We start from the raw sequence: 53,832 nt of genomic DNA, 5'->3' as shown, positions 1-53,832 counted from the left end.
CGCCCCCGTCGTGGAAGGGCGGATTGCTGACCACGAAATCCTTGTCGCCCCGCGCCTCCAGCGTGCGCGCGTCGGACCACCACACCTTGGCGCGGGCGTCCTCGATGTTGCGGCGGGCGGCCTGGATGGCGCGGCGGTCCAGATCCACCAGCTTCAGCTTCGTGACCTCGGGCGAGCGCAGCACCACCGTCGCCAGGGCGCCGTAGCCGCAGCCCAGGTCGACGCCTTCCCCCTTCATCGGCGGCAGGTGGTCGGCCAGCAGGGCGGTGCCCGGGTCGATCCGGTCCCAGGCGAACACGCCCGGCTGCGACCAGGCCTCCAGCCCCGGCACGATCTGCGGGCCGCCCGCCTGGATCGCCGCCTGGATCGCCGCGTCCAGTCCATCGGCCGTCCGGGGGCGGATGACGACGCAGCGCCGGTGGTGCGCCTTGGCCGTCTCGGCGACCTCGACCCCGAAGGCCTTCAGCTCCTTGCCCAGCCGCGAACCGCCCTTGTCCTTGGGGGCCATGACGTCCAGTCGCCCGCCGGCCTTGAGCGCTCGCAGCGCCAGCGCCAGGACGTAGCGTCGTTCCAGCACGCCCGGCGGCGCGTAGATCATCACGGCGTCCGCCGATCCGGGCGCCTGCGCCTCCAGGGCGGCCGACTCCGGGATCAGCGGCGAGGTCTGGGTCGCGTCGCCGGGCGGGTCGAACACCGCCGGCGGCCGGCCGTACAGCAGCACGGTCATCTCAGAATCCGGCCTGCAGCAGCGCCAGGCCCGCCACGCCGACCACGATCCGCCACCAGGCGAACGGGGCGAAGCCGCGTCGCGACACGAAGTCCAGCAGGAAGCGCACCACCGCCAGGGCCGAGACGAACGCCACCAGGAAGCCTACGACGATCAGGCCGATGTCGCTGAAATCCAGCACCGCCCGGTTCTTGAACAGGTCGTAGGCCACCGCCGCGCCCATGGTCGGCAGGGCCAGGAAGAAGCTGAACTCGGCCGCCGACCGCTTGTCGGTCTTCAGCAGCAGTCCGCCGGCGATGGTCGCGCCCGAGCGCGACACGCCGGGAATCATCGCCAGGCACTGGAACAGGCCGATCAGGAAATAGACCCGCATCGGATAGGCGCTGGCGTCCAGCCACCGGGGCCGCTTGTCCATCCGGTCCAGCGCCAAAAGGATCACCCCGCCGACGATCAGGGCGACGCAGATGACCTGGGGCGTCTCGAACAGCACCGTCTTGATGAAGTCATAGGCCAGAAAGCCGATCACCACCGCCGGGGCGAAGGCGACCAAAAGGCCGATCAGGAAGCGGCGGGCCTCGGGGTCGAACGGCCAGCGCGTCGCAAGCGTCCACAGCCGGCGGAAATAGACGCTGACGATGGCCAGCAGGGCGCCCAGCTGGATGACGATCTCGAAGGTCTTGCCGGCGCTCTCGAAGCCCATGAAATGGCCCAGCAGAAGCATGTGGCCGGTGGAGGACACCGGAATGAACTCGGTCAGTCCCTCGACCAGACCCAGAATGATCGCCGCAAGCCAGTCCGACATGAAGATCCCGCTGAAGACCGGGATCAGTTCGCGCCCGGTTCGGGCCCCACATAGCGCATGCGCGCCCGGATAGGCGAGCCGTCGATGACCTGGTCCAGCGCATGGGCGATCAGGCCGATCAGCCGACCCAGCATCAGAAGATCGCCCGCGCCCGTCGGTCCCAGCTCCAGGCGACGCGAGATCAGCGCCAGCGCCAGGCCGAAGTCCGCCTTGCGGCCGCTGGCCCTCTCGCCCTCGGTCCTTATCGCCGCCAGCTCGTCGCCCAGGTCCGCCGCCTTCAGCAGCGCCGCGGCGCGCGGATCGTCGGGCGTGACGTTCCAGCCGCCGAAGCCGGGAGGCGAGCCCCTGAGCGCGATCCACCGCCGCGCCGCCTCTTCGGGATCGCGCCGCGCTTCCCCGACATAGGCCACGACATCGTCGAGCGCGCCCAGGACCGAGCCTTCCAGCGTCGTCAGGCCCGCCAGGACGGCCCCGGCCAACGGGGCGCCGCCGGCCGCCGCGGTCCGGGTCGCCAGCACGGCGTCGCTCAGCCCCGCCTCGGCGCCCAGGATCAGGGCGCGGCGGAGCAGATGGCTGTCGCGCTCGGGCGCCTTCAGGCCCCGCGCCAGGCGCTGGTGGAAATAGAGGCGCGGCCCCGGGCCGGAGACGCTGTCGACCACTTCGTTCAGCAGCGCGCCGGCCTCGCGCTTGAGGCTGGGGACATCGTGGGCGCGCATGGACCGATCCTCGGTCAGGCGCCGCCCCAGCACCGCCAGGATGCGCCGGCGCGTGGCCCCGCCGACGATCGGATCGATGCGCGGCTTGAGCCCGGCGAAACAGTCGTCCGGCCGCGCGTCCCACAGCCGGCGCGCCACATCCTCCACCGTCGCCTGTTCGGCCAGCTGGATGGCGTCCAGGCCGCGATAGAACAGGCGCCCGCCCGCGAACAGCGAGACCGAGGAGGTCAGGTCCGCCTCGCCCCGCGCCGCGGCGCCCTGCGCCGGTCGGGCCGTCGCGGCGTCTTGCGTGTCCGCGCCGCACAACCGCGCCACGTCGGCGGCCGCGTAGAGGCTTCGCCTGGGATGCGCGGGGTCCGGCCGGGCGGCGATGCGGCCCCGGCTGACGTAGGCGTACAGCGTCTGCGCCTTGACGCCCAACCGTGTCAGGGCCTCGTGGCGGTCGATCCAGCGCCGATCCTCGTCCATGGCGTTCGCCCCCGTGATCGAATGACGGGAAACGACATAGCGGCGTTTTATGTCTTTAACCCTAACGCGCGCGCGGCGTCGGTTGGCTTTCGACGGCGATTGCGCGACAAGGTCGAGACCATGACGACGCCCGCCCCCCTCGACGACGCCCATCTCGCCACGCGGCGGATCACCCGGCTGTCCGTCGCCGTCGCGGTGGTGCTGATCGCGCTCAAGGCCTTCGCCCTGGGCGCCTCCGGTTCGGTCTCCATCCTGGCCAGCCTGGCCGATTCCGCCCTGGACCTGGCGGCGTCCCTGGCGACATTCTTCGCCGTGCGATGGGCCGCCGCCCCGCCGGATTCCGAACATCGCTACGGCCACGGCAAGGGCGAGGCCTTGGCCGCCCTGGTCCAGGCCGGGCTGGTGTTCGCCTCGGCCGTCTTCATCGGCTGGGAGGCGTTGCAGCGGGTGATGGACCCCCGTCCCGTCACCGCCGGCGCCTGGGCGACCGGCGTGGTCGTCGTCTCGATCCTGATCACCGCGGGCCTGGTGGCGATGCAGACGCGCGCGCTCAGGAAGACCGGCTCCCTGGCCGTCGCGGGCGACCGGGCGCACTACGCCGCCGATCTGGCCGCCAATGCGGTGGTGCTGGTGGGGGTGGTCTCGGGCGCCTTCCTGGGCGCGCCGGGGCTGGACGCCGCGGCCGGCCTGGTGGTCGCGGTCTGGCTGTTCTGGGGGGCGGTCGGAATGCTGCGCGCGGCGGCCGACCACCTGCTGGACCGGGCCACGCCCGCGGAGGACCTGGCCGCCATCACGCGCGCCGTGCTGGAGGACCCGCGCATCTCGGGGGTGCACCAGCTGCGCACCCGCATGGCGGGTCAGGTGATGATGATCCAGATGCACGTCGACCTGGATCCCGCCCTGACGCTGGAGGCCGCCCACGCCATCGTGGTCGAGGCCGAGACGCGGGTGCTCAGCCATTATCCGACAGCCGACATCCTGATCCACGCCGATCCGCGCGGCGTGGGCCAGGCCCACGGCGGCGTCCATGCCGAGGCGCCGGCCGAACACCGGGACGTGGCGCCGCCCGAGCCCGACGTCCCCGTCGAAGCGGTCCAGGCGCCCGCCGCGCCGAAGGGGCCGTGGTCCTGACGCGGTAAACGCGCGTTTAACGGGTGTCGGCGCATCTAGCGACGATGGCCCAGCCCTGCGTTCTCTATCATTTCGCCTTCCATCCCGCTTCGCGCGCCGCGCGCCTGGCGCTGGGAGAGGCGCGCATCGACTGGACCGACACCCCCGTCCGGCCCTGGGAGCCGGACTGTCCCCTGGGCGCGCTGAATCCGTCGGGCATGCCGCCGGTGATCCAGACCGCGGACCGGGGGCGCGACCTGACGCTGTGCGAACTGCCGGCGATCCTGGGCTGGATCGAGGACCAGCAGAAATCCCCCCTGCTGCTGTCCGCCGACGTCGCCGAACGGGCCGAGGCGCGCCGCCTGACGACCTGGTTCGAGAGCCGCTTCACCGACGAGGTCGACGCCGTCCTGCTGCACGAGCGGATGGAAAAGCCCCTGCTCAAGCTGGGCCCGCCGGAGGCCCGCGCCCTGCGCGCCGGGCGCGACGCCCTGAAAGGCCACCTGGCCCTGCTGGACGACATGGCCGGGGCGCGCGACTGGCTGGCCGGACGCCGGCTCAGCCAGGCCGATCTGATCGCGGCGGCCCACCTGTCCGTGCTGGACTATTTCGGCGAGGTGTCCTGGGGCGGCTGGCCCGCGCTGAGGACCTGGTACAGCAAGATCAAGTCGCGCCCCTGCTTCCGTCCCCTCCTGGCCGACCGCTTCATCGGCGTCGCCCCCGCTGCGACCTACGCCGACCTCGACTTCTGACCCCCGCTTAGGCCGCCCCCTTCAGGCAGCCCAGGCGTTCGGCCTGTCCGTCTCCACGCGGAAGCGGGCGACCAGGTCGGCCAGGCGGTCCGCCTCCTGGCTGAGGGCCTGGTTGGCGGCGGTGGTCTGTTCGACCATGGCCGCGTTCTGCTGGGTCGTCTGATCCATGTGGTTCACCGCCGTATTGATCTCGGCCAGGCCCACGGCCTGTTCGCGGGCGGAGGCGGCGATCTCGGCCGCAAGGCCGTTGATCTGGGCCACCTGGCCGATCAGGGCGGTCAGCGCGCCGCCCGTGCGCGCCACCAGGCGCGCGCCTTCGCCCACGCTGGCGCTGGAGGCGCCGATCAGGGTCTTGATCTCCCTGGCCGCCTCGGCCGAGCGCTGGGCCAGGGCCCGCACCTCGGACGCCACCACGGCGAAGCCGCGGCCGGCCTCGCCCGCGCGGGCCGCCTCTACCCCGGCGTTCAAGGCCAGCAGATTGGTCTGGAAGGCGATCTCGTCGATCACGCCGATGATCTCGCCGATGCGGCCCGAGGTGGTCTCGATCTCGCTCATGGCGGCCGTGGTCTCGGCGATGATCTGCTCTCGCGCCTCGGCGCCGGAGCGGGCCTCGGCGGTGATGGCGGCGGCCGACTGGGCGCCCTCGGCGGTCTTCTTCACCGTGACGGTGATCTGGTCCAGGGCGGCGGCGGTCTGTTCCAGGCTGGCGGCCTGGCGTTCGGTGCGGCGCGACAGGTCGTCGGTGGCGGTCGTGACCTCGGCGGTGCCCGCGCGCATGGCCTGGACCAGGTCCACGATGTCGCCCATCGTCTGGCCCAGGGCGTCCATCGCGGCGTTGTAGTCGTCCTTCAGCTGGCGGCTGCGCGCGACGAAGTCGACGCGGATGCGATGGGTCAGGTCGCCGCGCGCCAGACAGGCCAGGCCTTCGCCCAGCGCCGCCACCACGACGGCGTCCTCTTCGGCGATCCGGTGACGCTCCTGTTCGGCGGCGATGCGGTTGGCCTTGGCCGTCTCGCGCAGGGCCTCGGCCTCGGCCTCCATCTCCACGCGCTTGACGGCGGCGTCGCGGAACGAGGCCACGGCGCGGGCGATCTGCCCGATGTCGTCGCTGCGTCCGGCCCAGGGCACGCTGATCTCGAGCCGTCCCTGCTGCAGCGCCTCCATCCGTCGCCGCAACTCGCCCAACGGCGCAAACATCCGCCGCGAGAGATAGAGGCACGCGCCCAGCACGACCAGCGACACCACGGCCCCGACGCCGAACAGCGCCATCATCGTCTGGTTCACCGTGGCCATGAAGTCGGCCTCGGGGATGCCGACGTAAAGCACGCCGACGACGGCGCCCGAGGCGTCCTTGATCGGGTCGTAGGCGACGAAATAGGGCTTGCCCAGGATGTCCGCCCGGCCGCGATAGGCGCGGCCGTCGCGCAAGACGGCGTCGTACACGGGCCCGGGCTTGAGCTTGGTGCCCACGGCGCGCGAGCCGTCGTCCTTCTTGACGTTGGTGGTGATGCGGGTGTCGCCCTGGAAGACGGTGGCGGTGCCGCCCACCAGGGTCTTGATCCGGTCCACCGGCTCGACCAGGCCGTTCAGCGGCGTGGAGCCGACATAGAGCCGCCCGTCGCGGGCCGAGAACTCCGAGCCGTAGTCGCCCAGCACGTCCCAGGCCACGCGCATGTTGGCGTCCTGCCGCTCGGCGGCCATCAGCCGCGCGTCCCTGGCCATCATCCAGCCGGCGACGATCATCAGCGCCAGGGCCACGGTCCCGACCGACGCGACGACCATCAGCGCCGTCTTGTTGGCCAGGGAAAGAGATCGAAACATCATGCGCTGGCCCGGTCGGCGATTCGTCGCCCATCGTGCCCGCGAACGGTTAAGAAGCGCCGAAACCCGCTAGATCAGGGTTTTCAGCCGATACAGGGTCTCCAGCGCCTCACGCGGGGTCAGGGCGTCCGGATCCAGATCCCGCAGCGCCGCCTCGGCCGCCGACGGTCCGCGCGGCGGCTCGGGTTCGGCGACGGCGAACAGGGGCAGATCGTCCAGGCGGGCGGCGGCGGCCTTTTCACCCTCCAGCCGCTCCAGCACCGAGCGGGCGCGCGCCACCACCGGGGCGGGGACCCCGGCCAGCTTGGCCACCTGCACGCCATAGGACCGGTCGGCCGCCCCCGGCGCCGCCTCGTGCAGGAAGACCAGTTCGCCGTTCCACTCCCGCGCGACCATCGACAGGTTGCAGACGTGGTCCAGCCGCGTCTCCAGCTGGGCCAGCTCGTGATAGTGGGTGGCGAACAGGGTGCGGGCGCGGTTGGCTTCGTGCAGGGCCTCGGCGGTGGCCCAGGCGATGGCCAGGCCGTCATAGGTCGCCGTGCCGCGCCCGATCTCGTCCAGCACGACGAAGCTGCGGTCCGTCGCCTGGGTCAGGATGGCGGCGGTCTCGACCATCTCCATCATGAAGGTGGAGCGGCCGCGCGCCAGATCGTCGCCGGCGCCGACGCGGCTGAACAGCCGGTCCACGACACCCAGCCGCATCGACCGGGCCGGCACGAAGGCGCCGGCCTGGGCCAGGATCACCAGAAGCGCGTTCTGGCGCAGGAAGGTCGACTTGCCGGCCATGTTCGGCCCGGTGACGATGGCCAGCCGGGCGCAATCGGCGCCGGACCCATCCAGCCGGGCGTTGTTGGGGGTATAGGGATCGCCCGCCGCCTTGACCGCCGCCTCGACCACCGGATGGCGCCCGGCCTCGACGGCGAAGACCAGGGTGTCGTCCACGACCGGCCGGGTCGCGCCGACCTCCTGGGCCCATTCGGCCAGGGCGGCGTGGGCGTCCAGTTCGGCCAGGGCCTCGGCGACGGCCTGCAGCGGCTGGGCCAGGCGCGCGGCCTCGCGCCGCCAGCCCTCGAACGTCTCGCCCTCGATGGCCAGGGCGCGGTGGCCCGCCTGGCTGATCCGGGCGTCCAGTTCCGACAGTTCGACGGTGGTGAACCGCACCTGGCTGGCCAGGGTCTGACGGTGGATGAAGGGACTGTCCGGCCCGGCCCGCAGCAGGCCTTCCGCCGCCTTGGCGCTGGTTTCCAGGAAATAGCCCAGCACGGCGTTGTGCTTGACCTTGAAGGCCACGCCCGCCTCGGCGGCGGCGCGCGCCTCCAGCTCGGCGATCACCTTGCGGCTGTCGTCGCGCAGGGTCCGCGCCGCATCCAGCTCCGGCCGATAGTCCGGCCGCACGAAGCCGCCGTCGCGCGCCAGGTGAGGCGGCTCCTCGACCAGCCCCTCGGCCAGGTCGATCATCAGGCGCGATATGTCCGGGCTCAGCGTCAGCCGGTCCAACGCCAGGGCGATGCGGCGCGGCTGTCCGGTCAGGGGGTCCACCTGTCCGATGAACAGGCCGGCGACGCCCTCGGCGATGGTCAGGCCGGCGCGCACGGCGGCCAGATCGCGCGGCCCCCCGCGCCCCAACGCCAGCCGCCCGACCGCGCGGGCGATGTCCGACGACGCCTTCAGCCCTTCCCGCAGATCGCGGCGCAGGGTGCGTCGTTCCAGCAGCCACTCGACCGCGTCCAGCTGTTCGTTGATCGCCAGCGGATCGCGCAGCGGCCGGGCGATCCGCTCGGCCAGCGCCCGCGCCCCGCCCGAGGTGACGGTGCGGTCGATGCAGGCCAGCAGCGATCCCTCGCGCTCGCCCCTCTGGGTGCGGTCGATCTCAAGGCTGGCGCGGGTGGCCGGGTCGATGGCCAGGAAGCCGCTTTCGCCGGACCGGCGCGGCGGCGACAGGGCCGGAACCTTGCCCGCCTGGGTCGTCTCCAGATAGGCGGCGATCAGGCCCAGGGCGGAAACCTCGGCCTCCTCGAAGGCGCCGAAACCGTCCAGGGCCGCGACGCCGTAAAGCCGCTCGACCCGCGTGCGCGCCGCCTGCGGCTCGGCGATGGCGGCCGCCAGGGCCTGGACCACGCCGCCGGAACCGTTCAGCGCGTCGCGCGTCGCCTCGTCCGAGAACATCCGGTCGGTGACCAGCACCTCGGACGGGCGGAAGGCGGCCAGGGCCGCGGCCAGGTCGTCGGGCGCGCAGGCGACGCAGTCCACCGCCCCGGACGACAGCTCCACCACCGCCACGGCCGCCCGACCGCGCCTCACGGCCGCCGCCGCCAGACGGTTGGCGCCGCGCGCGTCCAGCAGCGAATCCTCGGTCAGGGTGCCCGGCGTCACCACCCGCACCACGCCGCGCTGGACCACGGCCTTGGATCCGCGCTTCTTGGCCTCGGCGGGGTCTTCCAGCTGCTCGCAGATGGCGACCTTGTGCCCCAGGCGGATCAGCCGGGCCAGATAGCCGTCCATCGCATGGACCGGCACCCCGGCCATCGGAATGTCCTCGCCCTGGTGCTTGCCCCGCTTGGTCAGGGTGATGCCCAGGGCCGCCGCCGCGACCTCGGCGTCCGTGAAGAACAGCTCGTAGAAGTCGCCCATGCGAAAGAACAGGATGGCGTCCGGTTGGCTCGCCTTGGCCGTCAGATACTGCGCCATGAATGGCGTCGCGCCCTCCAGCGAGGCGGCGATGTCGGACGGGGGACCGGAGGGCGGGAAGGCGGGCGCGTTCATGTGGCGTCAGGGTGACGGATCGCAACGGTCGTCTCAAGCCCGATCCGCCGCTCTTGCACAGGCATCTTGGCCCTGCGATAGGCCGCGTCAGGCGGTTTAGGGAACGCGGTCGAACACCGCGGCTGTGCCCGCAACTGTAGGCGGCGAGCGTGTCGTCCGTCCGGGGTCCGCCCCGGCGCCACTGGGAAACTGGGAAGGCGAGGACGCGACGTGGAGACCCGCAAGCCAGGAGACCTGGCCGCCGACGTCGCTCGTCCGCTGTCCGGGACCAGACAGGGGCGCGGGGACTTCCGTCGCAGCGACCCGATCTTGCGCCGCCCGACCCTCCGGCCGGGCGGATCGGCTCGCACACAGGCGCCCCGCACGCAATCGCGGCGCCGATACGGGGGAACCGCCATGACGCGTTCCATGCTTCTTTCCACGGCCGCCGTCGCGGCCGCCGCCTTCGCCGCCGCGCCCGCCTGGGCGCAACCGGCAGACCAGCTGGAGGAGGTGATCGTCACCGCCACCCGCCTGCCCGCCGTCGCCGCCGACACGCCCGGCGCACGCGTCATCGACGCCGAGACCATCGAACAGCGCGGCGCGGTCTTCGCCGCCGACATCCTGGCCGACGTGCCGGGCCTGTCGGTCACGCGCACCGGCGCCTTCGGCGGCGTCGCCCAGGTGCGGATGCGCGGCGCCAATCCGGGCAAGACCCTGGTTCTGGTCGACGGCGCGCCCGTCAACGACCCGGCCGACATCAACGGCGCCTATGACTTCGGCGCCTTCGAGCTGGCCGACATCGACCGGATCGAGGTGCTCAGCGGCCCGCAGTCGTCGCTGTGGGGATCCGACGCCATCGGCGGCGTGATCGCCTTCACCACCCGCGAGGTGGACGGACTGCGCGCCGAACTGGAGGCCGGCAGCCTGGCCACCGCGCGCGGCCGCCTGTCGGTCGGGACCGCCAACGACGCCTACGCCGTCAGCGCCTATGTCTCGCAGTTCGAGACGGACGGCGTCAGCGCGGCCGACGAAGCCGACGGGAACAGCGAGCGCGACGGCCTGCGCAGCACCACCGCCGGCGGCAAGGCGCGCTACGCCTTCTCCGACACGGTGTCGGTCGACGGCTCGATCCGCTGGGCCAAGGCCCATGTCGACATCGACGGCTATCCGGCCCCCACCTACGCCCTGGGCGACACCGACGACGTGCAGGACAGCGAGCAATGGTCCGGCGTCGCCCGGCTGAGCGCCCGGGCCCTGGGCCTGTCGCACCAGTTCAGCGTCTCGGCGTCCGACATCGACCGCACCTCCTACAGCGGCGGCTTCGGCTCGACCTTCAGCGGCGACCGCCAGGTCTATCGCTGGCAGGCGGACGGCGAAACCTCGGGCGTGGCCTACGCCTTCGGCGCCGAGCGCGAGGAAGCCTCAGGCGCCCTGTCGTCGGGCGAGGCGCGCGACCTGGCGACCACCTCGGTCTTCGGCGTGGCCCAGTACGACGCCGGCCCGCTGAACCTGACCGGCGGCCTGCGCTACGACGACACCGACGACTTCGGCGCCGAGACCACCGGGCGCCTCTCGGCGGCCTACGACCTGGCCGGCGGCTTCACCCTGTCGGCGGCCTACGGCACCGGCTTCAAGGCCCCGACCGTCAGCCAGGCGGTGTGCGACTACTGCTACGCCCCCCTGCCCTGGCCCGAACTGACCGCCGAGACGGCCGACAGCGTCGAGGTCGCGCTGGGCTGGGCCTCGGCCGACGGCCGCCTGGACGGCCGCGTCACCGCCTATCGGCTGAACGTCGACGACGAGATCGCCTGGCGCGACGGCCGCTACATCAACATCGCCAAGACCGAGACGGACGGCGTCGAGGCCGAGGGCCGCGCGGCCCTGGGCGGCGGCTTCGACCTGACCCTGGCCTACGCCTGGACCGACGCCCGCGACGGGACGACCGACGCCCGCCTGCTGCGCGTGCCGGAACACGCCGGTTCGGCGACGCTGGGCTGGAGCGGGGACCGGCTGTCCGGCGCCCTGACCGTGCGCGCCGAGGGCGATATGGACGACTCGGGCGGCGTGCGCGACGGCTTCGTCACGGCGAACCTGAACGCGGCCTACGCCCTGACCGACAACGTCGTGCTGACGGCGCGGGTCGAGAACCTGGCGGACGAGCGCTATCAGCAGGTGCTGGGTTACGGAGAGCCGGGCCGAACCGGCTATCTGGGGATCAGGCTGCGCTACTGATCCGCAGCCGGGCGTCGGCGGTGAAGGCCGCCGGCGCATCCAGCGCCAGCCGCGCCCAGTCCAGGTTCGGGCACGGCGCGTGGGCCGCCGCCAGGATGGCGCGCAGTTCGGCGGCCGAGGCCACGCTGGCGACCACCATCGCCACGCCCTTCAGCGACAGGGCGTAGCCCAGGGCCGCCTGCATGGGATCGCAGCGCATCTCGGCCAGGCGCCGACGCGTGCGCGACAGGCCCTGGGCGTGGCCGGCCATCTCTGGCGGCAGATCTTCGCCCCCGGCGAACAGCAGGCCGTTCGCGAACACCGACGACAGATGGACGTCGACGCCCATGCCGGCCAGTTCGTCCAGCACCCCGTCCTGCGCCGCGCGCTGGTCCAGCAGGCTGCATCCGATCTGGACCACGTCGGGCTCCAGCCGTCGCGCCAGCAGCGCCGGCCCGTCCTCGATCGTCGCGCAAAAGCCGATGCGGCGGAACAGGCCGCGCTGCTTCAGCGCCTGCATCCGGTCCCACAGGGCGCGGCCCTCGGCCCCGGCCAGTTCGGCGGCGTTCGACACCAGCAGGGCCTCGCCGCGCGGCAGGCCCATGCGTTCCAGCGACCGGCGGGCGCGCGCCTCGACCCGGTCAAGGCCGTCGGCCAGCGGCACGGTCCGCACCGTCACCTGGAAGGGCGAGGGAAAGGGCCAGGCCTGGCCCAGCAGCCGCTCGGCGTCGCCTTCCGGCTTGGTCGCGACCAGTTTGACGCCCGCGTCGGCCCCGGTCTGCAACAGGAAGCGCATCGCCTCCTCGCGCGCGCCGGAGGGGGCGGCCATGAAGGCGCCGGGCGCGCGCTCGGGCTCGGTCACCACGGCCAGGGCCAGGCGATGGACGGGCGAGGGCGCCGAAGGGGTGGCGGGGGATGGCGTCACCCCGGGACAATGACTCGCAATGTTTAAGGGACGCTGAGCGAGACCTTGCCCAATCCTTACTTATCCACCGCCGGTCGGCGAAATCGGTGGACGATCAGGCGTCGGCGTCCGGCTGTCGGTCCGGGTGCGCGGCGGCGAAGGCCGGGTGGGCCAGGGCGCGCGCCTCCACCGCTTCCAGCGCGGGCCAGGCGGCGGTCTCGATGTTGAAGCGCCGGGCGGAATAGAGCTGCGGAATCAGGTAGCAGTCCGCCAGGGTCGGCCCGTCGCCGAAGCTGAAGCCCGCCCCGTCGCGCGCCACCAGCGCCTCCAGGGCGTCAAAGCCCGGCGCGATCCAGCGCGCGGCCCAGGCGTCGACCGTCGCCTGATCGGCCCCCAGGTCGCGCCGCAGCGAGGTCAGCACACGCAGATTGTTCAGCGGATGGATGTCGCAGCCGATCAGGGCGCTCATGGCCCGCACCGTCGCGCGATCGCCGGCGCCGCGCGGCAGCAGGGGCGGCTCGGGCCAGGTTTCCTCCAGCCATTCCAGAATGGCGGGGCTCTGGATCAGCACCCGCCCGTCGACCTCCAGCGCCGGGACCATGCCCTGGGGGTTCAGCGCCATATAATCCGGCGCCTTCTGTCGGCCCTGCCGCAGATCGTGCGCCGCCTGCCGATAGGCCACGCCCTTCAGATTCAGGGCGATGCGGACCCGGTAGCTGGCGCCGGAGCGCCAATAGCCGTGCAGGATCATCAGACGATCTCGAACTTCAGCGTCTCCAGCCCGTCAATGGTCGCCACGACCGTATCGCCGCGCACGACCGGCCCGACGCCGGACGGCGTGCCGGTGAAGATCAGGTCGCCGGCCTGGAGCGCCCACAGCTTGCCGGCCTCCTCGACGATGCGGTCGGGGTTCAGGATCATGTCGTCCAGACGGCTGGACTGGCGCACCTGCCCGTTGACGCTCAGTTCGATGCGCCCCGCCGGATCGGGCAGCGCTCCCAGGGTCACGGCGCCGCAGGGCGCGGACTGGTCGAAGCCCTTGGCCGCGTCCCACGGGCGGCCCGCCTTCTTGGCCTCGGCCTGGAGATCGCGCCGGGTAAGGTCGCAGCCGACCGCCCAGCCGACGATCCGTCCGCCCTCGCCGATGGCGGCGACCAGTTCCGCTTCGTAATGAAGGTTGTCGGTCGCCGAGGGATAGGCCGGGTTGGCCCCGTCCGTCACCAGGGCGTCGCCCGGCTTGGAAAAGAAGAACGGCGTCTGCTTGTCCGGGTCGGACCCCATCTCGCGCGCATGGGCCGCATAGTTCTGGCCGACGCACAGGATGCGCCGCACCGGCAGGCGGCGGTCGTCGCCGACGATCGGCAGGGACGGGATCGGGCGGGGCGGAAACAGCCATTGGGTCATGCCGTCTTCTAGATCGCCGCGTCGCGACTGGCGAGCCCGTCGCCATGCTGCGGCGCGGGAACCTTGACCACGCGGTGGCGTTGGCTATCGGGGTTCCCTATTCTAATGCAAAGCTTGCGAATGGAGCGCGCATCATGGCCACGACCAAGGCTCGAGAAGACATCAAGAACGACCTGAAGACCCTCAAGGAGGATCTGAAGGCGGGCGCGCGCGAGGAAACGCAGCGCCTGCGCGAAAAGGCCTCCGAGGCCGAAACCCGCCTGCGCGCCAAGAGCGACGAGGTGCGCGAGCAGGCCCGCGGCTATTACGAACAGGCCCGCGTGCGCGGACGCGAGTATTACGACGACGCCGCCGAACGTCTGGACGAGGCCCAGCGCTACGTCGTCGAGCGGGTGCAGGAGCGTCCGCTCCAGTCGACGGCCATCGCGCTCGGCGTCGGCATGGTGCTGGGCATGTTGCTGGCCGGCCGCCGCCGCTGATGTTCCGGGGGCTCATCAAGCGCGTGGTGGCGACCGCCGTGGCCGCCGCCAGCGCCTTTCTCGCCGTGGTCTTTCTGGGCCTGGCCATCTTCTATGCGCTCAGCCTGGCCATGACGCCCCTGGGCGCCGCGGCGGCGACCTTCGGCCTGTTCGCCCTGGTCGCCCTGGTGACCGCCCTGGTCTTCCTGCGCGGCGACAGCCGTGACGACGAGGACGAGGACGACGAACCCGAGGGTCTGCTGGGCAAGGTCATTCACATCGTGCGCGACCGCCCGGTGATCGGCGCCGTGGGCGGCCTGGGCGCCCTGTTCCTGCTGCTGCGCAATCCGGCCCTGGCCGCGATCGTGGCCAGCATGGTGACCGAGCGAAAACTGGACGAGCGCGGTTATCGTCGGCGGCGGCGATAGAATTTAGCCGTCTCGCGACCGGGAACGGCCCGTAAGCGGGAGCGTTGTTCCATCGAGGGAAGGGACAAGATCCCGACCTTTTGGAAACAACAACTTCAGGAGGACCGGGCCATGATTCGTTGGGCCATTATTTTCCTGGTCGTGGCCTTGGTCGCGGCCGTTCTCGGCTTCGGCGGCATCGCGAACTTCTCGTTCGAGATCGCCAAGTTCATCGCCGTGGTCGCCATCATCCTGTTCGTCATCGCGCTGGTGGCGGGCGGACTGCGCGGGCGCGGCACGCGGATATAGACCGCGTCGCCTGACGACGACAAAGGGCCGGAGCGTCAGCTCCGGCCCTTTTCTCATGCCTCGTCTCATGCCTTGGCGAGACCGGGGCTCAGACCGCCGCCTTCTCGCGTTCGCCCGGATGTTGCGGATCAGGCGCGGTGGCGGCCCGGCGGGTGTCCTGACGACGCGGCAGCCGCCAGACCTGGTGAGAGCAGAATCGCTCTCCGTCCCAGGCCAGGGCGGTGACAGTGATGGTCTTGGCGTCCCAGTCGATCTGGTTGAACCCCGGCGGCGAGCCGCGTTCGCGGTGCGACAGCGTTCCGCACCCGACCGCATAGGAGCATTTGTCGGCCAGGGGGATCGGCATGGCGAAGGGCACATGCACATGCCCGGTCATGATCAGGTCGACGCCCGCCTCGGCGAAGATCAGCGCCGCCTCGTCGCCACGCTTGACGTCGCCGGTCATCGGCGTGCCGACCATCTCGATCAGCGGGTGGTGGCAGGCCAGGACCCTCAGCGCCCCGATCGGGGCCTGACGCAGGGCCTCGGCCGCGCGCCGCGTCTGGTCCAGGTCGATCACGCCCTTGGACCAGTTGGGTCGAGCCTGAAAGCCGCGAGCGGTGACGACGCCGCGCACCATCACCGTGTCGTCGCAGAACTGGCCGTCGTGCGCCGGAAAGCCGGTCGCGGTCTCGAAGGCCCGCCACGGGTGAAACACCCGCGCCACCGCGTCCCAATAGGGCACGTCGTGATTGCCCACGATGACGAAGCGCGGCTCGGGCATGGCGCGCATCCAGTCGCGCGCGGCGGCGAACTCGGCCGGATACCCTTTCTGGGTGATGTCGCCGGTGATCAGCACCAGATCGTTGGGCGTGGCGTGGGCGTAGTCCAGGGCGGCGGCCACGGCGCGCTTGTGCTCGCACCCGAAATGAATGTCGGAAAACTGGAGAATGCGCCCCATCAGACGCTGTCCTCGGCGGCCGGCGGCTTGGGCGTCAGGGCGCGAAAGGCCTTGGGCGCGAAGCGGACCGTGGCTTCGGACTTCAGGCGGATGGTTTCGCCGTCGATGACGGCGGGGATGCGAGAGCGCGCCCAGGCGTCGATGCGCCGCGCCGGCTGGGTCGAGACCGAGGGGTCCTGGCGCCAGTCGGTGAACAGGGCCGTGGCCGCCAGTCGAAACGCCTGCATGGCGTCCAGCGGATCCATCGCCGCCGCCTCCAGGCCGACCGGCTCCTCCAGGGCGCGCGAGATCATCGGGCTGATCAGGACCAGAGCCTCGGCCCGGCGCTTGCGCCCGCCGTCCAGGCTGAAGCGCAGCCGACCGCTGAACGCCCGCTTCAGGGCCAGGCGCGCATGGCCGACGGCCTGACGCAGCTTGCCCGTGCGGATGGCCTCGCGCGCCGGCGCCCAGAGGGCGGGGGCGCCCAGGATGGCGGCGCAGTAGAAATATTCTCCGCCGACCTCTCCGCCCGAGACGTACTGCGGCTCGCCCTCCTCCAGCGCGCGTCGCAGGGCGTCCTTCCAGTCCGCCGTCCCGTACAGGGCCTTGGGCAGCATGTTCATGGTGCCGCCCGGCAGCGGCGCGATCATCGGTCCGTCAGGCTTAGCGCGCGAGGCCACGGACCGGGCGGTCCCGTCCCCCGCCAGCACGAAGATGACGTCCGGTTCCTCGGCGAAGGCCTCGGCGATCGCCGCGTCGAAGTCGCCTTCAAGCACGACGACGCGCGCCTCCAGATCATAGTCGGCCAGGATGGCCTCGGCCTCGCCGGCCGCCCTGGGCCCCACGCTGCCCGACAGAGGATTGACCAGCATCACCGCGCGCCGAAGCGGCGTGTGCGGCGTCAGGCTCGCCTTCGGCCCGGCGGCCGTCGTTCCTTCGGGCGCAATCGTATCGCTCATGAGCGCCGCAACGCCTCGCATCCGCGCCCGTTCCGCACGCCGCCAAAGAAAGCTTCGCCATATATCGGCCCCGACGTCGTGATGGCTGGGAACCGTCAAGCCCGGACCACGTTTTCGTCGTCAGGGCGAAAGCAACAGAGTTCCAGGAGAGACATCATGAAAATGGCGATTATCGCGATCGCGGGGGCCGGTCTGCTGGCCTCGGCCTGCGCCAGCGATCCCTACGGCTACAACAACGGTTCCAACCAGACGGTTCGCCAGGGCGCCATCGGCGCGGGCCTGGGCGCCGTGGCCGGCGCCATCGTCGGCAACAACGTCGGCGGCGGCAACGCCGCGACCGGCGCGCTGATCGGCGGCGCGCTCGGCGGCGCGGCGGGCGCGATCCGCGGCTCGGCCCAGGACCGCAACAACCAGCAGCGCTACCGCGACAACCAGGGCCGGTACTACTACTGCTACGACAATCGTCAGGACGAATGCTACTGGGATAACGGCCAGCGCCGTTACTGATCCCGGTCAGCGCGCCTGACGGGTGCGAAAAGACCAAGGATGGGGCGGCTCGTCGGACGACGGGCCGCCCTTTTCATGACCGAGGAGGCGGATCGATGAGAGTGATTGCGGCGGGACTGATCGGCGTGGCGCTGGCCGCGGCGGGGTGCGCGAGCCGGCCCAGCCGGGATGATCTGGTTGAGCGGACGGACTGCGCGCCGGTGCGGTTCGACATCTATTTCGCCAACGACCAGACGAGCCTGACCCCGGTGGCGCGCGAGGCGATCCGGCTGGGCGCGCAACAGGTCGCGGGCTGCGCTATCGAGCGGGTGCGGGTGCTGGGCCTGGCCGATGCGCAGGGCGGGGCCACGGCCAATCTGAACCTGTCCGAACGGCGCGCGCAAAGCGTCACCGCGGCGCTGGAGGCGGACGGCCTGCCGGTCCCGACCTTCGAGGTCCAGGCCGCGGGCGCCAGCGGCGCGACGACCCCGCAGGGCGCCAACGCCCCGATGCGCAGGCGCACGGAAGTGCTGATCGAGGCGCGCCCGCGCTGATCCGGTTCAGGTCGAGACGGCGACGATGGCGACGACGCCGCCCGCCACGGTCGCCTCGTCGTCCACGCGCTTGCCCAGCAGGGCCTGGGCCAGGGGCGAGACATAGCTGACGCAGCCCTGGGCGGGATCGGCCTGATCCTCGCCGACGATGCGCCAGGTCTGGACGCGCCCGTCCTCCCGCTCGATCGTCACCGTCCCGCCGAAACGCACCACGCCGTCGTCCGCGCCGGGCGCCACCAGTTGGGCCGAGGCCCGCCGCGCCGACCAGTAGCGCAGGTCGCGCGTCGCCCGCGCCATCGCCGTGCGGTCGCTCTCGATCGAGCCCTGGACCTGGGCGGCCGTGTAGGCGGCGCGCGCGGCGGCCAGTTCCTGTTCGATCAGGGCCAGGCCCTGTTCCGTCACCAGGTTGGGATGGGGCGAGATCGGCCGGTCGGCCAGGTCGGCCGCGGTTGCTTCCAGATCTTCCTCGCGGGTGAAGGCGACGCTCATGGTACGGAACATAGCGCCTGACGACCCTATGGCCAGCGGGGCCGTGAACGGGCAAAGCGAGGCGATGCGAGCGGACGCCCCCCAGATCGTCGTCATCGGCGCCGGCCCGGCCGGGCTGATGGCGGCCGAACGCCTGGCCGCCGGCGGCCTGACGGTCGCCGTGCACGAGCGCATGCCGTCGGTCGCCCGCAAATTCCTGATGGCCGGCCGGGGCGGGCTGAACCTGACCCATTCCGAGCCGGCGGAGGCCTTCCTGGGCCGGTACCGCGAGGGCCGCGCCCGGGTCGCGCCCTGGCTGGACGCCTTCTCTCCCGCCGACCTCGTGGCCTGGGCCGAGGGCCTGGGCCAGCCCACCTTCGTGGGCACCAGCGGCCGCATCTTTCCGCGCGCGCTGAAGGCTTCGCCCCTGCTGCGGGCCTGGCTGGCGCGCCTGTCCGAACTGGGGGTGACGATCCACACCCGCTCGACCTGGACGGGCTGGCGGGACGGCGCCCCGGCGTTCGACACGCCCGAGGGCGAACGTCGCGTGCGGCCCGACGCGACCATCCTGGCGCTGGGCGGCGCCAGCTGGCCCCGCCTGGGCTCGGATGCGGCCTGGACGCCGTGGCTGGAAGCGGCGGGGGTGACCCTGTCGCCCTTCCGTCCGGCCAATGTCGGCGCCGACATCGCCTGGTCGCCGGTGCTGCGCGACCGGTTCGCCGGCGCGCCGCTGAAGGGCATCGCCGTGCGCCACGAGCGGACGACGGTGCGGGGCGAGGCGGTGATCGCCGGCTACGGGCTGGAAGGCGGGGCGATCTACGCCCTATCGGCGGCGATCCGCGATGCGACGGCGCGCAAGGGCCGCACCGTCCTGACCCTGGACCTGAAACCCGACGTGACGGCCGAAACGCTGACCGCGCGGCTCGCGGCCCAGCCGGCCAAGGCCAGCCTGTCCAACCGCCTTCGAAAGGCGGCGGGGCTGGATCCGGCGGCGGCGGCCCTGCTGCGCGAAGCCGGCCCCCTTCCCGAGACGCCTGACGCCCTGGCCGCCCGCATCAAGGGGCTGGCCCTGACGGCGACCGGCGTGCAGGGGCTGGAGCGGGCCATATCCTCGGCGGGCGGCGTGGCGTGGGAGGCGGTCGACGACCGCCTGATGCTGAGGGCCCGGCCCGGCGTCTTCGTCGCCGGCGAGATGCTGGACTGGGAGGCGCCGACCGGCGGCTATCTGCTGCAGGCCAGCTTCGCCTCGGGCGTGGCCGCCGCCGCGGGCGTGCGCGACTGGCTGGCGGGCGCGGTCGACACGGCGGCCGCGACGGTTCAGGGTTAGGATCCCGCCCGCCTGCCGGAGACCCTATTCATGCGCCGTCTTCTGTCCGCCGCGTCCATCCTCGCCCTGTCGCTGTCCTGCAATGCGGCGCTCGCCCAGAGCCCCGCCCGGGACCCGGGCGTCGCCGCCATCGACGCCGAGCGGATGAACCAGGCGGTGCGGATCCTGGCGTCGGACGAGTTCGAGGGGCGCGGCCCGGTCTCGGCGGGCGAGGAGAAGACCGTCGAATGGCTGGCCGACCAGTTCCGCGCGGCGGGGGCCGAGGGCGGCGGGCCAGACGGTTCCTTCTTCCAGACGGCCCAGCTGTCGCGCACCCGCCAGGACGGGCCGGCGACGATTACCGCCTCGGCCGGAGGCCGCACCCTGAACTTCGAACGCGGCCCGGACGTGCTGGTCTCCAGCGACCGGCCGACCGACCACATCACCGTCGCCGACGCGCCGATCGTCTTCGTCGGCTATGGCGCGACGGCGCCCGAACGCCAGTGGAACGACTTCAAGGACGTGGACGTGCGCGGCAAGGTGATCGTCGTCCTGGTCAACGACCCGGACTTCCAGGCGCCTGACGGCGATCCGGTGGCGGGCAAGTTCGACGGCCAGGCCATGACCTTCTATGGCCGCTGGACCTACAAGTTCCAGGAGGCGGGCCGGCGCGGGGCCGCCGGCGTCCTGGTGGTGCACGAGACGGCCGGGGCGGGCTATCCCTGGTCGGTGCTGCAGAACTCCTCGGCGGCGCCCAAGTTCGACATCGTGCGGGCGAACCCCGACGCCGAGCGGGCGCCCTTCCAGGGCTGGATTCAGCGCGCCAAGGCCGAGGAATTGTTCAGGGCTGCCGGCCTGGACTTCGCCGCCCTGAAGAACGCGGCCCGCCGCGCCGACTTCCGCCCGGTCGAACTGCCCGGCGCGACGATGAGCGTCGATTTCGGCCAGATCGCCGACCGGGTCCAGACGCGCAACGTCCTGGCCCGCATCCCGGGCGCCCAGCATCCGGACGAGACGGTGATGTACGGCGCCCACTGGGACGGCTACGGCGTCGGCACGCCGGATGCGTCCGGCGACAAGATCTACAACGCCGCCGTGGACAATGCGACGGGGGTGGCGGCCCTGCTGGAGCTGGCCCACGCCTTCGCCGCCGGCCCGCGGCCCAAGCGGTCGATCGTCTTCGCCGCCTGGTCGGGCGAGGAAGCGGGCCTGCTGGGCTCGACCTACTACGCCGCCAATCCGGTCTGGCCGCTGGAGAAGACGGTCGCCAACATCAACGTCGACAGCCTGTTGCCGGGGACCGAGGTCGACCCGAACGTGGTGGTGATCGGCAAGGGCAAGAACCAACTGGACGCGGTGCTGGAACGCCATGCGAGCGCCACGGGGCGCACCCTGATCGCCGATCCGGCGCCCCAGGCCGGCGCCTTCTATCGCTCGGATCACTTCCCCCTGGCGATCCAGGGCGTGCCGGCCCTGTTCCCCGCCGCCGGCTTCACCGGGGCCAGCGCCGCCAGCCGGGACTATGTCGAGAACCGCTATCACCAGCCGTCCGACGAATGGGGCGAGACCTGGCGCATGGACGCCGCCGCGGCCGACGTGGCCCTGATCTACGCCGTGGGCCGCGACCTGGCCGATTCCGACGCCTGGCCCGAATGGAACGCCGACGCCGAGTTCGCCGGCGCCCGCGCCGCCTCGGCCGCCGAACGCCGCTAGACCGCCAGGTCGCGCACGACCGCCGCGGCCAGGTCCTGCGCCTGGCCGCGCAGGTCCGGCACGGCCGTGATCTCCCAATAGGCGCCGCGCGTCAGCGGGCCGATGGCGTAGAGGCCCGGCGTCGGTCCTCGCCGGCCGATCAGGCCGCCGATGTCGTCCACCCGCGCGCCCAGGCCCAGCGGATCGGGGGCGGCCAGCCCCTGGGCCAGAAGGTCCGCGACCAGTGGCTCGGCGCTGCGGCCGATCTCGCCCAGGGGGCCCGTGCAGTTGATCACCAGGTCGAAACGGCCGCGAATGGCCCGCCGCCGCCCGCGCGGCCGCCAGGCCGCGTGCACCCCGTCCGCCTGCAGCGCCGCAGAGGCCAGCTTGCCGGCCTGAACGGCCAGTTCGCCCGAGGCGATCATGCCGTCGACCTGACGCGCAGCGCCGGGCGACAGCCGATGGCGGTGCACGTCCCACAGGGGGCGCAGGTGGCGCAGGAAGCGGCCGCGCTGGGCCGGGGTCCAGCCGCGCCACAGCGGCCGGGCCTGATGTCTCAGCCGGTCGAACACCGCGCGCCAGTCGTGATCGCGGGTCGCGGCCCGGACCTGGGCCAGGATCGTCGCCGGGTCGCCTTCGAAATCCCCTGTGAACGGCGCCGGCGCGGCCGAGGCGTGGGCGCGGGGCAGCAGGCCGTGGCGCGACAGGGCCGTGAACCGACGCGACGGCCGCCGCAGCGCCAGGGCGCAGTCCACCATCGTCAGGCCGGCCCCGATCAGCAGGACGTCGCGCGCCGCCTCGACCCTGGCCGGGTCCAGGCTCCACGGGTTCTCGACATAGGCGCCCGAGGCCCTCAGCGCCGGATCGACGCCGCTCAGGGCGGCCGGCTCCAGATTGCCCAGGGCCAGGATCACGGCGTCGGCGTCCAGCGGCGACGCGCCCTCGATCTCCAGCCGCCAGCGGTCGCCGGCGCGCCGGATCGCCCTCGCCTCGCCGGGAACCAGGGCCAGGCGGTCCGGGGCCTCCCGCACCGCGTCCTCCAGCAGGGCGCGCAGATAGCGGCCATAGGTTCTGCGCGTGATGAAACCGTCCTGCGCCTCCCAGCGGGGCTGGTCCGCCAGCCAGTCGGCCAGGTGGCGGGGCCGATCGGGAAAGGCGCTCATATTGTCCAGCCGCACGTTCAGCAGATGCGTGGGATTGCCGGTGTCATAGGCCGCGCCGACGCCGAAGACCGGTCGGCGCTCGATCAGGCTGACCCGGGCGCGGGGGGCCAGGCGCAGCAGGTGGATGGCGCTCAGCAGGCCGCTGAAGCCGGCCCCGACGATGGCGATGTGCGCTTGTGTCACCGGCGTCTCCGTGAGGGAGACGCGATCATTCGCCGTAAAACTCTATCGCACAAGTAGGTTTTTAGTGACGGCCGCTGTGAGCGGCGCTGGCGCCTCGCCGCCCGCGGGCCGCGCGCAGATCCTGTAGGGCGGCCGGGACCAGGCTCCACGGTTCGACGCAATAGCGCACGAACAGGCGCCGGGGATCGCGCATCAGGCGATAGGCCCACTCCAGCCCCACGCGCCCGGTCCAGCGCGGCGCGGCGGCCTGGACCCCCGCCTCGTAGTCGAAGGCCGCCCCGACCGACAGGATGGCGCAGTCGGGCAGCCGCTCCAGGTTATGGACGATCCACGCCTCCTGGCGGGGCATCCCCATGCCGACGAACAGCACGTGCGGGCGGAAGGCGGCCACCTCGGCCAGGACCGCCGTAGTCTCCGCCGAACCCGGCGTCGCGTCGAAATAGCCGTGATGGGTGCGGATGTTGGCCTGGGGATGGCGCGCGCCCAGGCGCCGGGCCGCCGTCTCGCCCACGCCCGGCGCCCCGCCCACGGCCATGACCCGCCAGCCCTCGCGGTCGGCCAGGCTCCAGAAGCGGTCGCGCCAGTCCAGGTAGGTGCAGCGGTGAAACGGCCGCGCGCTGAGGCCCAGGATCCGCGCGAACCACAGCAGGGGCCGCGAGTCCACCTGTACCAGGTCGGTCGCGGCGTAGAAGGCGCGCATCTCGGCCGTTTTGCGCACCAGGTGCAGGCTGTGCAGATTGTGGTTGGCGATCACGGTGCGCCGGCCCTCGCGCACGTGGCGGGCCAGGTGCAGCAGGACCTCCTCGGGCCGCACTAGGTCGACCGACTGGCCCAGCAGGCGCACGCGCTCGTCGTCGCGCCGGGCCTGACGAAAGGCCGGGCGGGCGTGGGCGCGGCGGTCGTCCGCCGGGGTCTGGATCAGGGAATCCGCCATGGCCCCACCTTGCGCCCCCTGCCTTCAAGGCGACGTTAGCGAACAGGCCTAACACGCCTTAGCCACGCCGGATCGGCCCCTTGTCACGGAAAGCGAAAAAAGCGCCAAAACGTCTGTTGACCCCGCCGATGCTCTGCCTTAGAGGTCCGCGCCTTCCCGATGGAAACGCCGCGAGGCGGGACCGACGGGGCCCAGATGGCGGAATTGGTAGACGCGCTGGCTTCAGGTGCCAGTGGCTTAACGGCCGTGGAGGTTCGAGTCCTCTTCTGGGCACCATCTTTCGAACGGCGCCGCATCCCCGATGCGGCGCCGTTCTTGGTTTTGGCCTATCGCATCGCGCGCGGCGTGGCGCTGCTTGAGGCCGGCGTGTAAGAACCTGCCCATGACCGTCTATCTGCATCAGGGCGACCTGCCCGACGACCTTGACCTGGGGCCCGAGGTCGCCGTCGATTCCGAGACCATGGGCCTGCGCTTCGGCCGCGACCCGCTGTGCGTGGTCCAGTTGTCGGCCGGCGACGGGAACGCCCATGTCGTGCGCCTGAACCGCCCCGCCTACGACTGCCCGAACCTGAAGCGGCTGCTGGCCGACCCGAAGGTGCTCAAGATCTTTCACTTCGGCCGGTTCGACATCGGCATGTTCCAGCTGCATCTGGGCGTCGAGACCCGGCCGGTCTATTGCACCAAGATCGCCTCCAAGCTGGCGCGCACCTACACCGACCGTCACGGGCTGAAGGACGTGGTGCGCGAGACCGTCGGCGTCGACCTGTCCAAGGCCCAGCAGTCGTCCGACTGGGGCACGGCCGAGCTGACCCAGGCCCAGCTGGACTACGCCGCCTCGGACGTCCTTTATCTGCACGCGGCCAGGGCCCGACTGGACCAGATGCTGGCGCGCGAAGGGCGCACCCAGCTGGCGGCCCAGTGTTTCGACTTCCTGCCGACGCGTTCGGCGCTCGACCTTGCCGGCTGGGACGAGGTCGACATCTTCGCCCACAGCTAGGCCGCCCCGTGACGGACCCGCGAGACACCCCCGCCACCCGCGCCGACGAGGCCCGCGTCGCCCAGGAGGGCCGGCGCTGGCGCGCCCACTCGCGCCGGGTGCGGCTGTATCGCCGGGTGCTGCCGATCATCATGCTGGTTCTGGCGGGCGGCGCCCTGACCTGGACGGTGTTCCGCACCGTCATGTCGGGGGTGGAGCGGCGCGCCACCCAGGGCCAGGAGGTCCGGCTGGACAATCCGATGTTCCACGGCCAGGACGCGCAGGGACGCTCTTTCGTCATCGGCGCGCAAGGGGCGGTGCGGGACGGAGCCACCGGCCATTTCCGCCTGATCGGCCCGGCGCTGAAGCTGAACCTGGGCGGGCGCAAGGTCACCGAGATGACGGCGGACGGCGGAACCTACGACGAGGCGGCCCGCACCGTGACGATCGGCCCGAACGTGCGCATCTCCGACGGCGGCTCGGGCTTCGTCCTGACCACGCCGGAAGCGGTGGTCGACACCCGCACCGGCATCATCACCGGTTCAAAGGGCGTTCAGGGAGCCGGCCCTATTGGAACCATCAACGCTTCGTCCTATGCGATCTACGACCAGGGCCAGCGGGTGGTTTTCAACGGCCAGGGCGATAACAAGATAAGGGGGACGATAAATCCCTCCGGATCAGGCGGATGACGGCGATGAAGATGAAGATGCTGGCGGCGGCGACCGCCCTGACCGTCCTGGTCCTGCCGAGCGTGGGCGACGCCCAGAGCGGAAGCGCGGCCGGCCGGACCTCGAACCAGCCGATCGCCTTCGGCGCCGATTCGGGCGAGCAGACCGCCGAGACCATCTCCCTGCGCGGCCGGGCCGAGGTGACCCAGGGCGACAACCGCCTGCGCGCCGACGCCATCACCCTGTACCGCGACGCCTCGGGCGACCCGGATCGGGTGGAGGCGACCGGAACCGTCTATTTCGTGACCCCGACCCAGTCGATGCGCGGCGACCGCGCCGTCTATTCCATCGACGGCGGCGAGGTGGTGGTGACCGGCAATGTGGTCCTGACCCAGGGTCGGAACGTCCTGACGGGCGGCCGGCTGACCTACAACGTCAACACCGACGCCGCGACCATGGCCGGCGCCCCGCGCGGGTCGGCCGGCAACCGCATCCAGGGCGTCTTCTACCCCAACGGCAACTGAGGCCTTTCGGCCGGACTGAGCAGATTTGGCGCGCAAGGAACTCTCCGCCCTGAACCGTGACGAACCGGCCGCCGCGCCGGAGGTCGAGGCCGCGCCCGCAGACAAGGGCCTGCGGGTGCGCAACATCGCCCGCGCCTTCGGCCAGCGGCAGGTGGTGCGCGACGTCTCCCTGACGGTCCAGCGCGGCGAGGTCGCGGGCCTGCTGGGTCCCAACGGCGCGGGCAAGACGACCTGCTTCTACATGATCACGGGCCTGATCCCGCCCGACGCCGGCTCGATCTGGCTGGACGGCGAGGACATCACCGCCCAGCCCATGTACCAGCGCGCCCGCATGGGCTTGGGCTATCTGGCGCAGGAGGCCTCGATCTTCCGCGGCATGACAGTCGAGCAGAACATCCGCGCGGTGGTCGAGCTGAACTATCCCAAGGCCAGCATCGAGGCCGAGACCTCGCGCCTCTTGGGCGAACTGCACATCGAACACCTGCGCCACGCCCCGGCCACGGGCCTGTCGGGCGGGGAACGGCGCCGGGTCGAGATCGCGCGCGCCCTGGCGGGCCGGCCGTCCTTCATGCTGCTGGACGAACCCTTCGCCGGCATCGACCCCCTGGCCATCGCCGACATCCGCTCGGTCATCCGCTACCTGGCCGGCCAGGGCATCGGCGTGCTGATCACCGACCACAATGTGCGCGAGACCCTGGAGATCACCGACCGGGTGTCGATCATCTCGGCCGGATCCGTCCTGTTCGAAGGCACGGCCGACCAGGCCATCCACGACCCCGAGGTCCGGCGCGTCTATCTGGGCGAAATGTACGGCTGATCGCGCGTGCGCCCTTCCCCTGCCGGCCTGACGCTGATTTTATCGGGACGACGCCGCGTCGCCACGATTTGGTCGTGTCTGCGGGGCCTGTGATCGAAGCCGGGCGCCTTCCATGATCGGGCCCACCGAAAGAGACCGAATGCGTAAACTGCTCCTCGTCGGCTGCGCCGCCCTCGCCCTCGGCGGCTCCGCCGCCGCCGTCGCCAGCCAGACCCCGCGCAACGAAACCTTCCGCATGCTGGAGCTGTTCGGCGACGTAGTGGGCATCGTCGAGCGGCTTTACGTCGTTCCGGTCGACAACAAGAAGCTGATCGAGGCGGCGCTCAGCGGCATGATGACCGCGCTGGATCCGCATTCGAACTATCTGCCGCCCGACAGCTATGGCGATCTGCAGGAGCGGACCACCGGCCAGTATTCCGGCGTCGGCCTGACCATCACCTCGGAAGGCGGCCTGGTGAAGGTGATCTCGCCGATGGACGAGAGCCCGGCGGCCCGCGCCGGCGTACAGGCGGGCGACGTGATCAGCGCCATCGACGGCCAGAACGCGGCGGGCCTGACAGTCAGCCAGGTGTCGGAAAAGCTGCGCGGCGAGGTCGGCACCAGCGTCAAGGTCACCTTCCTGCGCGACGGCGAGGACCCGCTGGAGGTCGTGCTGACCCGCGAGGTCATCAAGGTCCAGTCGGTCACCGGCCGGGTCGAGGGCGACTTCGGCTATCTGCGCGTCTCGACCTTCAACGAGAACACGGGCCGGGAACTGACCGAGGCCATCAACAAGATCAAGGCCGAGAAGCCGGGTGTGAAGGGCTATGTCCTGGACCTGCGCAACAACGGCGGCGGTCTGCTGACGGCGGCGATCGACGTGTCGGACGCCTTCCTGGAACGCGGCGAGATCGTCAGCCAGCGGGGCAGGAAGCCCGAGCAGATCGAACGCTATTCCGCCAAGCCCGGCGACCTGACCGGCGGCCTGCCGCTGGTGGTGCTGATCAACTACGGCTCGGCCTCGGCGTCCGAGATCGTCGCCGGCGCCCTGAAGGACCACGAACGGGCGACCGTCGTGGGCCTGACCAGCTTCGGCAAGGGGTCGGTGCAGACGGTGATCCCGCTGCGCCAGGGGCAGGACGGCGCCCTGTCGATCACCACGGCGCGCTACTACACCCCGTCCGGCGCCTCGATCCAGAAGATCGGCATCGAGCCGGATTACGAGGTGGCCCGGTCGGCGGCCGAGGCGCGCATCGTCTCGCGCTCCAGCTTCATCTATTCCGAGGCGGCCTACGCCACCGCGCTGGACGCCTCCATCGGCGCCGAACGCAAGGGCGCCCACACCCCGCGCGAGGCGCCGGGCGAGGACTATCCCAAGGACAAGGACTATCAGCTGGAGCGCGCCCTGGACCTGCTGCGCGCCGGCGGCGACCTGTCGAAGCTCGGCGCGCCGCCGGAAGGGATCGTGGTCACGGAGCCCGGCTCGGAGCCCAGGCCGGACCAGGCCCCGGCGGACGAACCGGAGACGGACGAGGAGCCGTAGAGCGAAGACCAGTCGGCGCTACAGGCAGGCCAGCAGGTCGTCTTGGATGGCCGAGGTCAGATCGCCCAGAAGGCCGCCATTCGGGTCGAAGGTCGTGACCTGAGCCTGATGGATCGCGTCCCGCCCTCCCCAGGTCGTGAGGGTGTAGTTCGTGCCATGAGCCCCAATGACAAGGCCCTGTTCCTGGGAATCGGAGGCATAGGGAGGCGGCGGCCGAAACGCGGCGATCCTTTCCACTGCTCTTCGCAGTTGAGGACAGTCGGATTCGTCGAGCCATGCATCGAAGGACTGATCCGTCTGTCCCGGGAGCCCGTCATGTCGGCGAACGACATGCGCCACCCAATAGGCGGCGGGAGCGCCCCTAGCGGCGGGATAGGGCGAGCGTCGCCAGAACCGGGCCTCCAGCCTGTCGGCAAAGCCGAACCCGCCCCGGCCGCCTTTCAGAGCGAAGAGTTCCCTCTCGCTCCATCCTTGGGGCAACGGCGGGAGGGAAGGCGAGGTCTGGAGGAGGATGGCGGCCAGAAGGGAAATCATACGTTTCCTCGGTGCAGTTTCCCGACACCCTGCCCTCCGCACGCTCGATCAGAAAGGGCTCGTTTAAGACAAGCCGCCACTTCGCTGGAGCTTGATTGGGCGCCTTGCGGACGATGCGAAAGGGGATTCGACATTTCCCTTGTTTTCCGTCATAAGCCGCCGCTTCCGACGCAAGTGAACCTCGCGTCTCCACCTGAACGACCCCGGCCCGCCGGACGAGTCAGGCGAGAACCCCCTGTCGACGTGATCGTCCACAGGGGCCGTTGTCGTATGGAGCCGTTTCACCCGTCGCAACGAGGTAGTGAATGTTCGAGGCTCTGAACGAGCGGCTGACAGGCGTCTTCGACCGGATCACCGGGCGCGGCGCCCTGTCCGAAAAGGATGTCGCCGAGGCGATGCGCGAGGTGCGCGTGGCCCTGCTCGAGGCCGACGTCGCCCTGCCGGTCGTCAAGGAATTCATCGCCTTCGCCACCGAGCGCGCCACCGGCGAAGAGGTCATCCGCTCGGTCAAGCCGGCCGACCAGGTGGTCAAGATCGTCTATGACGGCCTGATCGAGATGCTGGGCGGCGAAGAGCCGGTCCCGCTGAACACCAACGCCAATCCGCCCGCTGTGGTGCTGATGGCCGGCCTGCAGGGCTCGGGCAAGACCACGACCTCGGCCAAGCTGGCGCTGCGCCTGACGAAGTTCGATCGCAAGAAGGTCATGATGGCCTCGCTGGACACGCGCCGTCCGGCCGCGATGGAACAGCTGGCGACCCTGGGCAAGCAGATCGAGGTCGCTACCCTGCCCATCGTTCAGGGCGAGAGCGCGGTCCAGATCACCCGCCGGGCGCTGCAATCGGCCAAGCTCCAGGGCTTCGACGTCCTGATCCTGGACACCGCCGGCCGCATCACCCTGGACGAGGGGCTGATGAACGAGGTGGCCGAGGTCGCCGAGATCGCCAGGCCGGTCGAGACCCTGCTGGTCGCCGACAGCCTGACCGGCCAGGACGCGGTGCGCACGGCGTCGGCCTTCCACGCGCGCCTGCCGCTGACCGGTCTGGTCCTGACCCGCGCCGACGGCGACGGGCGCGGCGGCGCCATGCTGTCGATGCGCGCCGTCACCGGCCTGCCGATCAAATATCTGGGCGCCGGCGAAAAGGTCGATGCGCTGGACGTGTTCGACGCCCGCCGCGTCGCCGGCCGCATCCTGGGTCAGGGGGACATCGTCGCCCTGGTCGAAAAGGCCGCCCAGGACCTGGACCAGGCCAAGGCCGAGAAGATGGCCAGGAAGCTGGCCAAGGGCCAGTTCGACCTGGACGACCTGGCCGGCCAGCTGCAGCAGATGAAGCGGATGGGCGGGCTTCAGGGCATCATGGGCATGCTGCCCGGCGTGGCCAAGATGAAGGGCCAGATGGCCGAGAGCGGCATCGACGACCGCATGATCCTGCGCCAGGAAGCCATCATCTCCTCGATGACCAAGGCCGAGCGCAAGAAGCCGGACCTGCTGAACGCATCGCGCAAGAAGCGCATCGCCGCCGGCGCGGGCGTCGAGGTCCAGGACGTCAACCGGGTCCTGAAGCAGCACCGCCAGATGGCCGACGTGGTCAAGTCGATGGCGCGCGGCGGACCCAAGAAGATGCAGCAGATGGCCGCCATGCTGGGCGGCCTCGGCGGCGGCGGCGGGCCGGACATGGCGCGCCTGAAGGCCCTGGGCGGCGGCAAGACGCCGGAACCCAGCGCCGACGAACTGAAGGCCATTCAGGACCGGCTCGCCGGACTGGGTGGCGGTCAACTTCCGAACCTGCCGGGAGGGCTTCCAGGCCTTCCGGGCTTCCCCAAGAAAAACTGATCTGATCTAGAAAGAGACTGACAATGCTGAAGATTCGTCTGGCCCGCGGCGGCGCCAAGAAGCGCCCCTACTACCACATCGTCATCGCCGACTCGCACTCGCCGCGCGACGGCAAGTTCATCGAGAAGGTCGGCAGCTACAACCCGATGCTGCCCAAGGACGGCGAGACCCCGCGCGTCGCCCTGAAGGTCGAGCGCATCGCCGAATGGCTGGGCAAGGGCGCCCAGCCGACCGACCGCGTCGCCCGCTTCCTGTCGCAGGACGAGACCCTGGGCGCCAAGGTGAAGTGGTCGCAGGGCAACAACCCGAACAAGGCCCAACCGGGCAAGAAGGCCCAGGAACGCGCCGCCGAGCGCGCCCAGCGCGAGGCCGACCGCCTGGAAGCCGAAGCCGCCGCCAAGGCCGAGGCCGCCGAAGCCGCCGCCAAGGCCAAGGAAGAGGCCGAAGCCGCCAAGAACGCTCCGGCCTCTGAAGAGGCCCCGGCCGAAGAGGCGCCCGCCGCCGAAGCCGCTGCTGAAGAAACCCCGGCCGCCGAAGAAGCGACCGAGGAAAAGGCCGAAGGCTGAGTCCTTCGGTTCTGACATGAGAACGGCGGCTCCTTCCGGAGCCGCCGTTTTTCGTTTGATCCTCTCCCGCTTGCGGGAGAGGCGGCCCGTCGATCGGCGCAGCCGATCCAGGGTCGGAGAGGGGGAGTCTTCTCTCAAGTAGAAACTTCCCCCATCGTCACGCGTGTCGCTGCGCGCCACGACGCGACACTTCCCCCGCGCCGGGGGAAGATCGAGGAGGACGGCATGACCACAGATAGCAGACTCATCCTCGTCGGCCAGGTCGGCGGCGGCTTCGGCGTCAGGGGCGAGGTGCGGGTGACCGCCTTCACCGCCGATCCGCTGGCGTTGACCGCCTATGGGCCGCTGCTGCGCGCCGACGGCTCGGTGGGCCTGACCCTGACCTCGGCGCGACCGGACAAGAACGGGGTCGTCGGCCGGGCCAAGGAGATCGCCACCAAGGAACAGGCCGACGCCCTGCGCGGCCTGAAGCTGCACGTGCCCCGCGACCGCTTCCCCGAACCGGAGGAGGACGAATTCTACCTGGCCGATCTGATCGGGCTTCAGGCGCGCGACGGCGACGATGCGGCGATCGGCGTGGTCAAGGCGGTGCAGAACTTCGGCGCCGACGACATGCTGGAGATCGCGCCCGCCGCCGGGGGGCCGACCTGGTATCTGCCCTTCACCCGCGACGCCGTGCCCGACATCCGCCTGGCCGAGGGCTGGCTGCGCGTCCTTCGCCCGGTCGAGGTCGGAGAGCGCGAGCCGGACTGAATGCGCTCACTATGCGTCATTCCGGGGCGTCCGCAGGACGAACCCGGAACCCAGGAGGATGGCTCCAGCGCCGAACGCGGCTTGGCGCCTGGGCTGCGGTCCTGGGTTAGGGGTTCTTCGCTTCGCTCAGCCCCGGAAGGACGATGGGGGATGAGGGACCGGCGTTGCTCCCTCAGAAGAAGGTCGTGTCGTCCTGTTTCTGCGCCTGGGGCGCCGAACGTGGCGGCTGGGCGGGACGTGAGGGCGCCGGCGGATTGCGCTGGGCCTGCGGGGTCTGGGGATTCGCACCCGGCTGCGGCGGCGCGACCTGGCCCGGCGGAACGGTCGCCGGCGCGCCGGAGACGTCGGGATAGGACATCGACGGCACGGACCCGGCGGCCGGGGCTTCGGACGCCTCGCCGATCCGGTCCGGCGCGCCGAGGTCGTCGCGGATGAAGGGCCAGCCGCGCGCATCGGCGCAGGCGCAGGCCTTGAGGAAGCCCTGGCGGTCGCGCCACAGCACCAGCGGGCGGGCGTCCTCGACCCCCGACGGCTCCAGCAACTCGGTCAGGCGCGCGTCGAAGCGGCGGGCGCCCTCGACCACCGCCTCGCGCGCCAGGTTCCCGTCGGCCGGCGTCACCCCTTGCGCGGTCCAGCTTCGCGGCGGCGTCGCGGTCCAGCGCTGGAACAGCCGCCAGTCGCGCGTCAGCCACAGCTCGGCCACCGTGGACCGTTCGGCGGCGGTGGACTGGGGCGCGCCCTCTCGGTCGGGCCGGGCGAAGAAGATGAACCGCGGCTCGGCGCCGCCGGCGCGCAGGCGGGGCGCCTCTTCGCGCAGATAGCGATCCATCGCCGCGCTGTCGCGCCAGCCGACGACATAGACCGCCTGCCCGCCCGCGCCGTCCGAGACCCAGGACGACTGGTCCAGCAGTTGCTGAATCTCGGCCTGATTCTGCGTCACCGTCACCGGCTGGAACCGGGCGAAGAAGTTCCAATAGGCCCAGTAGCCGACGCCCATCAGGATCAGGGCGGTGACCGCCGTCAGGATCGACCAGATCAGAACACGCCGCATCGAAACGCCTCCCCCAGCTTCGCTGTACGCGATCCTAACGCACGAAGGGACGATTCCGTTGTCGGCCGGCATGAATCAGGGGCGCCAGCCGGTGGTCTGGGCGACCTCGCTGTCGTCGGCCAGGGCTCTGCGCGTCTTTTTGACCTCGGCCCAGGCGGCGCGCAGAAGTTCGGGCACGCCCTCGCCGGAGACGCCGGAGACCAGCATCGGGCGGCGGCCGGCGACGGCCTCCAGCTCGGCGGCCTTCTCCTCGCGCATCTCGGGGGTCAGGGCGTCGATCTTGTTCAGCGCCAGGATTTCGGCCTTGTCGGCCAGGCCCTCGCCATAGGCCTCCAGCTCGCCCCGGATGATCCGGTACGCCTCGACCACGTCGTCCTGCGTCCCGTCGATCAGGTGGATCAGGCTGGCCGAGCGCTCTACATGGCCCAGGAAGCGCGTGCCCAGGCCCGCGCCCTCGCTGGCGCCCTCGATCAGTCCGGGAATGTCGGCGATGACGAACCGTTCCGAAGGCGACAGGTCGACCATCCCCAGGTTCGGCGTCAGGGTCGTGAACGGATAGTCCGCCACCTTGGGCCGCGCCGCGCTGGCGGCCGATAGGAAGGTGGACTTGCCGGCGTTCGGCAGGCCCGCCAGGCCGATGTCGGCGATCAGCTTCAGCCGCAGCCAGATCCAGCGCTCCTGGCCCTCCTGGCCCGGATTGGCGTGGGTCGGGGCCTGGTTGACCGGTCCCTTGAAGTGGACGTTGCCCCAGCCGCCGTTGCCGCCCTTGAGCAGCAGTTCGGCCTTGCCGGGCGTGTCCATGTCCAGCAGCACCGTCTCCTTGTCCTCGTCCAGCACCTGGGTGCCGACGGGGACCTTCAGCACCACGTCCTGGCCCTTGCCGCCGTGCATCTGGCGGCCTTGGCCGTGGGCGCCGGTCTGGGCCTTGAAATGCTGCTGGTAGCGGTAGTCGATCAGGGTGTTCAGCCCCTCGACCGCCTCGATCCAGACGTCGCCGCCCTTGCCGCCGTCGCCGCCGTCGGGCCCGCCGTTGGGGATGAACTTCTCGCGCCGGAACGACACGGAGCCCGCGCCGCCGTTGCCCGAGCGGATGTAGATCTTGGCCTGGTCTAGGAACTTCATCGGCGGCTTATGCCAAAAGACGGCGGCGAGGGCGAGGCGTGCGTCGTTAAGACCCGGTTAACCAAAGCAGCCGAGCGTTAACGCTCATGAAACCTTTGGCCTCGCCCGCCCTGGCCCGTCCGTTCGTCGAGACGACGAAGCCGGCCGTCGCGCGCGACTGGCCCCTGCGGCCCGAACGCGCCCAGACCGAAAGCGCCCAGACTGAACGGCCGCGCCGCGCCGAAGCGGGCGAGACCGTCGCGACCGAGGCCGCCAAGCGCCATCTGGAACAGCTGGCCGCCCATCTGCGCATCCTCCAGACCAGCGGCGCGGCCAATCCGGCGATGGCGGCGATGCTGGCCTATGAGATGAAGGCGGCGCTGGGGGCCTATGCGGCGGCCGGCGCCGTCGCGCCGCCGATCGTCGGGCTGGACGCGCTGCGCGCCCGCGACCAGGCGGCCCCGCCGCCGCGACGCGTCAGCGTGGTCGTCTAGAGCAGCGCCGAAATCGCCGCCCGCGCGGCCTCGCCCAGATCGGGGCGCTTCAGGGCCAGGGCGACATTGGCGCGCAGCAGGCCGATCTTGTCGCCGCAGTCGTGGGTGACGCCTTCGTATTCCACGGCGGTGAAGCTCTGGTCGGCCATCAGCCGGGCCATGGCGTCGGTCAGCTGGATCTCGCCGCCCGCGCCCTTTTCCTGGGTCGCCAGCAGGTCGAAGATTTCCGGCTGCAGGATGTAGCGGCCCGAGATCGACAGGTTTGACGGCGCCGTGCCTGCGGCGGGCTTTTCCACCATGCCCTTCATGACGATGCGGGCGCCGTCGCGGCTGACCGGATCGACGATGCCGTATTTGTGGGTCTGGTCCTCGGGCACCGACTCCACGCCGATGATGTTGCCGCCGGTTTCCGCATAGACCTGGGCCAGCTGCTTCAAGGCGCCGGGCTGGGAATCCACGATCACGTCCGGCAGGATGACGGCGAAGGGTTCGCGGCCGATGATGTCGCGGGCGCACCAGACCGCGTGGCCCAGGCCCTTGGGCTGCATCTGGCGGGTGAAGCTCATTTCCCCGGCGGTCGCCAGTTCGGCGTTCATCATGGCCAGGATGTCGGTCTTGCCCTTGGCCTCCAGCTGGGCCTCGAGCTCGATCTGGTGGTCGAAATAGTCCTCGATGGCGCCCTTGGAGCGTCCGGTGACGAAGACGATGTGCTCGATGCCGGCCTCGCGCGCCTCTTCCACGATGTAGGAGAGGATGGGCCGGTCGACGACGTTCAGCAGTTCCTTGGGCGTGGTCTTGGTGCCCGGAAGGACACGGGTGCCGAGGCCCGCGACGGGCAGCACGGCCTTGCGCAGGCGCGCGGGAGTGGAAGTCATGTATGATCCTGACAGCTGTCCCGCCCCTTCTAGCCGGTGCGGACCGGCGAAAGAAGGGGCGGAACGGCCATCGGTTCCCGTCAGCTGGCCGGGCGCTGCATCGGGGTCATGGCCTGGGCGGCGGCGCGCTGGGCGACCAGGTCGGCTTCCGGCAGCGGGATAAGGCCGCGATCCTGCAGATAGCCGCCGCGACCAGCGGCGCCCTCGGACAGGAATTCCTGAACGAACTGCGCCAGGCCCGGCGTCACGCCGACATGGGCCTTCTTCACATAGATGTAGAGGCTGCGCGACAGCGGATAGGAGCCGTCGGCGATGGTGTCGGCGTTCGGCTCGACGCCGTCGATGGTCTCGGCCTTCACCGTGTCCAGGTTCTGCTCGAGGAAGGAATAGCCGAACACGCCCAGCGACCCCGGCGTGCGGGTCAGGGTCTGGACGATGGCGTTGTCGTTCTCGCCCGAGTCGATCCAGGCGCCGTCCTCGCGCAGGGTGTGGGCGATGGCTTCGAAGCGGTCCTTGTCGCTCTCTTCCAGGGCGGCCGCCGCCGGCACCAGCTTGGCGCCCGGCGTCATGCCCAGCTCCAGGAAGGCGTCGCGCGTGCCCGAGGTGGGCGGCGGGCCATAGACCTGGATGCGCTGGTTCGGCAGGCCGGGGTTGACCTGGTTCCAGGTCTTGGCCGGATTGGTCACGAAGGCGCCGTTCGGGCCGGGCACTTCCTTGGCCAGGCCTTCGTAGAGGTCGTTCAGTTCGAAGTTGAAGCTGTTGCCGCTGCGCGCCGTGGCGATGACGATGCCGTCGAAGCCGATCTTCAGCTCGACGATCTCGGTGACGCCGTTCTTCTGGCACATGTCGAACTCGGACGCCTTCATCGGGCGCGAGGCGTTGGCGATGTCGGGCGTGGTCGGGCCGACGCCCTGGCAGAAGGCCTGGATGCCGCCGCCGGTGCCCAGGCTTTCGACTCGCGGCGCGGCGCCGCCCGAACTGCGCGCGAAGGTCTCGGCCACGCGGGTCGAGAAGGGGAAGACCGTCGAGGAGCCGGCCGCCCAGATACCCGCGCGGGCTCCGCCGCCGGCGCCGGCGCCATTGTCCCCGCAGGCCGCCAGAGCCAGCAGGGCGGCCGCCGAGGCGGCGAGTTTCAGAGTCCGGATCATCAAGGCTCTCCCTGAGCGTCGTGTTCGCGACGCTTAGAGCAGAGGATTGTGAAGGTTTTGCGCTTGCGCCCGACGGGTCAGAGCAGGCGCTTGCGCATGACCTGGGACAGGGTGTCGATCAGGGTCACGGCGACGACGATCACGATGGCGATGGCGGCGACGCGGCTGTAGTCGAAGGCCTGGATGCTCTCGAACAGGGTCTGGCCGATGCCGCCCGCGCCGATCAGGCCCAGCACGGTGGCCGCGCGGCTGTTCGATTCGAAGCGGTACAGGGCGAACGAGGTCCACAGCGGCGCGACCTGCGGGAAGACGCCCCAGACGATCTCGTGCAGCTGGCCCGCCCCGGTGGCGCGCACGCCCTCGACCGGCCCCTTGTCGATCGATTCCACGGCTTCCGAGAACAGCTTGGCCAGAACCCCGCCGGTGTTCAGCGCCAGGGCCAGCACGCCGGCCAGCGGGCCCAGGCCCACCGCGACGATGAACAGGGTGGCGATGACCAGGTCGGGGATCGAGCGCAGCAGGTCCATGACCCGGCGCACGATGAAGACCATCCAGCCGGGCGCGATGTTGCGCGAAGCCATCAGGCTGAGCGGCAGGGCCAGGAAGACGGCCAGGAAGGTGCCCCACAGGGCGATCTGCACCGTCAGCCACATCTGACCGGCCAGGCTGGCCGTCGGCTGGGTGAAGATCGCCTTGAAGGAGGTCCAGAAGTCGCCGGGCGGGAAGATGGCGCCCCAGTCGGGCTGCAGCAGTTCGGCGCCGTAGGTCGAGATGTTCTCGGAGCCCGAGAACAGCCGACCGAAATTCTGCATGTCGACCTTGCCGAAGCTGGCGATCAGCACGATCGCCAGGCCGCCCCATAGCAGGACGTCGAAGGCCAGGGCCGAGGCCGAGCGCTTGGGCGGATTGGGGATGGCCGTCGGGCTCACGCCGCCCTTGACCGCCATGTCCACGCGCGCGTCGGTCAAGGCTGGACCTCGCGCTTGGCGCGCAGCGCGGCCAGTTCGCGCTCGGCGGCGGCGACGCCGGCCTGGTCGTTCTTGGCGCGGGCTTCGCCCAGCTTCTGGTCGGCCACCATCTCGCGCACCGGGTCCAGGTAGCTGTCGTCGGCGGCGCGGAACATCGAATAGTTCAGACCCGCCAGAACCTGGCGCTGGCGCTCGGCCTCGGGGCCGTCGCCCTGGCCGTAGGTCAGGAAGAAGCTGCGGATCTTTTCCTTCAGCGCCGGGTCCAGGTCCTCGCGGATAGCGATGCCCGATTCCGGGATGGGCGGCGACTGCCAGATCTCCTCGATCTGATCCGCCAGGCGCGGATTCTCGCGCCTCATGAAGATGGTGTTGACCGAGTTGGAGGTCGCCACGTCCACCACGCCGGTGGCCACGGCGAAGGCGTTGGCCTGATGGTTCGCCGACCGCACGGTCGAGAAGCACTGGGCCGGCACGATGCCGCGCGGATTGAACAGGAAGGTCAGCGGGGCCAGGGTGCCCGAGGTCGACTGGGCGTCGCCGATGCCGAAGCTGTAGCGCTTACCGCACGCCAGGACGTCGTCCAGGGTGATGCCCGAGCCCTTCCGCACGATCAGGGTGGAGGTGTAGCTGTCGCGCCCTTCCGGATCGACGATGCGGGCGATCACCTCGGCGTTGGAGCGGTCCACGGCCTCCAGCAGCGGCTTGGCCGACAGCCAGCCCACCTGGGTCTGGTTGAAGCGCATGGCCTCGATCAGGACGTTGTAATTGCCCGCGAAGAACGGCTTCACCGGCACGCCGATCGCCTTGGACATGTCGTCCAGCAGCGGCTGCCACAGCGGGCCGGACGAGGCCTGGCCCTCGGCCGACAGGATGGAGAAGGTCAGTTCGGACGGCGTCGCGCCGGCCGCCTTCTTCTCGTCGCCGCCTCCGCAGGAGGCCAGGCCCATCAGCGCCGCGGCGGCGCCGACGGCCGCGAACAGGCGGCGGGACAGGGTGCGAGGCTGGCTCATGCCTTGGTCTCCCAGAAGGCGTCCTCGAATTCGGGACCGTAGATTTCGATCAGGCGCGCCTGGTCCAGCGCGGTGGAGGGGCCGTCATAGACGACCTTGCCGCCCTGCAGGGCGATCACCCGGTCGCAGTAGCGGATGGCGTAGTCGACCTGGTGCAGGGTGACGATCACGCCCAGGCCGTCGCGCTGGTTCAGCTCGACCAGCAGCTCCATGACCTTGCGCGCCGAGACCGGGTCCAGCGAGGCCACGGGCTCGTCGGCCAGAATGGCCTTGGCGCCCTGGACGATGGCGCGGGCGATGGCGCCACGCTGCTGCTGGCCGCCGGACAGGGTGTTGGCCCTCTGGGCGGCGTAGTCGGAAACGCCGACGCGGTGCAGGGCCGCCATCGCCTTGTCCTTGTCGGCCTTGGGCCAGGCGCCCAGCAGCCCCTGCCAGGCCGGCAGCCGCCCCAGGGCGCCCAGCATGACGTTGGAGAACAGGCTCAGACGCCCGACCAGATTGAACTGCTGGAAGATCATGCCCAGCTTGCCGCGCGCCTTGCGCACCGCGCCGGTGACCCTGCCGTCCTTCTGCACCGTCTCGCCGAAGACCGAGATCGTGCCCTTGCCGGGATCGATCGACTGCAGGCCGGTGATCGAGCGCAACAGGGTGGACTTGCCCGAACCCGACGGTCCGATCAGGGCGACCATCTCGCCCGAGGCGACCTCGACCGAGACGCCGTCCAGCGCCTTTCGCGATCCGAAGGTCTTCGACACGTCGCGCGCCGAGACAAGCCCGGGAGCGGCGGCGGCTGCGGATGAACTCATGAACTCGCTGGAGAGGCTGTGGCGAAGGGCGCCGCAATACGCGGATGTGGCGTGTGGGCAAGTCTTAATCGCATGGACAGGACGATTTCGTCCAGTCTCGTGTCCGGCTCAGGCCGAGCGTGGGTCCTGGCGTCCGATCGCGGCGACGCGGGCGACATCGGCGGGGATCGGCAGGGCGGCCCGGGCGCGCTCCAGCGCCTCGTCCGCCATCGCCCGCGCCGGGGTCGCCAGGGCGTCCAGCGTCGACAGCGACAGAAGGCCCTTTCGCAGGCGCATGGCCACCGCCACGTCGCCCGAGCCGAAACGCGCGATCGGCCCGAAGACGTCGTCCAGCAGGTCCGCCTCCTGGATCGACGGCGCCAGCAGGCGATCGCATCGGGGCGCGTCCGGCCGCGCATGGGTCGCCCAGCCTTCCAGCAGCCGCACGCCGGCGCCGACGACCTGGATCGCCGTGCCCGGATCGTTGACCCCGGGGGACAGCGCCTTGGCCGCGATCTCGCCCAGCACGATCAGGCCGAAGCGGGGATCCTGGTCGTAGGATCGGGAATCGCCGACGGCGAAGGCCGAGCGGAAGTCCCCCTGCGCCGCCTCGTCGCAGCGGGGCAGGTCGACCCGCGCCAGGACCTCGCCCCGCCGCACGAAGGCGCCCGGCGCCGCCACGACCTCGACCTGGCAATCGTGCTGTTCGGCCACGCCCTGGAGGCGGTCCGGATCGACGTTCTGAACATAGCCCGTCGAGACGGCGGTCACGTCCACGCCCGTCTCCAGCCGCCCACGCCGCCCGCCCAGCCACGGCGTGTCGCGGCGCTGATCCAGCGCCTGGCGCGCCTGGGCCTCCACCAGGTCGATCATGTGTCCGACCCGCGCCAGGCTGGACAGGCGGTTGATCCACGCCAGCAGGCGAAAGGCCACCAGCACGACCACCGCCAGGCTGAACAGGAACAGGATCGCGCGCCCGCCCTGGCCGTAATAATGCGCATTGATCGCCGTCACCGACACGATGGCGTAGAGAAACACCCCGACGAAGGTGGCCAGCGACTTCTGCGTCTCGCCGTCGCTGGTGACCAGGGCGGCCACGCGCGGGCTGGCCGCGCTGGACACAGACGTATAGGCCGTCACCATCGCCCCCACCGAGAAGGTCGCCACGCTCAGCAGGCTGGAGGCCAGGATGGTCAGGATCGACTCGACCGACGGTCCGCCCAGGCGCTCGGCCATGTCCTTGGGCACCCACGGCGCCAGGAACACCGCCAGCAGGGAGGCCGCCACGCCCAGGCCGGCGTAGGCCGACGCCCGCACCCACAGTTGGCGCCGAAAGCGACGCCAGAAGAAAAGCCAGCGGTTCATGAATCCTCCGCCCCCTCAACGAAGCTGAGCCGTGACGGTTGCGGCGGTCCCGTCAGCGCCGGGTCGGGCTCAACGCAGCCACGGCGCCGGGTCGATGGGACGTTCGTCGCGGCGAAGCTCGAAATAGACGTCACCGTCCGGTCCGGTGCGGCCCAGCGCCTGGCCGTCGGCGACGCGGGCGTCGGCCTGGACGTCCAGCGTCTCCAGCCCCGCGATCACCGCGCGCCAGCCCGGCCCCAGGTCCAGGATCACCACCTGGCCCCAGCCGCTGAGCGGCCCGGCGTAGGCGACCTTGGCCTCGGCCGGGGCGGCGACGACGGCCCGGTCGGCGCGCCAGCGCCAGCCGCTGGTCCCGTCGCCATAGGTCTGGGTCGGGCCGGTCCTGACCGGCGGCGTCAGCCGGCCCCGCCCGGCGGGAAGCGGCGCGGTCTCCGGGGCCGCGGCCACGGTCGCCGGCACGGCGCCGCCCAGCTCGCGGATCCGCCGTTCCAGCACGCCCGCTGCGCGTTCGGCGGCGCGGGCCTCGGCGCCCAGCACCGCGCTGAGCGCGCTCTTGCGGTCGCTGAGCGACTGGATTTCGCCGCGCAGGTCGCCTTGCTCGCTCTCGCTGGTCAACAGTTGTTCGGACGACAGCACCGCCAGGCGGCGCACGCGCATGATCTCGTCCTGGCGCGCCTTCAGCGTGGCGGCCTTGGCCTGGAGGTCGGGCGTCATGGCCTTGAGCAGGATGGCGGCGCGCACCGTGTCGACCGCCTTGTCGGCCGGCACCAGCAAAGGCGGCGGCGGCCGTCGGCTCATCATCTGCAGGGCGCTGAGCAGGCGGGTCTGGGCGCCGCGCTCGCGCGCCATGTCCGCCACCAGCGTCGCCTCCTGGCGGCTGAGCTGGGCCAGGCGCGCGCGTTGGACCTCCACGCGCCCGTCGCCGGTCGCCGCCTCGGCGCGCAGCGAGGCCAGGCGGCGCTCCAGCCGGGCCAGTTCGTCGCGCGCCGCGTCGGCGTCGGCCCGCAGGCGGCGCGCGCGGGCGGTCTCGTCGCGGAACTCGGCCTGGAGACGGGCCAGTTCGCTCTCCGGCGCCGGGCGGCCCGAGGCGGCGGGGGCGACGGCCAGGGCCGTCAGCAGCAGGGCGGGAACCAGGGCGCGGCGCATCTCAATCGCGATGATAGGGCGATCCGGCCAGGATGGTCACGGCCCGGTACAGCTGTTCGGTCAGCATGGCGCGCGCCAGGGCGTGGGGCCAGGTCTGGGGGCCGAAGGCCAGGGTCGAGGCCGCCGCCGCGCGCACGCTGTCGTCCAGCCCGTCGGCCCCGCCGATGGCGAAGACCACGCGCCGCTCGCCCTGGTCGCGCAAGCGGGCCAGATGTTCGGCGAACGCGCGCGACGAATAGGTGCGGCCCCGCTCGTCGCAAGCGATCAGATGCGCCCCTTCGGCCGCGGCCAGGATCAGTTCGGCCTCGGGCGCCTTGCCGGGCTTCTTCGGTTCCAGATCGACGAGGTCCAGCGGACCCAGGCCCAGGGCGCGCCCGGCCAGGGTGGCGCGCCGGGCGTAGTCTTCGGCCAGGACCGCTTCCGGGCCCCGACCGGGCCGGCCGATGGCGACGACGCCCAGCTTCACGACATCAGTCGCGCGCGGTGCGGTGGGCGGAATCGACCGCCCAGATCTTCTCGATGTTGTAGAAGGTGCGCACTTCCGGGCGGAACAGGTGCACGATCACGTCGCCGGCGTCGATCAGAACCCAGTCGCAGTGCGGCAGGCCCTCGACCTTGGCGCGGCCCAGGCCCTGTTCCTTCAGGGTGCGCAGCAGGTGGTCGGCGATGGCGCCGACGTGGCGGTGAGACCGGCCCGAGGCGACGATCATGGTGTCGGCCATGGCGCTCTTGCCCTTCAGGTCGATCAGGACGATCTCCTGGGCCTTGTCGTCGTCCAGGCGGGCCAGCAGCGCCTCTTCCAGCGGGGTGGCGCCGATCGGGCGCGGGGCGGATTCGCCGACGGGACCGTCGGTGTCGAAGCCGTCTTCGGAATGGAGGGGTTCGATGGGGTCCATCTCGTGCGCCGTGTTGGAGACGGCGGCGTCTTGCGTATCGTACGCGGGCGAGGGGGTCAGCGGAGGGCTCCGGGAGCGTTGACTTAAAGCGGTCCTCTAGCACGGATGGGCCGGATCGTGAACCGGCCAGCCGATCAAGGCCGCGTCAGGACGGGACGACGCCCGCCCGCGCCGCGCGGATGGCGCTGGAGGAACGGGCGTTCAGGGGCGCCGTCAGATAGGTCCAGGCCGGGGCTTCCAGGCTGGGCAGCAGGCCCGCCTGCTCGGCCGGGACGCGGAAGCGGGAGAAGCGGGCCGCGGCCGGGGCGGTGCGGCTGTCCAGCAGCGATCCCGGCCGGGCGATCACCGCCACCGGCATCAGGCGCATGATGTCGGTCCAGCCCCGCCAGCGGTGGAAGTCGGCCAGATTGTCCGACCCCATCAGCCAGACGAAGCGGACCCCCGGATGGCGCGCGACCAGGGCGCGCAGGGTGTCGACGGTCCAGCGCACCCCGATGCGGCTCTCGAAATCCGAAACGATCATGGCCGGCCCCTGGGCCTGGCGCCGGGCCGAGGCCATGCGCGCGGCCAGCGGCGCGCTGTCGCGGACGGGCTTCAGCGGATTCTGGGGCGACACCAGCCAGACGACCCGGTCCAGGCCCAGCCGCCGCATCGCCGTCTCGGCCACATGGGCGTGGCCGTCATGGGCGGGATTGAACGAGCCGCCGAACAGACCGACCTTCATCCCCGGCGCCAGGATCAGGCCGTCGCGCAGCCCCCCGGGGCGGGGACCGCCGCCTTGGGGCGCGGAACCGGCGTGAAAGAAGGACAACGGCGTCTCGGACGGGGTTATGCTCAGCGGCGCCCTTACCACGCCCCCGAACGATCCGCATACCGATTTCTCCCCCCGTCAGACCGCCGCCTCGAACAGGGCGTCGCGGGCGACGTCGGCGTGGGTCATGGGGAACAGATGGCCGCCGCCGGCCACCGTCTCGACCGTGACGTGCGGCAGGCCGCGGGGATGGGCGGGCACGTGCGTCAGCGCGCCGTGCTGGGCCTTCAGGATGCGCACCGGGCCGCGATAGCGCCGCAGGGCCCGCCAGGGGTCGTGCGCCTGGGCCGCGTAGTTGGCCGCCTCCCACGCCGGGGCGGCGGCCAGGACGAAGCCGTCCGGCGTCTCGGCCAGGCCGTCGCTCAGATAGTCGGCCAGCACCATGTCGGGCCAGCCCTTGAAGGCTCCGCGTCCGCGATAGGCGGTCATGGCCTGCTCGCGGCTGTCGAACGCGGCGCGACGGCGCAGGGTGGCGGCCGCGATCGGGATGCGCGAGGCGAAGCGGTGCGCGAACGGAAGCTGGAAGGCGAGAACCGCCGAGCGCCGCCAGATCACCGGGTCGAACAGGACCAGGCTCGAGACCCGCTCGGGCCGTTCGGCGGCGGCCAGGAGCGACGCGGTCCCGCCCATCGAATGACCCGCCAGCACCACCGGGGGGCCGTCGATGGCCGCCAGCAACGCCAGCAGGTCGTCGCGGTGATCCAGCCAGCTGGTCTTGGGCCGGGCGAAGGTGGGCAGGGTGGAGCGCCCGTGACCCCGCAGGTCCGGCGCCCAGATCCTGAGCGAGGCCGACAGCGGCGACAGCAGGCTGCGATAGGTGGCGGCGTTGAAACCGTTGGCGTGCGAGAAGACCAGGTCCACCGGCCGGGCCGGGTCGCCGTAGTCCATCACCGCCATCGTCCCCGCGCCCCAGCGGTTAGCCACTGGGACGGACAGGCGGCGCGGCGGGGTCAGCAGCGCCGCGTCCACGATCACCCGGCCTCGCGGCAGGCGCCGCAGCGGCCGTGCGCCTCGATCGTGGTGCGGGCGATGGCGTAGCCGGCGTCGGCCGCCGCCGCGTCGATGACGCCCTGGTCCGGCCCGCTGATCTCGCGCGTGGCGCCGCAGCAGTCGCAGATCAGGAAGGCCGCGGCGTGGGCGGACCCGCCGTCGTGCTCGGCGCAGGCGACATAGGCGCTGATCGAGGCGATCCGGTGGGCCAGCCCCAGTTTCTCCAGGAACTCCAGCGCGCGATAGACGGTGGGGGGCTTGGCGGCCTGGCCGTCCTCGCCGAAGCGGGCGATCAGGTCGTAGGCCTTCACCGGCTCCCCCGCCTCCAGCAGCAGCGCCAGCACGCGGCGGCGCGGGGCGGTCATCCGCTCCCCGCTCTCGGCCGCGCGGCGTTCGGCCGCCTGCAGCGCGCGCGCCAGGGCGCCGCCGTGGAGGCCGGACAGGTCGTGGTCGTGGTCGCAGGCGGAACCCATGCGCCACAGCTAATGGCTGGCCGCCCCCGCCGCAACATGAACCGCGGCCGATCATGACGCGCGACGGTTTGCCGACAGGGCGGGCCTGGGCTAGAAGGCGCGCCTCTTTCCCCTCTCAAGCGTCCGGGCTTCCATGACCGACACCCTCCAATCGCCGCTCGAAGGCGCCGTCCTCTTCTACAAGCAGCCGGAGCCGCTGGATCCGGCCCAGCACCAGACCCTGGGCGTCAACGCCGCCGAAAAGCCCTACGCCTTCGTGGGTCAGACCAACTTCGTCCCGCTGACGGTGACCGAGTTCGCCGCCGCCGCCCTGTCCTATCCGGTCATCTTCATGGGCGCCCAGAAGCAGCCCGCCGCCGTCATGGGCCTGCGCAACGGCGAGAACCTGTTCGTGTCGCCCGAGGGCGATTTCCGCCCCGACGCCTACATCCCCGCCTTCGTGCGCCGCTATCCGTTCGTCTTCGCCGACGACAAGTCCAACCAGCGCCTGATCCTTTGCGTCGACCGCGGCGCCGACATCGTGGTCGAGGGCGGCCTGAACCCGCTGTTCGTCGACGGCCAGCCCAGCGACTACGTCAAGATGGCGATGGAGTTCTGCAACAGCTTCGAACAGGAGCGGGTGCGCACCGAATCCTTCGTCAAGCTGATGGAGGACCTGGACCTGCTGGAGGTGCGCGAGGCCAGCTTCACGCCGCGCAACCCGGACGGCACGGCCGGCGCGCCCCAGAAGCTCGCGGAATATTATGCGGTGTCGGAAGACAAGCTGAAGGCCCTGCCGGCCGAAAAGCTGGTGGAGCTGCGCGACAACGGCGCCCTGGGCCAGATCTACGCCCACCTGGTGTCGCTGCTGGGCTGGGATCGCCTGATCGCCATGACCCTGCTGCGTGCCGCGCCCCCGGTCGCCGCCAACGCCTGAGCGTCGACGGCCTGACGATCCGACGCCCCGCCGAGGATTCGGCGGGGCGTTTTTCGTTTCAGCGCCCTTCGTCGGCGTAGATGGCGACGCGGGCCGGGCGCCCGGCGCCGGCCTGCCCGCGATACATGCCCGAGGTGTTCAGGGCGAAGGCGACCGCGCCGTCCCGGCCCATGACGATGACGCCCCCGTCGCCGCCGATGGCGCCCACCTCGGCGATCTCGGCCTCGGCGGCGGCCTGGACGGAGGCGCCCTCGGCGGTGCGGCGGCAGATGTCGCGCGCCACGGTGGAGCGGATGAAATATTCGCCCGAGCCCGTCGCCGAGACCGCGCAGCCGTCGGCGTTCGAGGCGTAGGTGCCGGCGCCGATGATCGGCACGTCGCCGACCCGGCCCCAGCGCTTGGCCGTCATGCCCCCGGTCGAGGTTCCGGCCGCGAGCCGTCCTTGGGCGTCCAGCGCGACGGCCCCGACCGTGCCGAACTTCTTCTCGTCCAGCGGCGGCGCGGGCTGCGTGGAGGCCAGGCCGCCGATCGGCGAGCCGGGCGCGCCGGCCGGCGGCAGGGGCGGCAGGGCCGCGCCCTGCTCCGTCAGCGCCCGGATCAGCTGGTCCCATCGACGCTGGGTGAAGAACCACGCCGGCTCGACCTGCTCCAGGCCCTGCGAGGCGGCGAAGGCGTCCGCGCCGGCGCCGATCAGCATGACGTGGGGCGAGCGCTCCATCACCGCGCGGGCGGCGGCGATGGGATGGCGGGTGGTGGTCAGGCCCGCCACGGCGCCGGCGGTCAGGTCGGGGCCGTTCATCACGGCGGCGTCCAGCTCGTTGCGCCCCGCGGCGGTGAAGACGGCGCCGCGCCCCGCGTTGAACAGCGGATCGTCCTCCATGACCTGGATCGCCGCCTGCACGGCGTCCAGCGCCGCCCCGCCGGATTCGAGCACGGCCGACCCGGCCTCCAGCGCCTTCTGGAGGGCCGCGCGATAGGCCGCGTCCTGTTCCGGGGTCAGGCTGGACCGCTCGATCACGCCCGCCCCGCCGTGGATGGCCAGCGACCAGCGCGGGGCGTCCCCGGCCGGCTGGGCGGCGGCGGCCGAGGCGGCCATCAGCGACAGGGCGGCGGCCAGCGCGACGAACTTCATGACGTTCCCCCTCGATCCGTCAGGACCGGTGATGCATCCGCTTCCAGATGCGATAGGCGACGATCGGGGCGAAACCGCAGACCAAGGCGGCGATCAGCACGACCCAGAAGCCGCCGCCCAGCCAGTATTCGCCCGCCAGCGCCCCGGCCCCGGCCGCCAGCAGCGGGCCGAGCCAGGGAAGCCAGTGCGGCGGCCGCATCCTCACCTAGGCGTCGACCTTGATGACGCCGCGCCGGATCTGGTCCAGCTCGATCGAATCGAACAGGGCCTGGAAGTTGCCGTTGCCGAAGCCCTCGTTGCCCTTCCGCTGGATGATCTCGAAGAAGATCGGGCCGAAGGTGTCCTCGGTGAAGATCTGCAGCAGCAGGCCTTCCTCGTCCGAGCCGTCGATCAGGATGCGGTTCTTGCGCATCCGCTCCACGTCCTCGCCGTGGTTAGGCAGGCGCTTGTCGATCAGTTCGAAATAGGTCTCGATCGTGTCCTGGAAGGCGACGCCGCGTTCGCGCATGGCCTCGACCGTCTCGAAGATGTTCTCGGTCGTCAGGGCGATGTGCTGGATGCCCTCGCCGTTGTAGCGGCGGATGAACTCCTCGATCTGGGAGTTCTCGTCCTGGCTCTCGTTCAGCGGGATGCGGATGGCGCGGTCGGGCGCGATCATGGCCTGGGAGAACAGCCCGGTCGCCTTGCCCTTGATGTCGAAATACTTCTGCTCCTCGAAGTTGAAGATCGAGTTGTAGAAGCCGGACCAGGTCCGCATCTGGCCCCGCCGCACGTTGTGGGTCAGGTGGTCCAGGATCTCCAGGCCGACCGAGTTCTTGCGCTCGGCCTCTTCCCAGCCCTCGATCTCGTCCCAGGCGTCATACAGGGAGCCGGCGTCGCCATACTGGTCGATGACATAGAGCAGGCTGCCGCCGATGCCCTGCAGGATATAGGGGTGGTCGCCCAGCGCCCCGCCGTTCGCGCCCTGGGCCGCCACGGCGCCCCGCGCCAGCGCGCCTTCGTAGGCGGCCTTGGCGTCGGTGGTGCGGAAGGCCATGCCATTGGCCGACGGGCCGTGATCCGTGGCGAAGTCCGCGGCCTGGCCCTTGGGCGAACGGTGCACCAGGAAGGAGATGTCGCCCTGCTTCAGGCGCACCACGTCGGTCTTCGGGTTCACGTGCGTCTGGGTGAAGCCCATGGTCTCCAGCCGCGAGATCATGGCCTCGGGCTCGGGGCCGGTGAACTCGACGAACTCGAAACCGTCGACGCCGAGGGGGTTGTCCTGGTCCAGCTGCTTCGCTGCATCGTTGGGGGGCATGTCGTGCATGATGCGTCTCCTGCCATGTCGTTGGGGCGGACTTACCCAGCCGGGGCCGCCGATTGGGCCGGAACCTAGTCGCCGAACGCCCGAACGCCAAGGCGAAGCCACGGGGAGTTGATGACGGCGTGCGCCCTCACCCCGGCAGAAGCCGGGTCGCCCACTCGGCGCCCAGCAGGAGACCGGCCGCCAGCGCGCCCAGCAGCGTTAGCCAGGCCGTGGCGACCGCCGCCCCGGCGATGACGAACAGGCCGTCCCGCTGGATCAGGCCGACCGACAGCAGGGCCAGGGCGATCGAGGGGATGGTGTTGGTCATCGGCAGGACGATGGTCAGGGTGGCCAGGATCATGAAGACCGCCGCCAGCTTCTCGCCCGGCCCGTCGGCGAAGCGGGTCAGGCGCGGCCGCGACAGCCGGTCGATCCAGGACAGCTTCGATTCCGCGAAGTCGGCCATCGCCTTCAGCCACGACCCCCTGGCCCGCAAATCCAGCATACAGCGCGGCAGCCAGGGCTCCTCGCGCCCGACCAGCAGCTGGGCGGCAACCAGGATGATGATCACCCCGACCACCTGCGGCACCCCGTAGAGACCCGGAACCAGGCAGGGAATGGACAGCAGCAGGATCAGCAGCCCATAGGCGCGCTCGTCCATCCGGTCGCGGATTTCGTGCAGCGTCAGGCCCCGGTCGCCGCCGTCGTCGGCCAGGCGGCGAAGCAGGCGCGTGACGTTGTGGCTGACGTCGTCTTTCTGTTCGGGCGTCCGGGCGTCGGTCATGGCGGGGATGTAGCGACGCCGCGTTCCGGCGTCGGATGACGCAATGTCGCAGCCCTGCTATCGGTTGCCGCAAGGGCGGCGCCGATGCGGACGCCGCCAGGGATTTCCCAGGGATTTCATGCTTCGCAAGCTCTACGACCGCGTCTTCGCCCTGGCGCGCAGCCGCCACGCCACGCCCGCCCTGGCCCTGGTGTCCTTCGCCGAAAGTTCGGTCTTTCCGATCCCGCCCGACGTCATGCTGGCGCCGATGATCCTGGCCCGGCCGGACCGGGCCTATGTCTATGCGGCCGTCTGCACGGCGGCCTCGGTGGCGGGCGGGATGCTGGGCTACGCCATCGGCTTCTTCCTGACCGACGTCGGGCTGATGCTGATGCGCCTGCTGGGCCATTCGGACGGACTGGCGCAGTTCCGCGCCTGGTTCGACGACTGGGGCCTGTGGGTCATCCTGATCAAGGGGCTGACCCCCATTCCCTACAAGCTGGTGACCATCGCCTCCGGCCTGGCGGCCTTCAGCTTCCCGGCCTTCGTGGCCGCCTCTGTCGTCACCCGCGGGGGCCGGTTCTTCCTGGAGGCCTGGGTCCTGAAGCGGTGGGGCCCCGCCATGCTGGCCCAGGTCGAAAAGCGGTTGGCGTTGTGGACGGGGATCGGCCTGGCCGTCCTGGTCGGCACCGTCGTCGTCGTGAAGCTTCTGTAAGTCGACGCGGACCGCGCGCCGGTCTAGAACCCGATCGATGAGAGCCGCCTATCGCCTCCTGACCCGCTGGTGGACCGCCTTTGCGCTTGCGGCGTCGCTGGCCATGCTGGGCGCCGCCCACGCCTTCGAGCGGTTCGGCGGACTGGCGCCGTGCAATCTCTGTCTCAAGCAGCGCGAGGTCTATTGGGGCGCGGTGGCCATCGCCGTGCTGGCCACGGGCTGGACCCTGTTCAGCGGCGGCCGACGGGGCACGCCGCGCATCGCCGCCTTCCTGCTGGCCGCCGTCTTCGCCACCGGCGCGATCACGGCCCTGTTCCACCTGGGCGGCGAGCAGGGCTGGTGGGCCCTGCCCGCGACCTGCATGGGCGGCGCGTCGGTGGATGTCGACGCCCTGGCGGCCCTGGCGGCCGGAACCGCGCCCGCCGGCCCCCTGCCGTCATGCGGCGACGTGGCCTGGAGCTGGCTGGGCCTGTCGATGGCCGGATGGAACGTCCTGATCTCCCTGGCGCTTGCGACGTTCAGCCTGCTGGCCGCCAAGCGTCCCAAGGACGCCCGCGCCCCGCGCATCGAAAAGGCCTGACCATGAGCGACCGCATCCCGCTGCCCCGCCCCGGCCAGGGCGCCGACAAGGCCCGGATGGACGAGATCCTGCGCGTCGACCACGCCGGGGAATACGCCGCCGTCCTGATCTACCGCGCCCAGCGCGCGGTGTTCGAGGCGAGGAAGGGCCGCGAGGCGATCACCCACGACCTGGCCGAGATGCAGGACCAGGAGGCGGTCCACCTGGCCCGGTTCGAAAGGCTGCTGAACGAACGCAAGGTGCGGCCCACGGCGATGACGCCGGTCTGGCGGCTGGCGGCCTCGGCGCTGGGCGCCGGCACCGCCCTGATCGGCGAGAAGGCGGCCCATGCCTGCACCGAGGCGGTCGAAAGCGTGATCGAGCAGCATTACGCCGACCAGATCGCCGAGATCGGCGACCGCGACCCGGCCCTGGCCGCCGAGCTGAAGCAGTTCCGCGACGAGGAGCTGGCCCACCACGACCACGCGATCGAACACGGCAGCCGCGAGGCGCCGGCCTATCGCCTGCTCAGCGGCGTGATCAAGGCGGGCTGCAGGGTGGCGATCAAGGTCAGCGAGAAGGTGTGATCCCCATCGCCGTCACCCTCGGGCTCGACCCGAGGGCCGGCTTTTCCGCCGCTCTGCGTCCGCCTCAGGCGCACAGCCTGACCCGCATCCGATCCTCGGGTCGAGCCCGAGGATGACGGAGGGGTAAGGCCCCTCAATAGATCTCGAACAGCCCCGCCGCGCCCATGCCGCCGCCGACGCACATGGTGACGACGCCGTATTTCGCGCCGCGCCGCTTGCCCTCGATCAGCACATGGCCGGTCATCCGCGCGCCCGACATGCCGTAGGGGTGGCCGATCGAGATGGCGCCGCCCGAGACGTTCAGCCGGTCGTTGGGAATGCCCAGGGTGTCGCGGCAATACAGCACCTGCACCGCAAAGGCCTCGTTCAGCTCCCAGATGCCGATGTCGTCCACCGTCAGGCCGTGACGCTTCAGCAGCTTGGGCACAGCATAGACCGGGCCGATGCCCATCTCGTCCGGCTCGCAGCCGGCCACCGCCATGCCGCGATAGGCGCCCAGCGGCTGGAGGTTGCGCTTCACCGCCTCGCCGGCCTCCATGATCACGCAGGCCGAGGCGCCGTCCGACAGCTGGCTGGCGTTGCCGGCGGTGATGTATTCGCCCTGCTGGATCTCCTCGCCGCCGCCGAAGACGGGCTTCAGCGCCTTCAGGCCTTCCAGCGTCGTATCGGGCCGGTTGCCCTCGTCCTTGGACAGGGTGATCTCCTTCGACGAAGTCTCGCCCGTCGCCTTGTCCGTGACCAGCATGGTCGTGGTCATGGGAACGATCTCGGCGTCCAGCCGCCCCTCGGCCTGGGCCTGAGCCGTCCGCTGCTGGGACTGCAGCGCATACTCGTCCTGGCGGTCGCGGTCGATGCCGTAGCGGCGCGCCACCACCTCGGCCGTCTCCAGCATCGACATGTAGATGTGCGGCGACAGCTTCAGCAGGTCCTCGTCCTTGAAGCGGTGCAGGTTCATGTGCGGGTTCTGGACCAGGGAGATCGACTCCAGCCCCCCGCCGACGGCCATCTTCTGCTGGTCGAAGATCACCTGCTTGGCCGCCGTGGCGATCCCCATCAGGCCCGAGGCGCACTGGCGGTCCAGGCTCATGCCCGGAACCGACGACGGCAGGCCCGCGGCCAGGGCGATCTGGCGCGCCACGTTGGTGCCGGTCGAGCCCTGCTGCAGGGCGGCGCCCATGACCACGTCCTCGATCTCGGCCGGGTCGACGCCGGCGCGCTGGACGGCGTGGCGCACCGCATGGGCGCCCAGCGCCTGCGCCTGGGTGTCGTTGAAGGCCCCGCGATAGGCGCGGCCGATCGGGGTGCGGGCGGTGGAGACGATGACGGCTTCGCGCATGGGTGGTTTCCTTCCGGGTCGGCGCGACGGCGTGCCGCGTCCTTGTTTCGGCGGAACTTTAGGCGCCTCTCCCCGCGTCAAGGCAAGCCCGGGAAATCGTCCCCAGCCCCGTCCCCAAGGAACTTGCCACAGAACACCAGATATAGCGGTCTAGCAAAATGTGATCGCTAAATAGGGGAAATTGCCCTTGGCGCCGGAAGCGACGAGTCGCATGGTGAACGCCTGTTCGGATTCGCTCTCCCGCCAAAGGTCCTCGCCCGATGAACGCCGTCACCCCGATCATCCGCGCCGACGCGCCCGGCCTGCTGACGCCCTCCGCCGCCTACAAGCCCTTCCGCTATCCGTGGGCGTTCGACATGTGGAAGAAGCAGCAGCAGGTCCACTGGATGCCGGAAGAGGTGCCGCTGGGCGAGGACGTCAAGGACTGGGCCTCGACCCTGAACGACAACGAACGCAACCTGCTGACCCAGATCTTCCGCTTCTTCACCCAGGCGGACATCGAGGTGCAGGACAACTACATGGAACGCTACGGCCGGGTCTTCAAACCGACCGAGGTGAAGATGATGCTGGCCGCCTTCGGCAATATGGAGACCATCCATATCGCGGCCTACGCCCTGCTGCTGGAAACCATCGGCATGCCCGAGAGCGAGTTCGGCGCCTTCATGGAATACGAGGCCATGCGGGACAAGCACGACTACATGGGCCAGTTCGGGGTCGACAGCGACGCCGACATCTGCCGGACCCTGGCCATGTTCGGCGGCTTCTCCGAAGGCGTCCAGCTGTTCGCCAGCTTCGCCATGCTGATGAACTTCCCGCGCCTGAATAAGATGAAGGGCATGGGCCAGATCGTGTCCTGGTCGGTGCGCGACGAGAGCCTGCACTGCGAGGGCATCATCAAGCTGTACCACGCCTTCAACAAGGAGACGGGCGCGGTGACCAAGGCGGTGGCCGACGACATCGTCGACTGCTGCCAGACGGTGGTGAAGATGGAGGACAAGTTCATCGACCTGGCCTTCGAAATGGGCGCGGTCGACGGCATGACGCCCGACGACATCAAGCAGTACATCCGCTTCATCGCCGACTGGCGCCTGCGCCAGCTGAAGCTGCCGGAAGTCTATGGGGTGAAGGAAAACCCCCTGCCCTGGCTGCAGTCGCTGCTCAGCGGCGTCGAACACGCCAACTTCTTCGAGGCCCGCGCCACCGAATATTCCAAGGCGGCGACGCAGGGGAACTGGCACGGCGCCGACGGCGTCTGGACCGAGTTCGACCGCATGATGGCCCGTCGCGACATGAGCCTGGTCGCGGGCTGACGACGGCCAGGCCTCAAGCAGCGCGAAGCGCGGTAGGCCGAAGGTAAAGCGGCCTCAAGCAGCGCGAAGCGCGGTAGGCCAAAGGAAAGTCATGGCGTATCTTCCTCGGCGAGGGAGATACGCCATGACCGACGAGATCGTCTTCTACACCAACCCCATGTCGCGCGGGCGCATCGTCCGCTGGATGCTGGAGGAGGTCGGCCGGCCGTACCGGACCGAGGTGCTGGACTATGGCACGACGATGAAGTCGGCCGACTATCTGGCGATCAATCCGATGGGCAAGGTGCCGGCCGTCGTCCACGGCGGCGTGACGGTGACCGAGGGCGCGGCCATCTGCGCCTGGCTGGCCGACGCCTTTCCCGAGGCGAAGCTGGCGCCGGCGGTCGATGACTCGAAGCGCGGCCTCTACTATCGCTGGATGTTCTT

The 53,832-nt window shown here is 70.9% G+C and carries 58 protein-coding genes, 1 tRNA gene and 1 riboswitch (2 of these 60 running past the window's edge); of the genes, 26 read left to right on the top strand and 33 right to left on the bottom strand.

Going from position 1 to position 53,832, the window contains the following annotated elements; translation table 11 throughout:
- The 3 genes in view from M8231_RS00595 to M8231_RS00585 are tightly spaced (at most 23 nt apart) and all read right to left on the bottom strand, a layout consistent with a single transcriptional unit that may run on beyond the window.
- A protein-coding gene (locus M8231_RS00595; RefSeq protein WP_249751642.1) for a class I SAM-dependent methyltransferase crosses the window boundary here: on the bottom strand, positions 1-727 show its 5' portion. Its footprint begins 185 nt before the window's first position; the window shows 727 of its 912 coding nt (coding positions 1-727); the start codon lies at positions 725-727; the stop codon falls past the left edge of the window.
- A gap of 1 nt (position 728) precedes the next feature.
- A complete protein-coding gene (locus M8231_RS00590) occupies positions 729-1,529 on the bottom strand; it encodes an undecaprenyl-diphosphate phosphatase (RefSeq protein WP_249751643.1) in 801 nt (266 codons plus the stop codon).
- Positions 1,530-1,552: 23 nt separating this feature from the next.
- Positions 1,553-2,713: a citrate/2-methylcitrate synthase gene (locus M8231_RS00585; protein ID WP_249751644.1), complete on the bottom strand. Its 1,161-nt coding sequence runs from the start codon at positions 2,711-2,713 to the stop codon at positions 1,553-1,555.
- A 120-nt stretch (positions 2,714-2,833) separates the two neighbouring features.
- Between M8231_RS00585 and M8231_RS00580 the strand changes: the two genes are divergently transcribed.
- Positions 2,834-3,844 carry a cation diffusion facilitator family transporter gene (locus M8231_RS00580; protein ID WP_250202021.1) on the top strand — a complete coding sequence of 337 codons (1,011 nt, stop codon included), beginning with the start codon at positions 2,834-2,836 and terminating at the stop codon, positions 3,842-3,844.
- Positions 3,845-3,888: 44 nt separating this feature from the next.
- Positions 3,889-4,575, top strand: coding sequence for an FtsZ-binding protein FzlA (fzlA, locus tag M8231_RS00575; protein ID WP_250202020.1), 687 nt, complete (start codon positions 3,889-3,891; stop codon positions 4,573-4,575).
- A gap of 21 nt (positions 4,576-4,596) precedes the next feature.
- Here fzlA and M8231_RS00570 read toward each other — a convergent pair whose 3' ends face one another.
- Together M8231_RS00570 and mutS are read right to left on the bottom strand one after the other, a co-directional pair.
- Positions 4,597-6,399 (bottom strand): methyl-accepting chemotaxis protein, encoded by a 1,803-nt coding sequence (locus M8231_RS00570; protein ID WP_250202019.1) that lies wholly within the window; start codon positions 6,397-6,399, stop codon positions 4,597-4,599.
- Between the two features lie 66 nt (positions 6,400-6,465).
- Positions 6,466-9,159 carry a DNA mismatch repair protein MutS gene (gene mutS / locus M8231_RS00565; protein WP_250202018.1) on the bottom strand — a complete coding sequence of 898 codons (2,694 nt, stop codon included), beginning with the start codon at positions 9,157-9,159 and terminating at the stop codon, positions 6,466-6,468.
- 98 nt (positions 9,160-9,257) lie between these two features.
- A riboswitch (cobalamin riboswitch) is annotated at positions 9,258-9,395 on the top strand.
- A 172-nt stretch (positions 9,396-9,567) separates the two neighbouring features.
- Here mutS and M8231_RS00560 point away from each other — a divergent pair.
- Positions 9,568-11,373: a TonB-dependent receptor plug domain-containing protein gene (locus M8231_RS00560; RefSeq protein ID WP_250202017.1), complete on the top strand. Its 1,806-nt coding sequence runs from the start codon at positions 9,568-9,570 to the stop codon at positions 11,371-11,373.
- Here M8231_RS00560 and M8231_RS00555 read toward each other — a convergent pair.
- The 3 genes from M8231_RS00555 to M8231_RS00545 all read right to left on the bottom strand — a co-directional run bounded on the left by M8231_RS00555 (position 11,357) and on the right by M8231_RS00545 (position 13,660).
- Complete coding sequence (locus tag M8231_RS00555; protein WP_249751647.1) at positions 11,357-12,277, bottom strand: aldo/keto reductase; 921 nt, start codon at positions 12,275-12,277, stop codon at positions 11,357-11,359. The two genes, M8231_RS00560 and M8231_RS00555, sit on opposite strands and share 17 nt — an antisense overlap.
- 94 nt (positions 12,278-12,371) lie before the next feature.
- Positions 12,372-13,007, bottom strand: coding sequence for a maleylacetoacetate isomerase (gene maiA / locus M8231_RS00550; protein WP_249751648.1), 636 nt, complete (start codon positions 13,005-13,007; stop codon positions 12,372-12,374).
- Positions 13,007-13,660 carry a fumarylacetoacetate hydrolase family protein gene (locus M8231_RS00545; protein ID WP_249751649.1) on the bottom strand — a complete coding sequence of 218 codons (654 nt, stop codon included), beginning with the start codon at positions 13,658-13,660 and terminating at the stop codon, positions 13,007-13,009. Before M8231_RS00545 ends, maiA begins: the two co-directional genes overlap by 1 nt.
- Positions 13,661-13,794: 134 nt before the next feature.
- On the opposite strand from M8231_RS00545, the gene M8231_RS00540 reads away from it, so the two are divergent.
- The 3 genes from M8231_RS00540 (at position 13,795) to M8231_RS00530 (ending at position 14,834) form a co-directional block, all read left to right on the top strand.
- Entirely contained in the window at positions 13,795-14,139 is a 345-nt protein-coding gene (locus tag M8231_RS00540) for an ElaB/YgaM/YqjD family protein (RefSeq protein WP_249751650.1), read from the top strand.
- Positions 14,139-14,546, top strand: coding sequence for a hypothetical protein (locus tag M8231_RS00535; protein WP_250202016.1), 408 nt, complete (start codon positions 14,139-14,141; stop codon positions 14,544-14,546). The genes M8231_RS00540 and M8231_RS00535 overlap by 1 nt, the downstream gene beginning before the upstream one ends.
- 111 nt (positions 14,547-14,657) lie before the next feature.
- Complete coding sequence (locus M8231_RS00530) at positions 14,658-14,834, top strand: DUF1328 domain-containing protein (protein ID WP_249751652.1); 177 nt, start codon at positions 14,658-14,660, stop codon at positions 14,832-14,834.
- A gap of 88 nt (positions 14,835-14,922) precedes the next feature.
- Here M8231_RS00530 and M8231_RS00525 read toward each other — a convergent pair whose 3' ends face one another.
- Both M8231_RS00525 and M8231_RS00520 read right to left on the bottom strand, forming a co-directional pair.
- Positions 14,923-15,774 carry a metallophosphoesterase family protein gene (locus tag M8231_RS00525; protein WP_249751653.1) on the bottom strand — a complete coding sequence of 284 codons (852 nt, stop codon included), beginning with the start codon at positions 15,772-15,774 and terminating at the stop codon, positions 14,923-14,925.
- Complete coding sequence (locus M8231_RS00520) at positions 15,774-16,712, bottom strand: diacylglycerol/lipid kinase family protein (protein WP_250202015.1); 939 nt, start codon at positions 16,710-16,712, stop codon at positions 15,774-15,776. Before M8231_RS00520 ends, M8231_RS00525 begins: the two co-directional genes overlap by 1 nt.
- Before the next feature lie 156 nt (positions 16,713-16,868).
- On the opposite strand from M8231_RS00520, the gene M8231_RS00515 reads away from it, so the two are divergent.
- Positions 16,869-17,219 carry a YMGG-like glycine zipper-containing protein gene (locus M8231_RS00515; protein ID WP_249751656.1) on the top strand — a complete coding sequence of 117 codons (351 nt, stop codon included), beginning with the start codon at positions 16,869-16,871 and terminating at the stop codon, positions 17,217-17,219.
- 95 nt (positions 17,220-17,314) lie between these two features.
- The gene (locus M8231_RS00510; RefSeq protein ID WP_249751657.1) at positions 17,315-17,752 is read left to right on the top strand and encodes an OmpA family protein; all 438 of its coding nucleotides are present in this window, start codon (positions 17,315-17,317) and stop codon (positions 17,750-17,752) included.
- Positions 17,753-17,758: 6 nt separating this feature from the next.
- Here M8231_RS00510 and greA read toward each other — a convergent pair whose 3' ends face one another.
- Positions 17,759-18,241 (bottom strand): transcription elongation factor GreA, encoded by a 483-nt coding sequence (gene greA, locus M8231_RS00505; RefSeq protein WP_249751886.1) that lies wholly within the window; start codon positions 18,239-18,241, stop codon positions 17,759-17,761.
- Between the two features lie 64 nt (positions 18,242-18,305).
- On the opposite strand from greA, the gene M8231_RS00500 reads away from it, so the two are divergent.
- The gene (locus M8231_RS00500; protein WP_249751658.1) at positions 18,306-19,547 is read left to right on the top strand and encodes a BaiN/RdsA family NAD(P)/FAD-dependent oxidoreductase; all 1,242 of its coding nucleotides are present in this window, start codon (positions 18,306-18,308) and stop codon (positions 19,545-19,547) included.
- A gap of 30 nt (positions 19,548-19,577) precedes the next feature.
- Positions 19,578-21,239: a M28 family metallopeptidase gene (locus tag M8231_RS00495; RefSeq protein WP_250202014.1), complete on the top strand. Its 1,662-nt coding sequence runs from the start codon at positions 19,578-19,580 to the stop codon at positions 21,237-21,239.
- Here the strand turns inward: M8231_RS00495 and M8231_RS00490 are convergent.
- Positions 21,236-22,564: an FAD/NAD(P)-binding protein gene (locus tag M8231_RS00490; protein WP_250202013.1), complete on the bottom strand. Its 1,329-nt coding sequence runs from the start codon at positions 22,562-22,564 to the stop codon at positions 21,236-21,238. The two genes, M8231_RS00495 and M8231_RS00490, sit on opposite strands and share 4 nt — an antisense overlap.
- Positions 22,565-22,625: 61 nt before the next feature.
- Positions 22,626-23,498: a WecB/TagA/CpsF family glycosyltransferase gene (locus tag M8231_RS00485; RefSeq protein ID WP_250202012.1), complete on the bottom strand. Its 873-nt coding sequence runs from the start codon at positions 23,496-23,498 to the stop codon at positions 22,626-22,628.
- Between the two features lie 189 nt (positions 23,499-23,687).
- Here M8231_RS00485 and M8231_RS00480 point away from each other — a divergent pair.
- The 6 genes from M8231_RS00480 (at position 23,688) to M8231_RS00455 (ending at position 28,005) form a co-directional block, all read left to right on the top strand.
- A tRNA-Leu gene (locus tag M8231_RS00480) sits at positions 23,688-23,774 on the top strand.
- A 106-nt stretch (positions 23,775-23,880) separates the two neighbouring features.
- Positions 23,881-24,495: a ribonuclease D gene (locus M8231_RS00475; protein ID WP_249751662.1), complete on the top strand. Its 615-nt coding sequence runs from the start codon at positions 23,881-23,883 to the stop codon at positions 24,493-24,495.
- 8 nt (positions 24,496-24,503) lie between these two features.
- A complete protein-coding gene (gene lptC / locus M8231_RS00470; RefSeq protein ID WP_249751663.1) occupies positions 24,504-25,163 on the top strand; it encodes an LPS export ABC transporter periplasmic protein LptC in 660 nt (219 codons plus the stop codon).
- A complete protein-coding gene (locus M8231_RS00465) occupies positions 25,160-25,666 on the top strand; it encodes an LptA/OstA family protein (protein WP_250202011.1) in 507 nt (168 codons plus the stop codon). The genes lptC and M8231_RS00465 overlap by 4 nt, the downstream gene beginning before the upstream one ends.
- 25 nt (positions 25,667-25,691) lie before the next feature.
- Complete coding sequence (gene lptB, locus M8231_RS00460; protein ID WP_250202010.1) at positions 25,692-26,483, top strand: LPS export ABC transporter ATP-binding protein; 792 nt, start codon at positions 25,692-25,694, stop codon at positions 26,481-26,483.
- Positions 26,484-26,622: 139 nt separating this feature from the next.
- Complete coding sequence (locus M8231_RS00455; RefSeq protein WP_250202009.1) at positions 26,623-28,005, top strand: S41 family peptidase; 1,383 nt, start codon at positions 26,623-26,625, stop codon at positions 28,003-28,005.
- Positions 28,006-28,023: 18 nt separating this feature from the next.
- Here the strand turns inward: M8231_RS00455 and M8231_RS00450 are convergent, their stop codons facing one another.
- Positions 28,024-28,539: a hypothetical protein gene (locus tag M8231_RS00450; RefSeq protein WP_250202008.1), complete on the bottom strand. Its 516-nt coding sequence runs from the start codon at positions 28,537-28,539 to the stop codon at positions 28,024-28,026.
- 305 nt (positions 28,540-28,844) lie between these two features.
- Between M8231_RS00450 and ffh the strand changes: the two genes are divergently transcribed.
- The 3 genes from ffh to rimM all read left to right on the top strand — a co-directional run bounded on the left by ffh (position 28,845) and on the right by rimM (position 31,690).
- Complete coding sequence (ffh, locus tag M8231_RS00445) at positions 28,845-30,371, top strand: signal recognition particle protein (RefSeq protein WP_249751667.1); 1,527 nt, start codon at positions 28,845-28,847, stop codon at positions 30,369-30,371.
- Positions 30,372-30,394: 23 nt separating this feature from the next.
- The gene (gene rpsP, locus M8231_RS00440) at positions 30,395-30,937 is read left to right on the top strand and encodes a 30S ribosomal protein S16 (RefSeq protein WP_249751668.1); all 543 of its coding nucleotides are present in this window, start codon (positions 30,395-30,397) and stop codon (positions 30,935-30,937) included.
- 225 nt (positions 30,938-31,162) lie between these two features.
- On the top strand, positions 31,163-31,690 hold the full coding sequence (gene rimM, locus M8231_RS00435) for a ribosome maturation factor RimM (protein WP_250202007.1): 528 nt from the start codon (positions 31,163-31,165) through the stop codon (positions 31,688-31,690).
- A 172-nt stretch (positions 31,691-31,862) separates the two neighbouring features.
- Here rimM and M8231_RS00430 read toward each other — a convergent pair whose 3' ends face one another.
- Complete coding sequence (locus M8231_RS00430; protein WP_249751669.1) at positions 31,863-32,741, bottom strand: hypothetical protein; 879 nt, start codon at positions 32,739-32,741, stop codon at positions 31,863-31,865.
- Positions 32,742-32,816: 75 nt separating this feature from the next.
- A complete protein-coding gene (gene obgE / locus M8231_RS00425) occupies positions 32,817-33,863 on the bottom strand; it encodes a GTPase ObgE (RefSeq protein WP_249751670.1) in 1,047 nt (348 codons plus the stop codon).
- Positions 33,864-33,949: 86 nt separating this feature from the next.
- Between obgE and M8231_RS00420 the strand changes: the two genes are divergently transcribed.
- Positions 33,950-34,336, top strand: coding sequence for a hypothetical protein (locus M8231_RS00420; RefSeq protein ID WP_249751671.1), 387 nt, complete (start codon positions 33,950-33,952; stop codon positions 34,334-34,336).
- Here M8231_RS00420 and galU read toward each other — a convergent pair.
- The 12 genes from galU to M8231_RS00360 form a co-directional block, all read right to left on the bottom strand.
- Entirely contained in the window at positions 34,333-35,211 is an 879-nt protein-coding gene (gene galU / locus M8231_RS00415) for a UTP--glucose-1-phosphate uridylyltransferase GalU (protein ID WP_249751672.1), read from the bottom strand. The genes M8231_RS00420 and galU overlap by 4 nt on opposite strands.
- Positions 35,212-35,291: 80 nt before the next feature.
- Complete coding sequence (locus M8231_RS00410; RefSeq protein WP_249751673.1) at positions 35,292-36,359, bottom strand: substrate-binding domain-containing protein; 1,068 nt, start codon at positions 36,357-36,359, stop codon at positions 35,292-35,294.
- A 77-nt stretch (positions 36,360-36,436) separates the two neighbouring features.
- Complete coding sequence (phnE, locus tag M8231_RS00405) at positions 36,437-37,327, bottom strand: phosphonate ABC transporter, permease protein PhnE (RefSeq protein WP_249751674.1); 891 nt, start codon at positions 37,325-37,327, stop codon at positions 36,437-36,439.
- Entirely contained in the window at positions 37,324-38,337 is a 1,014-nt protein-coding gene (gene phnD, locus M8231_RS00400; RefSeq protein ID WP_249751675.1) for a phosphate/phosphite/phosphonate ABC transporter substrate-binding protein, read from the bottom strand. The genes phnE and phnD overlap by 4 nt, the downstream gene beginning before the upstream one ends.
- Positions 38,334-39,143 (bottom strand): phosphonate ABC transporter ATP-binding protein, encoded by an 810-nt coding sequence (gene phnC, locus M8231_RS00395; protein WP_249751676.1) that lies wholly within the window; start codon positions 39,141-39,143, stop codon positions 38,334-38,336. Before phnC ends, phnD begins: the two co-directional genes overlap by 4 nt.
- 108 nt (positions 39,144-39,251) lie before the next feature.
- A complete protein-coding gene (locus M8231_RS00390) occupies positions 39,252-40,487 on the bottom strand; it encodes a DUF2254 domain-containing protein (RefSeq protein WP_250202006.1) in 1,236 nt (411 codons plus the stop codon).
- A 69-nt stretch (positions 40,488-40,556) separates the two neighbouring features.
- The gene (locus M8231_RS00385) at positions 40,557-41,633 is read right to left on the bottom strand and encodes a murein hydrolase activator EnvC family protein (RefSeq protein ID WP_250202005.1); all 1,077 of its coding nucleotides are present in this window, start codon (positions 41,631-41,633) and stop codon (positions 40,557-40,559) included.
- Position 41,634: 1 nt separating this feature from the next.
- Positions 41,635-42,099 (bottom strand): 23S rRNA (pseudouridine(1915)-N(3))-methyltransferase RlmH, encoded by a 465-nt coding sequence (gene rlmH, locus M8231_RS00380; RefSeq protein WP_250202004.1) that lies wholly within the window; start codon positions 42,097-42,099, stop codon positions 41,635-41,637.
- 4 nt (positions 42,100-42,103) lie between these two features.
- Positions 42,104-42,529, bottom strand: a complete 426-nt coding sequence (rsfS, locus tag M8231_RS00375; protein WP_249751678.1) for a ribosome silencing factor — start codon at positions 42,527-42,529, stop codon at positions 42,104-42,106.
- Positions 42,530-42,674: 145 nt separating this feature from the next.
- Positions 42,675-43,253, bottom strand: a complete 579-nt coding sequence (locus M8231_RS00370; protein WP_431307140.1) for a nicotinate-nucleotide adenylyltransferase — start codon at positions 43,251-43,253, stop codon at positions 42,675-42,677.
- A gap of 165 nt (positions 43,254-43,418) precedes the next feature.
- Positions 43,419-44,309: an alpha/beta fold hydrolase gene (locus tag M8231_RS00365; protein WP_249751888.1), complete on the bottom strand. Its 891-nt coding sequence runs from the start codon at positions 44,307-44,309 to the stop codon at positions 43,419-43,421.
- A 2-nt stretch (positions 44,310-44,311) separates the two neighbouring features.
- Complete coding sequence (locus tag M8231_RS00360; RefSeq protein WP_250202003.1) at positions 44,312-44,803, bottom strand: Fur family transcriptional regulator; 492 nt, start codon at positions 44,801-44,803, stop codon at positions 44,312-44,314.
- Positions 44,804-44,936: 133 nt separating this feature from the next.
- Between M8231_RS00360 and M8231_RS00355 the strand changes: the two genes are divergently transcribed.
- Positions 44,937-45,719 carry a SapC family protein gene (locus M8231_RS00355; RefSeq protein ID WP_250202002.1) on the top strand — a complete coding sequence of 261 codons (783 nt, stop codon included), beginning with the start codon at positions 44,937-44,939 and terminating at the stop codon, positions 45,717-45,719.
- A 58-nt stretch (positions 45,720-45,777) separates the two neighbouring features.
- On the opposite strand, the gene M8231_RS00350 is transcribed toward M8231_RS00355, so the two are convergent.
- The 4 genes from M8231_RS00350 to M8231_RS00335 form a co-directional block, all read right to left on the bottom strand.
- The gene (locus tag M8231_RS00350; protein WP_250202001.1) at positions 45,778-46,851 is read right to left on the bottom strand and encodes an isoaspartyl peptidase/L-asparaginase family protein; all 1,074 of its coding nucleotides are present in this window, start codon (positions 46,849-46,851) and stop codon (positions 45,778-45,780) included.
- Positions 46,852-46,870: 19 nt separating this feature from the next.
- Positions 46,871-47,050, bottom strand: coding sequence for a hypothetical protein (locus M8231_RS00345; protein ID WP_249751682.1), 180 nt, complete (start codon positions 47,048-47,050; stop codon positions 46,871-46,873).
- 6 nt (positions 47,051-47,056) lie between these two features.
- Positions 47,057-48,157, bottom strand: a complete 1,101-nt coding sequence (gene hppD / locus M8231_RS00340; RefSeq protein ID WP_250202000.1) for a 4-hydroxyphenylpyruvate dioxygenase — start codon at positions 48,155-48,157, stop codon at positions 47,057-47,059.
- A 127-nt stretch (positions 48,158-48,284) separates the two neighbouring features.
- A complete protein-coding gene (locus M8231_RS00335; RefSeq protein WP_249751683.1) occupies positions 48,285-48,920 on the bottom strand; it encodes an exopolysaccharide biosynthesis protein in 636 nt (211 codons plus the stop codon).
- Positions 48,921-49,038: 118 nt separating this feature from the next.
- On the opposite strand from M8231_RS00335, the gene M8231_RS00330 reads away from it, so the two are divergent.
- Genes M8231_RS00330 through M8231_RS00320 form a run of 3 tightly spaced genes read left to right on the top strand, consistent with a single transcriptional unit; the run spans position 49,039 to position 50,760 of the window.
- Complete coding sequence (locus tag M8231_RS00330; protein WP_249751684.1) at positions 49,039-49,614, top strand: YqaA family protein; 576 nt, start codon at positions 49,039-49,041, stop codon at positions 49,612-49,614.
- Positions 49,615-49,651: 37 nt separating this feature from the next.
- Positions 49,652-50,194: a disulfide bond formation protein B gene (locus M8231_RS00325; RefSeq protein WP_250201999.1), complete on the top strand. Its 543-nt coding sequence runs from the start codon at positions 49,652-49,654 to the stop codon at positions 50,192-50,194.
- 2 nt (positions 50,195-50,196) lie between these two features.
- Entirely contained in the window at positions 50,197-50,760 is a 564-nt protein-coding gene (locus M8231_RS00320) for a demethoxyubiquinone hydroxylase family protein (RefSeq protein ID WP_249751889.1), read from the top strand.
- A gap of 133 nt (positions 50,761-50,893) precedes the next feature.
- On the opposite strand, the gene M8231_RS00315 is transcribed toward M8231_RS00320, so the two are convergent.
- Complete coding sequence (locus M8231_RS00315) at positions 50,894-52,096, bottom strand: acetyl-CoA C-acyltransferase (protein WP_250201998.1); 1,203 nt, start codon at positions 52,094-52,096, stop codon at positions 50,894-50,896.
- Positions 52,097-52,356: 260 nt separating this feature from the next.
- Here M8231_RS00315 and M8231_RS00310 point away from each other — a divergent pair, with 260 nt between their 5' ends.
- Positions 52,357-53,406 carry a ribonucleotide-diphosphate reductase subunit beta gene (locus tag M8231_RS00310; RefSeq protein ID WP_249751685.1) on the top strand — a complete coding sequence of 350 codons (1,050 nt, stop codon included), beginning with the start codon at positions 52,357-52,359 and terminating at the stop codon, positions 53,404-53,406.
- A 124-nt stretch (positions 53,407-53,530) separates the two neighbouring features.
- On the top strand, positions 53,531-53,832 hold the 5' end (the start) of the coding sequence (locus M8231_RS00305) for a glutathione S-transferase family protein (protein ID WP_249751686.1). The gene runs 337 nt beyond the window's last position; the window shows 302 of its 639 coding nt (coding positions 1-302); the start codon lies at positions 53,531-53,533; the stop codon falls past the right edge of the window.

This window comes from Brevundimonas albigilva, assembly GCF_023573565.1.
Lineage (GTDB): Bacteria > Pseudomonadota > Alphaproteobacteria > Caulobacterales > Caulobacteraceae > Brevundimonas > Brevundimonas albigilva.
This window is presented reverse-complemented; position numbering and strand designations above follow the sequence as displayed.

Coding starts and splice junctions, on each gene's coding strand:
- M8231_RS00590 (WP_249751643.1), bottom strand. CDS start 1,529: ATGTCGGACTGGCTTGCGGCGATCATTCTGGGTCTGGTCGAGGGACTG.
- M8231_RS00585 (WP_249751644.1), bottom strand. CDS start 2,713: ATGGACGAGGATCGGCGCTGGATCGACCGCCACGAGGCCCTGACACGG.
- M8231_RS00580 (WP_250202021.1), top strand. CDS start 2,834: ATGACGACGCCCGCCCCCCTCGACGACGCCCATCTCGCCACGCGGCGG.
- fzlA (WP_250202020.1), top strand. CDS start 3,889: ATGGCCCAGCCCTGCGTTCTCTATCATTTCGCCTTCCATCCCGCTTCG.
- M8231_RS00570 (WP_250202019.1), bottom strand. CDS start 6,399: ATGATGTTTCGATCTCTTTCCCTGGCCAACAAGACGGCGCTGATGGTC.
- mutS (WP_250202018.1), bottom strand. CDS start 9,159: ATGAACGCGCCCGCCTTCCCGCCCTCCGGTCCCCCGTCCGACATCGCC.
- M8231_RS00560 (WP_250202017.1), top strand. CDS start 9,568: ATGCTTCTTTCCACGGCCGCCGTCGCGGCCGCCGCCTTCGCCGCCGCG.
- maiA (WP_249751648.1), bottom strand. CDS start 13,007: ATGATCCTGCACGGCTATTGGCGCTCCGGCGCCAGCTACCGGGTCCGC.
- M8231_RS00545 (WP_249751649.1), bottom strand. CDS start 13,660: ATGACCCAATGGCTGTTTCCGCCCCGCCCGATCCCGTCCCTGCCGATC.
- M8231_RS00540 (WP_249751650.1), top strand. CDS start 13,795: ATGGCCACGACCAAGGCTCGAGAAGACATCAAGAACGACCTGAAGACC.
- M8231_RS00535 (WP_250202016.1), top strand. CDS start 14,139: ATGTTCCGGGGGCTCATCAAGCGCGTGGTGGCGACCGCCGTGGCCGCC.
- M8231_RS00530 (WP_249751652.1), top strand. CDS start 14,658: ATGATTCGTTGGGCCATTATTTTCCTGGTCGTGGCCTTGGTCGCGGCC.
- M8231_RS00525 (WP_249751653.1), bottom strand. CDS start 15,774: ATGGGGCGCATTCTCCAGTTTTCCGACATTCATTTCGGGTGCGAGCAC.
- M8231_RS00520 (WP_250202015.1), bottom strand. CDS start 16,712: ATGAGCGATACGATTGCGCCCGAAGGAACGACGGCCGCCGGGCCGAAG.
- M8231_RS00515 (WP_249751656.1), top strand. CDS start 16,869: ATGAAAATGGCGATTATCGCGATCGCGGGGGCCGGTCTGCTGGCCTCG.
- M8231_RS00510 (WP_249751657.1), top strand. CDS start 17,315: ATGAGAGTGATTGCGGCGGGACTGATCGGCGTGGCGCTGGCCGCGGCG.
- greA (WP_249751886.1), bottom strand. CDS start 18,241: ATGAGCGTCGCCTTCACCCGCGAGGAAGATCTGGAAGCAACCGCGGCC.
- M8231_RS00500 (WP_249751658.1), top strand. CDS start 18,306: ATGCGAGCGGACGCCCCCCAGATCGTCGTCATCGGCGCCGGCCCGGCC.
- M8231_RS00495 (WP_250202014.1), top strand. CDS start 19,578: ATGCGCCGTCTTCTGTCCGCCGCGTCCATCCTCGCCCTGTCGCTGTCC.
- M8231_RS00485 (WP_250202012.1), bottom strand. CDS start 23,498: ATGGCGGATTCCCTGATCCAGACCCCGGCGGACGACCGCCGCGCCCAC.
- M8231_RS00475 (WP_249751662.1), top strand. CDS start 23,881: ATGACCGTCTATCTGCATCAGGGCGACCTGCCCGACGACCTTGACCTG.
- M8231_RS00465 (WP_250202011.1), top strand. CDS start 25,160: ATGACGGCGATGAAGATGAAGATGCTGGCGGCGGCGACCGCCCTGACC.
- M8231_RS00455 (WP_250202009.1), top strand. CDS start 26,623: ATGCGTAAACTGCTCCTCGTCGGCTGCGCCGCCCTCGCCCTCGGCGGC.
- M8231_RS00450 (WP_250202008.1), bottom strand. CDS start 28,539: ATGATTTCCCTTCTGGCCGCCATCCTCCTCCAGACCTCGCCTTCCCTC.
- ffh (WP_249751667.1), top strand. CDS start 28,845: ATGTTCGAGGCTCTGAACGAGCGGCTGACAGGCGTCTTCGACCGGATC.
- rpsP (WP_249751668.1), top strand. CDS start 30,395: ATGCTGAAGATTCGTCTGGCCCGCGGCGGCGCCAAGAAGCGCCCCTAC.
- rimM (WP_250202007.1), top strand. CDS start 31,163: ATGACCACAGATAGCAGACTCATCCTCGTCGGCCAGGTCGGCGGCGGC.
- M8231_RS00430 (WP_249751669.1), bottom strand. CDS start 32,741: ATGCGGCGTGTTCTGATCTGGTCGATCCTGACGGCGGTCACCGCCCTG.
- obgE (WP_249751670.1), bottom strand. CDS start 33,863: ATGAAGTTCCTAGACCAGGCCAAGATCTACATCCGCTCGGGCAACGGC.
- M8231_RS00420 (WP_249751671.1), top strand. CDS start 33,950: ATGAAACCTTTGGCCTCGCCCGCCCTGGCCCGTCCGTTCGTCGAGACG.
- galU (WP_249751672.1), bottom strand. CDS start 35,211: ATGACTTCCACTCCCGCGCGCCTGCGCAAGGCCGTGCTGCCCGTCGCG.
- M8231_RS00410 (WP_249751673.1), bottom strand. CDS start 36,359: ATGATCCGGACTCTGAAACTCGCCGCCTCGGCGGCCGCCCTGCTGGCT.
- phnD (WP_249751675.1), bottom strand. CDS start 38,337: ATGAGCCAGCCTCGCACCCTGTCCCGCCGCCTGTTCGCGGCCGTCGGC.
- phnC (WP_249751676.1), bottom strand. CDS start 39,143: ATGAGTTCATCCGCAGCCGCCGCCGCTCCCGGGCTTGTCTCGGCGCGC.
- M8231_RS00390 (WP_250202006.1), bottom strand. CDS start 40,487: ATGAACCGCTGGCTTTTCTTCTGGCGTCGCTTTCGGCGCCAACTGTGG.
- M8231_RS00385 (WP_250202005.1), bottom strand. CDS start 41,633: ATGCGCCGCGCCCTGGTTCCCGCCCTGCTGCTGACGGCCCTGGCCGTC.
- rsfS (WP_249751678.1), bottom strand. CDS start 42,529: ATGGACCCCATCGAACCCCTCCATTCCGAAGACGGCTTCGACACCGAC.
- M8231_RS00370 (WP_431307140.1), bottom strand. CDS start 43,253: ATGAAGGTCGGTCTGTTCGGCGGCTCGTTCAATCCCGCCCATGACGGC.
- M8231_RS00360 (WP_250202003.1), bottom strand. CDS start 44,803: ATGGGTTCCGCCTGCGACCACGACCACGACCTGTCCGGCCTCCACGGC.
- M8231_RS00355 (WP_250202002.1), top strand. CDS start 44,937: ATGACCGACACCCTCCAATCGCCGCTCGAAGGCGCCGTCCTCTTCTAC.
- M8231_RS00350 (WP_250202001.1), bottom strand. CDS start 46,851: ATGAAGTTCGTCGCGCTGGCCGCCGCCCTGTCGCTGATGGCCGCCTCG.
- M8231_RS00345 (WP_249751682.1), bottom strand. CDS start 47,050: ATGCGGCCGCCGCACTGGCTTCCCTGGCTCGGCCCGCTGCTGGCGGCC.
- hppD (WP_250202000.1), bottom strand. CDS start 48,157: ATGCACGACATGCCCCCCAACGATGCAGCGAAGCAGCTGGACCAGGAC.
- M8231_RS00335 (WP_249751683.1), bottom strand. CDS start 48,920: ATGACCGACGCCCGGACGCCCGAACAGAAAGACGACGTCAGCCACAAC.
- M8231_RS00330 (WP_249751684.1), top strand. CDS start 49,039: ATGCTTCGCAAGCTCTACGACCGCGTCTTCGCCCTGGCGCGCAGCCGC.
- M8231_RS00325 (WP_250201999.1), top strand. CDS start 49,652: ATGAGAGCCGCCTATCGCCTCCTGACCCGCTGGTGGACCGCCTTTGCG.
- M8231_RS00320 (WP_249751889.1), top strand. CDS start 50,197: ATGAGCGACCGCATCCCGCTGCCCCGCCCCGGCCAGGGCGCCGACAAG.
- M8231_RS00315 (WP_250201998.1), bottom strand. CDS start 52,096: ATGCGCGAAGCCGTCATCGTCTCCACCGCCCGCACCCCGATCGGCCGC.
- M8231_RS00310 (WP_249751685.1), top strand. CDS start 52,357: ATGAACGCCGTCACCCCGATCATCCGCGCCGACGCGCCCGGCCTGCTG.